This is a genomic window from Nocardia sp. NPDC047648, from assembly GCF_040642815.1.
In the GTDB taxonomy this organism is placed as follows: domain Bacteria; phylum Actinomycetota; class Actinomycetes; order Mycobacteriales; family Mycobacteriaceae; genus Nocardia; species Nocardia gamkensis.
In genome coordinates this window covers 1-57472 of sequence record NZ_JBEYSX010000019.1, presented here as the reverse complement: position 1 = coordinate 57472, position 57472 = coordinate 1, and the positions used below count along the sequence as shown (strand labels likewise).

The 57472-nt window shown below is 67.7% G+C and carries 50 protein-coding genes (1 of these 50 cut by a window edge); 23 read left to right on the top strand and 27 right to left on the bottom strand.

Annotated features, from left to right (window positions below; translation table 11 throughout):
• A protein-coding gene (locus ABZ803_RS30710; RefSeq protein ID WP_357044660.1) for a long-chain fatty acid--CoA ligase crosses the window boundary here: on the bottom strand, window positions 1-402 show its beginning. Its footprint begins 846 nt before the window's first position; only the first 402 of its 1248 coding nucleotides appear in the window; it begins with the start codon at window positions 400-402; the stop codon falls past the left edge of the window.
• 92 nt (window positions 403-494) lie between these two features.
• Complete coding sequence (locus tag ABZ803_RS30705; protein WP_357044658.1) at window positions 495-1289, bottom strand: enoyl-CoA hydratase/isomerase family protein; 795 nt, start codon at window positions 1287-1289, stop codon at window positions 495-497.
• A 38-nt stretch (window positions 1290-1327) separates the two neighbouring features.
• On the opposite strand from ABZ803_RS30705, the gene ABZ803_RS30700 reads away from it, so the two are divergent.
• From ABZ803_RS30700 to ABZ803_RS30675, 6 genes are all read left to right on the top strand, one after another.
• Entirely contained in the window at window positions 1328-2353 is a 1026-nt protein-coding gene (locus ABZ803_RS30700; protein WP_357044656.1) for a glutathione S-transferase C-terminal domain-containing protein, read from the top strand.
• A 148-nt stretch (window positions 2354-2501) separates the two neighbouring features.
• Window positions 2502-3227, top strand: coding sequence for a hypothetical protein (locus ABZ803_RS30695; RefSeq protein ID WP_051175493.1), 726 nt, complete (start codon window positions 2502-2504; stop codon window positions 3225-3227).
• A complete protein-coding gene (locus ABZ803_RS30690; protein WP_357044654.1) occupies window positions 3224-4213 on the top strand; it encodes an ATP-binding cassette domain-containing protein in 990 nt (329 codons plus the stop codon). Before ABZ803_RS30695 ends, ABZ803_RS30690 begins: the two co-directional genes overlap by 4 nt.
• The gene (locus ABZ803_RS30685; protein WP_357044652.1) at window positions 4210-4992 is read left to right on the top strand and encodes an ABC transporter permease; all 783 of its coding nucleotides are present in this window, start codon (window positions 4210-4212) and stop codon (window positions 4990-4992) included. Before ABZ803_RS30690 ends, ABZ803_RS30685 begins: the two co-directional genes overlap by 4 nt.
• Window positions 4993-5081: 89 nt before the next feature.
• Window positions 5082-8870, top strand: coding sequence for an ABC transporter ATP-binding protein (locus ABZ803_RS30680; protein WP_357044650.1), 3789 nt, complete (start codon window positions 5082-5084; stop codon window positions 8868-8870).
• Between the two features lie 106 nt (window positions 8871-8976).
• Window positions 8977-12783: a multifunctional oxoglutarate decarboxylase/oxoglutarate dehydrogenase thiamine pyrophosphate-binding subunit/dihydrolipoyllysine-residue succinyltransferase subunit gene (locus tag ABZ803_RS30675; protein WP_357044648.1), complete on the top strand. Its 3807-nt coding sequence runs from the start codon at window positions 8977-8979 to the stop codon at window positions 12781-12783.
• Between the two features lie 64 nt (window positions 12784-12847).
• On the opposite strand, the gene ABZ803_RS30670 is transcribed toward ABZ803_RS30675, so the two are convergent.
• The 3 genes from ABZ803_RS30670 to ABZ803_RS30660 form a co-directional block, all read right to left on the bottom strand.
• On the bottom strand, window positions 12848-14008 hold the full coding sequence (locus ABZ803_RS30670) for an ABC transporter substrate-binding protein (RefSeq protein ID WP_357044646.1): 1161 nt from the start codon (window positions 14006-14008) through the stop codon (window positions 12848-12850).
• 110 nt (window positions 14009-14118) lie between these two features.
• Window positions 14119-14988, bottom strand: a complete 870-nt coding sequence (locus tag ABZ803_RS30665; protein WP_357044644.1) for an ABC transporter ATP-binding protein — start codon at window positions 14986-14988, stop codon at window positions 14119-14121.
• Window positions 14985-17672: an ATP-binding cassette domain-containing protein gene (locus ABZ803_RS30660; RefSeq protein ID WP_357044642.1), complete on the bottom strand. Its 2688-nt coding sequence runs from the start codon at window positions 17670-17672 to the stop codon at window positions 14985-14987. The genes ABZ803_RS30665 and ABZ803_RS30660 overlap by 4 nt, the downstream gene beginning before the upstream one ends.
• Before the next feature lie 1203 nt (window positions 17673-18875).
• Between ABZ803_RS30660 and ABZ803_RS30655 the strand changes: the two genes are divergently transcribed.
• Window positions 18876-19367, top strand: a complete 492-nt coding sequence (locus ABZ803_RS30655) for a hypothetical protein (protein WP_357044640.1) — start codon at window positions 18876-18878, stop codon at window positions 19365-19367.
• On the opposite strand, the gene ABZ803_RS30650 is transcribed toward ABZ803_RS30655, so the two are convergent.
• From ABZ803_RS30650 to ABZ803_RS30630, 5 genes are all read right to left on the bottom strand, one after another.
• Window positions 19354-19665 carry a hypothetical protein gene (locus tag ABZ803_RS30650; protein ID WP_357044638.1) on the bottom strand — a complete coding sequence of 104 codons (312 nt, stop codon included), beginning with the start codon at window positions 19663-19665 and terminating at the stop codon, window positions 19354-19356. The two genes, ABZ803_RS30655 and ABZ803_RS30650, sit on opposite strands and share 14 nt — an antisense overlap.
• Window positions 19666-21045 (bottom strand): hypothetical protein, encoded by a 1380-nt coding sequence (locus tag ABZ803_RS30645; protein WP_357044636.1) that lies wholly within the window; start codon window positions 21043-21045, stop codon window positions 19666-19668.
• Window positions 21046-21050: 5 nt separating this feature from the next.
• Entirely contained in the window at window positions 21051-21350 is a 300-nt protein-coding gene (locus ABZ803_RS30640) for a WXG100 family type VII secretion target (RefSeq protein ID WP_040869416.1), read from the bottom strand.
• The gene (locus ABZ803_RS30635) at window positions 21347-21685 is read right to left on the bottom strand and encodes a WXG100 family type VII secretion target (RefSeq protein WP_357044633.1); all 339 of its coding nucleotides are present in this window, start codon (window positions 21683-21685) and stop codon (window positions 21347-21349) included. Before ABZ803_RS30635 ends, ABZ803_RS30640 begins: the two co-directional genes overlap by 4 nt.
• Before the next feature lie 345 nt (window positions 21686-22030).
• A complete protein-coding gene (locus ABZ803_RS30630; protein WP_357044631.1) occupies window positions 22031-22936 on the bottom strand; it encodes an aromatic prenyltransferase in 906 nt (301 codons plus the stop codon).
• A gap of 374 nt (window positions 22937-23310) precedes the next feature.
• Between ABZ803_RS30630 and ABZ803_RS30625 the strand changes: the two genes are divergently transcribed.
• Window positions 23311-23478, top strand: coding sequence for a hypothetical protein (locus ABZ803_RS30625; protein WP_357044630.1), 168 nt, complete (start codon window positions 23311-23313; stop codon window positions 23476-23478).
• Window positions 23479-23698: 220 nt separating this feature from the next.
• Window positions 23699-24673, top strand: coding sequence for an ADP-ribosylglycohydrolase family protein (locus tag ABZ803_RS30620; protein ID WP_357044628.1), 975 nt, complete (start codon window positions 23699-23701; stop codon window positions 24671-24673).
• A gap of 141 nt (window positions 24674-24814) precedes the next feature.
• Here the strand turns inward: ABZ803_RS30620 and ABZ803_RS30615 are convergent, their stop codons facing one another.
• The 6 genes from ABZ803_RS30615 to ABZ803_RS30590 form a co-directional block, all read right to left on the bottom strand.
• A complete protein-coding gene (locus ABZ803_RS30615; protein WP_357044626.1) occupies window positions 24815-25150 on the bottom strand; it encodes a hypothetical protein in 336 nt (111 codons plus the stop codon).
• An 11-nt stretch (window positions 25151-25161) separates the two neighbouring features.
• On the bottom strand, window positions 25162-26640 hold the full coding sequence (locus ABZ803_RS30610) for a hypothetical protein (protein WP_357044624.1): 1479 nt from the start codon (window positions 26638-26640) through the stop codon (window positions 25162-25164).
• The gene (locus ABZ803_RS30605) at window positions 26637-26951 is read right to left on the bottom strand and encodes a WXG100 family type VII secretion target (RefSeq protein WP_357044622.1); all 315 of its coding nucleotides are present in this window, start codon (window positions 26949-26951) and stop codon (window positions 26637-26639) included. The genes ABZ803_RS30610 and ABZ803_RS30605 overlap by 4 nt, the downstream gene beginning before the upstream one ends.
• Before the next feature lie 13 nt (window positions 26952-26964).
• Entirely contained in the window at window positions 26965-27285 is a 321-nt protein-coding gene (locus ABZ803_RS30600; protein ID WP_357044620.1) for a WXG100 family type VII secretion target, read from the bottom strand.
• A 499-nt stretch (window positions 27286-27784) separates the two neighbouring features.
• Window positions 27785-29863: an NERD domain-containing protein gene (locus ABZ803_RS30595; RefSeq protein WP_357044618.1), complete on the bottom strand. Its 2079-nt coding sequence runs from the start codon at window positions 29861-29863 to the stop codon at window positions 27785-27787.
• A 181-nt stretch (window positions 29864-30044) separates the two neighbouring features.
• The gene (locus tag ABZ803_RS30590) at window positions 30045-31070 is read right to left on the bottom strand and encodes a hypothetical protein (protein WP_357044616.1); all 1026 of its coding nucleotides are present in this window, start codon (window positions 31068-31070) and stop codon (window positions 30045-30047) included.
• Window positions 31071-31124: 54 nt separating this feature from the next.
• Here ABZ803_RS30590 and ABZ803_RS30585 point away from each other — a divergent pair, with 54 nt between their 5' ends.
• Window positions 31125-31568 (top strand): MarR family transcriptional regulator, encoded by a 444-nt coding sequence (locus ABZ803_RS30585; RefSeq protein ID WP_357044614.1) that lies wholly within the window; start codon window positions 31125-31127, stop codon window positions 31566-31568.
• A 40-nt stretch (window positions 31569-31608) separates the two neighbouring features.
• Here the strand turns inward: ABZ803_RS30585 and ABZ803_RS30580 are convergent, their stop codons facing one another.
• A complete protein-coding gene (locus ABZ803_RS30580; RefSeq protein ID WP_040869442.1) occupies window positions 31609-32241 on the bottom strand; it encodes a TetR/AcrR family transcriptional regulator in 633 nt (210 codons plus the stop codon).
• A gap of 70 nt (window positions 32242-32311) precedes the next feature.
• Here ABZ803_RS30580 and ABZ803_RS30575 point away from each other — a divergent pair, with 70 nt between their 5' ends.
• From ABZ803_RS30575 to ABZ803_RS30550, 6 genes are all read left to right on the top strand, one after another.
• Complete coding sequence (locus ABZ803_RS30575) at window positions 32312-33841, top strand: NAD(P)/FAD-dependent oxidoreductase (RefSeq protein WP_357044612.1); 1530 nt, start codon at window positions 32312-32314, stop codon at window positions 33839-33841.
• Complete coding sequence (locus ABZ803_RS30570; protein WP_357044610.1) at window positions 33838-34668, top strand: SDR family NAD(P)-dependent oxidoreductase; 831 nt, start codon at window positions 33838-33840, stop codon at window positions 34666-34668. Before ABZ803_RS30575 ends, ABZ803_RS30570 begins: the two co-directional genes overlap by 4 nt.
• A gap of 22 nt (window positions 34669-34690) precedes the next feature.
• Window positions 34691-35608 (top strand): alpha/beta hydrolase, encoded by a 918-nt coding sequence (locus ABZ803_RS30565; protein ID WP_357044608.1) that lies wholly within the window; start codon window positions 34691-34693, stop codon window positions 35606-35608.
• A gap of 118 nt (window positions 35609-35726) precedes the next feature.
• Window positions 35727-37520, top strand: a complete 1794-nt coding sequence (locus ABZ803_RS30560; protein WP_357044606.1) for a long-chain fatty acid--CoA ligase — start codon at window positions 35727-35729, stop codon at window positions 37518-37520.
• Between the two features lie 220 nt (window positions 37521-37740).
• Entirely contained in the window at window positions 37741-39567 is a 1827-nt protein-coding gene (locus ABZ803_RS30555) for a molybdopterin-dependent oxidoreductase (protein WP_357044604.1), read from the top strand.
• A gap of 101 nt (window positions 39568-39668) precedes the next feature.
• The gene (locus ABZ803_RS30550) at window positions 39669-40295 is read left to right on the top strand and encodes a Uma2 family endonuclease (RefSeq protein WP_357044602.1); all 627 of its coding nucleotides are present in this window, start codon (window positions 39669-39671) and stop codon (window positions 40293-40295) included.
• 42 nt (window positions 40296-40337) lie between these two features.
• Here the strand turns inward: ABZ803_RS30550 and ABZ803_RS30545 are convergent, their stop codons facing one another.
• The 3 genes from ABZ803_RS30545 to ABZ803_RS30535 form a co-directional block, all read right to left on the bottom strand.
• Window positions 40338-41816 carry a DHA2 family efflux MFS transporter permease subunit gene (locus ABZ803_RS30545; protein WP_357044600.1) on the bottom strand — a complete coding sequence of 493 codons (1479 nt, stop codon included), beginning with the start codon at window positions 41814-41816 and terminating at the stop codon, window positions 40338-40340.
• A gap of 11 nt (window positions 41817-41827) precedes the next feature.
• The gene (locus tag ABZ803_RS30540; RefSeq protein WP_357044598.1) at window positions 41828-42523 is read right to left on the bottom strand and encodes a PadR family transcriptional regulator; all 696 of its coding nucleotides are present in this window, start codon (window positions 42521-42523) and stop codon (window positions 41828-41830) included.
• A 488-nt stretch (window positions 42524-43011) separates the two neighbouring features.
• Complete coding sequence (locus ABZ803_RS30535) at window positions 43012-43899, bottom strand: glycine betaine ABC transporter substrate-binding protein (protein ID WP_357044596.1); 888 nt, start codon at window positions 43897-43899, stop codon at window positions 43012-43014.
• Window positions 43900-44141: 242 nt separating this feature from the next.
• On the opposite strand from ABZ803_RS30535, the gene ABZ803_RS30530 reads away from it, so the two are divergent.
• The 4 genes from ABZ803_RS30530 to ABZ803_RS30515 are packed head-to-tail and all read left to right on the top strand — an operon-like array spanning window position 44142 to window position 47575.
• Entirely contained in the window at window positions 44142-45026 is an 885-nt protein-coding gene (locus ABZ803_RS30530) for an ABC transporter substrate-binding protein (RefSeq protein ID WP_357044809.1), read from the top strand.
• 12 nt (window positions 45027-45038) lie between these two features.
• The gene (locus ABZ803_RS30525) at window positions 45039-46187 is read left to right on the top strand and encodes an ABC transporter ATP-binding protein (protein WP_357044594.1); all 1149 of its coding nucleotides are present in this window, start codon (window positions 45039-45041) and stop codon (window positions 46185-46187) included.
• Window positions 46188-46193: 6 nt separating this feature from the next.
• Window positions 46194-46862, top strand: coding sequence for an ABC transporter permease (locus ABZ803_RS30520; RefSeq protein WP_357044592.1), 669 nt, complete (start codon window positions 46194-46196; stop codon window positions 46860-46862).
• A complete protein-coding gene (locus tag ABZ803_RS30515) occupies window positions 46859-47575 on the top strand; it encodes an ABC transporter permease (RefSeq protein WP_357044590.1) in 717 nt (238 codons plus the stop codon). The genes ABZ803_RS30520 and ABZ803_RS30515 overlap by 4 nt, the downstream gene beginning before the upstream one ends.
• Window positions 47576-47656: 81 nt before the next feature.
• On the opposite strand, the gene ABZ803_RS30510 is transcribed toward ABZ803_RS30515, so the two are convergent.
• From ABZ803_RS30510 to ABZ803_RS30495, 4 genes are all read right to left on the bottom strand, one after another.
• Complete coding sequence (locus tag ABZ803_RS30510; RefSeq protein ID WP_174371854.1) at window positions 47657-48844, bottom strand: NADP-dependent malic enzyme; 1188 nt, start codon at window positions 48842-48844, stop codon at window positions 47657-47659.
• A gap of 528 nt (window positions 48845-49372) precedes the next feature.
• Window positions 49373-50905 (bottom strand): FAD-binding protein, encoded by a 1533-nt coding sequence (locus tag ABZ803_RS30505; RefSeq protein WP_357044588.1) that lies wholly within the window; start codon window positions 50903-50905, stop codon window positions 49373-49375.
• A gap of 51 nt (window positions 50906-50956) precedes the next feature.
• Window positions 50957-51223, bottom strand: coding sequence for a hypothetical protein (locus ABZ803_RS30500; RefSeq protein ID WP_051175505.1), 267 nt, complete (start codon window positions 51221-51223; stop codon window positions 50957-50959).
• Entirely contained in the window at window positions 51220-52074 is an 855-nt protein-coding gene (locus ABZ803_RS30495) for a PHP domain-containing protein (RefSeq protein ID WP_357044586.1), read from the bottom strand. Before ABZ803_RS30495 ends, ABZ803_RS30500 begins: the two co-directional genes overlap by 4 nt.
• A gap of 75 nt (window positions 52075-52149) precedes the next feature.
• Here ABZ803_RS30495 and ABZ803_RS30490 point away from each other — a divergent pair, with 75 nt between their 5' ends.
• On the top strand, window positions 52150-53232 hold the full coding sequence (locus tag ABZ803_RS30490) for a magnesium and cobalt transport protein CorA (RefSeq protein WP_357044807.1): 1083 nt from the start codon (window positions 52150-52152) through the stop codon (window positions 53230-53232).
• Between the two features lie 12 nt (window positions 53233-53244).
• Here ABZ803_RS30490 and ABZ803_RS30485 read toward each other — a convergent pair whose 3' ends face one another.
• Genes ABZ803_RS30485 through ABZ803_RS30475 form a run of 3 tightly spaced genes read right to left on the bottom strand, consistent with a single transcriptional unit; the run spans window position 53245 to window position 55290 of the window.
• On the bottom strand, window positions 53245-53826 hold the full coding sequence (locus ABZ803_RS30485; protein WP_357044584.1) for a suppressor of fused domain protein: 582 nt from the start codon (window positions 53824-53826) through the stop codon (window positions 53245-53247).
• Window positions 53827-53829: 3 nt separating this feature from the next.
• Window positions 53830-54321, bottom strand: a complete 492-nt coding sequence (locus ABZ803_RS30480; RefSeq protein WP_040869460.1) for a general stress protein — start codon at window positions 54319-54321, stop codon at window positions 53830-53832.
• Window positions 54322-54333: 12 nt separating this feature from the next.
• Entirely contained in the window at window positions 54334-55290 is a 957-nt protein-coding gene (locus ABZ803_RS30475) for a CoA ester lyase (RefSeq protein WP_357044582.1), read from the bottom strand.
• Window positions 55291-55352: 62 nt separating this feature from the next.
• On the opposite strand from ABZ803_RS30475, the gene ABZ803_RS30470 reads away from it, so the two are divergent.
• Window positions 55353-56633 carry a CBS domain-containing protein gene (locus ABZ803_RS30470; RefSeq protein ID WP_357044580.1) on the top strand — a complete coding sequence of 427 codons (1281 nt, stop codon included), beginning with the start codon at window positions 55353-55355 and terminating at the stop codon, window positions 56631-56633.
• 37 nt (window positions 56634-56670) lie between these two features.
• The gene (locus tag ABZ803_RS30465) at window positions 56671-57321 is read left to right on the top strand and encodes a DUF1003 domain-containing protein (RefSeq protein WP_357044578.1); all 651 of its coding nucleotides are present in this window, start codon (window positions 56671-56673) and stop codon (window positions 57319-57321) included.
• Window positions 57322-57472 lie beyond the last annotated feature (151 nt).

Below are 57472 nucleotides of genomic sequence, written 5' to 3'. Positions count from 1 at the left end.
GGCACGGCTGTCGGCGATCACGCGCTCGGCCACCGCCTCGGGCAACCCATCGTGAACCAGCACGGGTACCGCGCCGCTGAGCAAGGCGCCGAGGAATGCCTGCACCCAGCGAGCGCCGGAGGGCATGTGCACGGCGACGCGGTCGCCGTATCCGATGCCGTGCTCCTGCAAGCCGCCCGCGATCCGGGAGGCGCAGTGCCACAGCTCGCGGTAGGTCAGGCGCGGGCCGCCGATCTCCACCACGGCTTCGCGGCTACCGAAGGCGTGCACCTGTAGATCCAGCAGTTCGGTCAGCGCGGGTGTGAGGTTTCCGTAGCGCAGCACCCCGTCGGCGCCACGGGCTAGCGGGTTGTCCCAGGCGTGCGGGCCGGTGAGGGGATATTCGACGAGCAACTGCGACATTCGTCCTCCGCGTGCCTCGAGGTATCAGGCACTGCGACTATATGACGCATGTCACAACTTCGCTGCGATAGGCGATGAACGTGTCCCAGCTGTCACCGCCCCGAGTAGCGAGCCTTCCCCGGACCCTGCTCGAGGAAACTGCGCACCCCGCCCTTCAGGTCATCGGTGTCGAACAGCGCTCCCGACACCTCGGGCGTCACCGAATCAGCGTGTGCCACACCGCCGGAACGCCAGGCCTCGATGATCTTCTTGGTCGCCGCGTTCGCCTTCGTCGGGCCATCGGCCAGCCGGTGGGTCAGCGCTTTCGCCGCCGCGTCGAGGTCTTCGTGCACGGCGTTGACCACGCCCCACTCGGCCATCGTCGCCGCGTCGTAGAGGTCGCCGGTCATCACGAACTCGCGGGCCCGTCCGGAGCCCGCGCGTTCGGCGAGGCGCTGCGGCCCGCCCATCGACGGGGTCAGCCCGACCACGATCTCCACCAATCCGAACCGGGCCTTCGGCCCCGCGAGCAGGATGTCGCAGGCGAGCGCGATCTCGAAGGCGGCGGTCAGGGTCAACCCGTGCGCTGCGAACACCACCGGGCACGGCAGCGCCTCCAGCGGGTGGATGATCTGCGCGAATAGGGTGCGCCACAACTCGGCGCCCTGCTCCAGGGTCAGGCCATCGAAAACATGCACGTCGACCCCGCCGGACACCACCTTGCCCTCGGCGCGCAGCAGCAGGGCACGCGGCGGCCGCGCCGACAGCTCGGCGATATCGGCGATCAGCGCGTCCAGCATCGCCCGATCGAAGAGATTGAGCGGCGGATGGGCGAGGGTGAGGGTCGCCACCTCCGCGCCTGCGTCGGTGCGGACTCGTTCCAGCCGGGTGGCCTTCGTTTCACTCATCCGGTCAGCCTACGAGGTCGATCTGGAAGACTGTCGATGTGACCAAGTCGGCCAGCCAGCGCGGTTCCTACGTCGAACCCGGCGAGTTCAAGAGGGACACGAACTACATCACCACCCGGATCACGGCCGACGGCCGTGACGGCTACCCCGTCGAGCCGGGGCGCTACCGGCTGGTCGCGGCGCGCGCCTGCCCGTGGGCCAATCGGACGCTGATCGTGCGCAGGCTGCTCGGACTCGAGCCGGTGCTCTCGCTCGGGCTGTGCGGGCCCACGCACGACAAGCTCAGCTGGACCTTCGATCTGGACCCCGGCGGCGTCGACCCGGTACTCGGCATCCCCCGGCTGCGCGACGCCTATCTGGCCCGGTTCCCGGACTATCCGCGGGGTATCACGGTGCCCGCCGTCGTGGACGTGCCGACCGGGCAGGTCGTCACCAACGACTACGCGCAGATCACGCTCGACTTCTCCACCGAGTGGACCGCGCACCACCGGCCCGGCGCGCCGCAGTTGTACCCGGAGCCGCTGCGAGCGGAGATCGACGAGGTGAACCTCGCGGTGTTCCGCGACGTCAACAACGGCGTCTACCGCTGCGGGTTCGCCGGGGCGCAGGACTCCTACGAGGCCGCCTACGACCGGCTCTTCCACCGCCTGGACCTGCTCTCCGAACGCCTTGCCGCGCAACGGTATCTGGTCGGCGACACGATCACCGAGGCCGATGTCCGGCTGTTCACCACACTGGTCCGCTTCGACGCGGTGTATCACGGGCACTTCAAGTGCAACCGGTCCAAGCTCAGTGAGATGCCGGTGCTGTGGGCGTACGCGCGCGATCTGTACCAGACCCCCGGGTTCGGCGACACGATCGACTTCGGTCAGATCAAGACGCACTACTACGTGGTGCACCGCGACATCAACCCGACCGGGATAGTTCCCAAAGGCCCTGATCTGGCGAACTGGCTCACCCCGCACGGCCGGGAGGCCCTCGGCGGCAGGCCGTTCGGTGACGGAACCCCGCCGCCCCCTCCGCCTTCGGGCGAACGCGTGCCCGCGCTCGGCACTCCCGGGTAACGGGCGATCCGGACGACATCGGTCCGGACGAAAGCGAGGCAGCCGCCGGTGGAACCGACGCGGCTGGGTACTTCGTTGTCATGACGAGCTGACGGCAACCGGTGCCATACAGTTCTACCCAGCAGACCGGAAGAGGAGGATGCCGCCGATGCTCAAAGGCGCGTTCGAGAAGACGGTGGTCGAACTGCTCGACACCGGGTCCCGCCTGCAGGCCCCCGCGGTCGCCAAGTACGTGGACCGAATTCGTCGCTCCCATCCGGATGACAGCCCCGCGCAGATCATCGACCGGCTGGAGAAGCAGTACCTGCTCGCGGTGACCGGCAGCGGCAGCGCGGTGGGCGCCACGGCGGCCGTTCCCGGCGTCGGCACCGTCGCGGCCATCGCCGCCGTCAGCGCGGAGACCACCTTCTTCATGGAGGCCTCGGCGGTGTTCACCCTGGCGGTGGCCGCGGTGCACGGCATCTCGCCGGAGGACCAGGAGCAACGCAGGGCGCTCGTGCTGGCCGTCGTGCTCGGCGAGAGCGGCATGCAGATCGTGCAGAAGAGCGTGGGCAGTTCCGCGAAGAACTGGGGCTCGGCCTTCGCCAACCGCATCCCCGGATTGTCGAGCATGAACGATTCGCTGCTGAAGCGGTTCATCATCCGGTTCATCACCAAGCGCGCCGCGCTGATGGCGGGCAAGGTGCTGCCCGCGGGCATCGGCGCCGTGATCGGCGGCGCGGGCAACCGCGCCCTGGGCAAGGCCACGATCAACAACGCGCGCAAGGCATTCGGGAAGCCGCCTGCCACCTGGCCCGGGCACCTGATCATCGACGCCGATCCGTTCACCGCGATCGACCCGGTCAAGCCGCGACCGCCGGCCGAGCCACGATGAGCGGGGCGCTGCCGATCGCGTTCGCGGTCCAGGGACTGACCAAGCGGTACGAACTGGCGACCGCCGTGGCGGACGTCAGCTTCACCGTGCCCTCCGGAGCCATCGCCGCGCTGGTGGGTCCGCACGGCGCGGGCAAGACCACGATTCTGCGGGTGCTGCTCGGACTGGTCGTCCCCACCTCCGGAACCGCGTCCGTCGGCGGGCCCGGTGCCCGGCGCAACGGCACCAGCTCCGCGAGCGTGATCGGCGGCGTCCTCGCGCCCCGCGGACTGCCTCCGGCCCGTACCGCGCGAGAGCACCTCTGGATCCACGCCGCCGCGGCGAACGTCGCCGACAGGCGGGTGACCGAGGTACTCGAACTGGTGGGGCTGGACGAGCACGCCACGACCAAGACCGGCGTCCTATCGATCGGGCAGCAGACCAGGCTGGCCCTGGCCACCGCGCTGCTCGCCGATCCTCCGCTGCTGGCGCTCGACGATCCGATGGACGGGCTCGACACCGCCGAACGCGGCTGGCTGCACGACTTCCTGCGCGGGCACACCCGCCGCGGCGGCAGTGTCCTGCTGACCAGCGAGAGCCTCGGCGCCGTACTGCCCGCGGCCGACCAGCTGGTCGTCCTGAACGAGGGCACGGTGGTGTACCAGGGCACTCCGGCGCGGCTGCGGCGCGGGCACCCGGACCGCCTGGTGGTCGCGGCGTCCACGCCCATCGCGCTGGCCACCATGCTCGCGGCACAGGGATTCACCGACGCGGTGATCCGGCCGGACGGTCGCCTCGCCGTCGCCGAAGCGAGCGAAGCGCAGATCCGCACGGCCGCCACCGCGGCGCAGGTGCGCATCGACAGCATCGTCGCCGACCCGATCCATCCCGACCGCGTGCTCGCGTCGCTGACCAAACCCACCGCCGCGCCCGCGCCGCACTACCCGGGTCTCGCCGCGCCCGGCGCCCAGCCACCCTCGCCGACGCCCTACGGAATCCCACGATGATCACCATCCTGCCCGCGGACCTGGTGCCGAACGTCAACTCCGAGGTGCGCAAGGTCGTCACGATGCCGCGCGCCAGGACGCTCGCCGCCGCGCTGCTCGCCGTGGCACTGTTCGCGAGCCTCGTGTCGGCGAGCCTGGCGGGGCCGCCGGATCCGCGCGGCCAGCCCGCCACCGGCGCGGCGACGATCGGGCTCTACGTCGCGCTGGCGCTGGTAGTGCTCGCGGCGGCGGTCTTCGGCGCGGTGGGCACCGGCGCCGAGTACCGGTACCACAGCATGGCGGTGACCGCGCTGTTCACCGCCGACCGCGACCGGCTCGCCGCCGGGAAATTCCTGGTCATCGGGTGTTGTGCGCTGGCGGCGGCGGTGGCGGTCGAGCTGGTGTCGGTCGTGGCCCTGTTCGGCGTCGGACACGGCAAGGTCGCCGTCACCGGGGAGTTCTTCGCGGTACTCGGCGGCGGGCTGCTCGCCGCGGTCTGCTGGTCGCTGATCGGCGCGAGCGCGGGCATCCTGCTGCGATCCTCGACCAGAGCCGTGCCGCTGTTGCTCGGCTGGATCGTGTTCGCCGAACCCTTGATCTGGCTGATCGCCCGTGGCCTCGGCATTCCGGGCGTGGTCACCCTGCTGCCCGTGTCCGCGACCGTCGGCACCGTGGCGGTGGGTTCCTACCCCGACAGTGATCTACTCGCCCCCACCCCGGCCGCCATCGTGGTCTTGCTGCTGTGGACCATCGGCCTGGGCGCCGCGAGCTGGTGGAGCCTGCGCACCCGCGACCTGTGATCCGCGGCTGGTAGGGAACAACGGCTTGTCGGCCGGTGTCGGTACCGTCGATGACGAACGCGGTACGACAAAGGGGGCGAGCGAACGACGTGGACGGGGGACGTAGACCCGGCTGGATACGCAGGCTGTGGGCCGAATGCCTACCGCACCGCGCGGTGCTGGGCGGACTGGCGGCGGCCGTGGCCGGCGGGGCGGTCGTCGAGACCGCCGGCCCGCTGCTGACGAAACGGGCCGTCGACGCGGCGGGGATCGGTGACACGGCGGCGATCAGCGCCGTGGCCGGACTGATCCTGATATTGGCCGTCAGCCGGTCCGCGGCCGGGTTCGGGCGGCGCTGGCTGGCCGGGCGACTGTCCCTGGACGTGCAGCACGCGCTGCGCGTGCAACTGCTGGGCGCCTTGCAGCGGCTGGACGGCGTCGGACAGGACACGCTGCGCACCGGGCAGGTGGTGTCGCGCTCGATCACCGATCTCCAGCTGGTCCAGGGTCTGCTGGCGATGGTGCCGCTGTCGGGCATGGCGCTGCTGGAGTTCGGATTGGCCGCCGCGGTGATGATCTGGCTGTCCCCGCCGCTGGCTGCCGTCGCGCTGCTGGTGGTCCCCGCGATCGGCGTGGTGGTCTACCGCATGCGGCCGCGCCTGCACGCGGCGACCTGGTCGGCGCAGCAGCGCGCCGCCGATCTCGCCCAGCACGTCGAGGAGACGGTCACCGGCGTGCGGGTGGTCAAAGGGTTCGGCCAGGAAGCGCGGATGGTCGACCTGCTCGAGCGCCACGGTCGCAAACTGTTCGCGGAGCGGATGCGCGCCGCGCGGATCGATGCCGGGTTCGCGCCGTCGGTCGCGACGATTCCGCAGATCGGCATGGTCGCCGTCATCGCGCTCGGCGGACTGCTTGCGCTGCACGGCAGCATCGGCATCGGCACCTTCGTCGCGTTCGCCGCGTATGTCGCCGTCATGACCGGCACCGCGCGCATCCTCTCCTCTGTGATCGTCATGGCCCAGCTGACCAGGGCGGCGGCCGAACGGGTGTTCCAGGTGATCGACACCGCGCCGGTCATCGCCGAGCCCGACCACCCGGTGGAACTGCCGGACGGACCGCTCGGCATCGAGATCGATGCGCTGAGCTTCGGTTTCGACCCCGACCGGCCGGTACTGCGCGAGCTGGATCTGCGCGTGCGGCCCGGCGAGACGGTGGCGGTCATCGGCCCGGCGGGGTCGGGCAAGTCCACGCTCGCCCTATTGCTTCCCCGGTTCTACGCACCCGACGCGGGCAGTATCCGGCTGTTCACCGACACCACTGCGTCGCACGCCGGCTCCGACACCCGAGCGAACCCGCCCGCCGGGACCCACACCGCCGAAACGGTCGGCGTCGACATCGCCGACGTGCGCGCCGCCGACCTACGCGCCGCCATCGGCGTCGTCTTCGACGATCCGTTCTTGTTCTCCGACACCATCGCGGCCAATATCGCGCTCGGACGGCCGGAAGCCACCGACGAGGAGATCAGGCAGGCGGCCGTCCAAGCCGCGGCCGACGAATTCATCGCCGAGTTGCCCGACGGCTACGACACGGTGGTGGGCGAGCGCGGCCTCACCCTCTCCGGCGGCCAGCGCCAGCGGATCGCGCTGGCCAGAACGCTGCTGGCCCGCCCGCGCATCCTGGTGCTCGACGACGCCACCTCCGCGGTGGACGCGGTCACCGAGGCCGCCATCTTCGATGCCCTGCCCGACAACGGTGGACGGACCACGCTGATCCTCGCGCACCGGGAGTCGACGCTGGCCCACGCCGACCGCGTGATCCGGTTGCCCGCCCCCGCCGGGCACCTCGCTGCCGAGCCGGACCAGGCCGCGACGCCGGTCTCCCAGGGGCGAGCGCTCGACGGTCCCTCCGGTCGCCGCTTCGGCAGCGCGGCGGCCGACATCAGCGAGACACCCGAGCTGCGCAGGACGATCGAGCTCCTCCCGCCCGCCACCGAGCGGCCGGGCATGGACGCGGAGCGGCTGCGCGAGCCGGATCCGGCGTTCCGGCTCACCCGCCTGCTGCGGCCGGTCCGCGCGTTGGTATTGACGGTGATCGCACTGCTGGCCGCGGACGCGATCATCGCGATCGCCTTCCCGCCGCTGGTGCGCTACGCCATCGACGGCGGCGTGCTCGGCGACGACGCCGGGGCGCTGGTCCGCGCGACGCTGCTCGGCACGGTCCTGGCCGGGGCGGGCTGGGCGGTCGGCGCGGCCACCACGATGCTCACCGCCCGCACCGGGGAACGGGTGCTGTTCGCCCTGCGCGTGCGCAGCTTCGCGCACCTGCAACGGCTCGGCCTGGACTACTACGAGCGCGAGCTGTCCGGGCGGATCATGACGCGGATGACCACCGACGTCGACGCGCTGTCGACCTTCTTGCAGACCGGAGTCGCCACCAGCTTGATCGGCCTGCTGACGTTGGTCGGCATCACCGCCGCGCTGCTGGTCATCGACGTCTCCCTGGCACTGGCCGTGCTGTCGACGGTGCCCGCCCTGGCGATCGCGACGGTGCTGTTCCGGCGGGTGTCGTCCACCGCCTACACCGTGTCGCGCGAGCATGTGTCGGCGGTCAACGCCGACTTCCAGGAGAACGTGACGGGCTTGCGCGCGGTGCAAGCCAACCGGCACGAGCCACGCGCCGCCCGTCGATTCGCCGAGTACTCCCAGCGTTATCGCAACAGCCGGTTGCGGGCCCAGCGGGCGATCGCGCTGTATTTCGCGTTCGTCGTCGGATGGGCGGACGTGGCCTTGGCGGCGGTGGTGTACTTCGGGGCGCGCGAAGTCGCCACCGGCGCCACCAGCGCGGGCACGCTGGTGGCGTTCGTGCTGTATCTGGAGCTGCTGTTCGTGCCGATCCTGCAGCTATCCCAGGTCTTCGACAATTACCAGCAGGCCAGGGTCGGCCTGCGCCGGATCGGGGACCTGCTGCGCACGCCCTCCTCGATCGCCGCCGATCCGGCCGACCCGGTGCCCATCGACGGCGGGCTGCGCGGTGAGGTGATGTTCGACGACGTCCGCTTCCACTACGCGGGCAGTCGCGTTCCCGCGCTGGACGGCGTCTCGCTGCACATTCCGGCGGGCTCCACCCTGGCCCTGGTCGGGCCGACGGGCGCGGGCAAGTCGACCGTCGTCAAGCTGCTGGCACGGCTGTACGACCTGCCACCGGACGCCGGTTCCGCCGGTGCGGCAGAGCCCGCGGCCGCCGCACCGGAAAGCGAAACCGGAGTAGGCGCGGATGCCCCGGGCGCGATCCGGGTGGACGGCGTCGACGTGCGCGACTACCGCCTCGCCCAGTACCGCTCTCGGCTGGGCATCGTCCCCCAGGAAGCTCACCTGTTCAGCGGCGACGTGGCGAGCAACATTGCATTCGGGAAACCATTCGCGACACCCGAGGAGATCGCCGCGGCCGCCGCAGCGGTGGGCGCGACGGAGATGATCGCCGCCCTTCCGCTCGGGATGAACCAGCCGGTCGGTGAGCGCGGGCGCGGCCTGTCGGCCGGGCAGCGGCAGCTGATCGCCCTCGCCCGCGCCGAACTGGTCGCTCCGGACTTGCTGCTGCTCGACGAGGCCACCGCGACGCTCGACCCGGACGCCGAGGCATCGGTGCTGGCGGCGAGCCGGTCACTGAGCCGGGACCGCACCACGGTGCTCGTCGCGCACCGGCTCGGCACGGCCGCGCGCGCCGACCGGATCGCCGTCGTCGATCATGGGCGAATCGTGGAGATCGGCTCCCACGCGGAACTGCTCGCGGCGGGCGGGCCGTATACCCGGCTGTGGGCAGCGGCGCAGGCGTCGGAGGGAATATTCTCAAGTGACGCCGGGTCATCACCAATAGGGTCGGGGGTGTCGGGTGGTCGGTGAATCCGCCGATTTGCTGCTGGGCCTATCCTCAGATAGGGCGCATCGGCGCGCAATCCGCTGATCCCCGTGCCGGGCACGTCACAAACGTCGCAGCGCGAAGAACGAAATGAGGCGAACACCTGCTGTGAGCAGCTCAACTTCCCAGTTCGGACAGAACCAGTGGCTAGTCGATGAGATGTATCAGAAGTTCAAGCAAGATCCATCTTCGGTCGACGAGAGCTGGCACGAATTCCTGGCCGACTACACGCCTGAGGTGAGTGGCGACTCCGGCAACAGCCAGTCCGCCTCCGCGCCCGCGCAGGCTGCCGCTCCCGCACCGGCTCCGGCGGCCGCCAAGCGCAACGACGCCAAGCCCGCCGGCACCAAGCCCGCCTCCCCCGCGGCTCCGAAAGCGCCCGCCCCGGCCGCCGCGAAGCCCGCACCGGCCGCCGCCAAGCCGGCCGCGGTGAACGCGCGCACCCCGCAGACCACCCCGGCGCCGACGTCGAACGCCGCGCCGACCTCCGGCCCGAAGCAGGCCGACACCGCCGCCGACGAGTCGAAGGTGCTGCGCGGCGCCGCCGCCGCGGTGGCGAAGAACATGGCCGCCTCGCTGAGCATCCCCACCGCGACCAGCGTGCGCGCCATCCCGGCCAAGCTGATGATCGACAACCGCTTGGTCATCAACAACCACCTCGCCCGTACCAGGGGCGGCAAGATCTCCTTCACCCACCTGCTCGGCTACGCCATCGTGCAGGCGGTCAAGGCCTTCCCGAACATGAACCGGCACTACGCCGAGGTCGACGGCAAGCCGAACGCGGTCACCCCCGCGCACACCAACCTCGGCCTTGCCATCGACCTGCCCGGCAAGGACGGCAGCCGGTCGCTGGTCGTCGCCGCCATCAAGGGCTGCGAGGCGATGACCTTCGGGCAGTTCCACACCGCCTACGAGGACATCGTGCGGCGCGCCCGCGACGGCAAGCTCACCGCCGAGGACTTCTCCGGCGTCACCATCTCGCTGACCAACCCGGGCACCATCGGCACCGTGCACTCGGTGCCCCGCCTGATGAACGGGCAGGGCGCGATCATCGGCGCGGGCGCGATGGAGTACCCCGCCGAGTTCCAGGGCATGAGCGACGAGCGGATCGCCGAACTGGGCGTCGGCAAGCTGATGACGCTCACCTCCACCTACGACCACCGCATCATCCAGGGCGCGGAGTCCGGCGACTTCCTGCGCACCATCCACCAGCTGCTGATCTCCGACGACTTCTTCGACGAGATTTTCCACGGCCTCGGCGTGCCGTACGAGCCGATCCGGTGGCGCAAGGACATCCGCGAACGCGGCGTCGACAAGAGCGCGCGCGTGCTGGAGATGATCGCGGCCTACCGCAACCGCGGCCATCTGATGGCCGACACCGATCCGCTGCGGCTGGTCAAGGAGAAGTTCCGCAGTCACCCCGACCTGGACGTCACCCAGCACGGCCTCACGCTATGGGACCTGGACCGCACGTTCAATGTGGCGGGCTTCCACGGCCAGGACCAGATGAAGCTGCGCGACGTGCTGTCCGTCCTGCGCGACGCCTACGTCCGCCACGTCGGTGTGGAGTACACCCATATCCTCGAACCCGAGCAGTTGCAGTGGATCCAGGAGCGGGTCGAGCAGAAGCACGCGAAGCCGACGGTTGCGCAACAGAAGTACATCCTGAACCGACTGAACGCCGCGGAGGCCTTCGAGACCTTCCTGCAGACGAAGTACGTCGGGCAGAAGCGCTTCTCGCTGGAGGGCGCCGAGGCCGTCATCCCGATGATGGACGCTGTGATCGACCAGTGCGCCGAGCACAGCCTCGACGAGGTCATCATCGGCATGCCGCACCGAGGCCGGCTCAACGTGCTGGCCAACATCGTCGGCAAGCCCTACTCGAAGATCTTCACCGAGTTCGAGGGCAACATGAACCCGGCCGCCACGCACGGCTCCGGCGATGTGAAGTACCACCTCGGCGCGCAGGGCACCTACCTGCAGATGTTCGGCGACAACGAGATCGAGGTCTCGCTCACCGCGAACCCCTCGCACCTGGAGGCGGTCGACCCGGTCCTGGAGGGCCTGGTCCGCGCCAAGCAGGACCTGCTGGACAAGGGTGACGGGGCGGAGGGCTTCTCGGTCGTGCCGCTCATGCTGCACGGTGACGCCGCGTTCGCCGGTCAGGGCGTGGTCGCCGAGACGCTGAACCTGTCGGGCCTGCGCGGCTACCGGGTCGGCGGCACCATCCACATCGTGGTGAACAACCAGATCGGTTTCACCACCGCGCCGGAGAACAGCCGCTCCACCGAATACTCCACCGACATCGCGAAGTTCATCGGCGCGCCGATCTTCCACGTCAACGGCGACGACCCGGAGGCGTGCGACTGGGTGGCGCGCCTTGCGGTCGACTTCCGGCAGAAGTTCCGCAAGGACGTCGTCATCGACATGATCTGCTACCGCCGGCGCGGCCACAACGAGGGCGACGACCCGTCGATGACCCAGCCGTGGATGTACGACGTCATCGACACCAAGCGCTCGGTCCGCAAGGCGTACACCGAGAGCCTGATCGGCCGTGGCGACATCTCGCTGAAAGAGGCCGAGGACGCGCTGCGCGACTACCAGGGCCAGCTGGAGCGGGTGTTCAACGAGGTCCGCGAGCTGGAGAAGTACTCGCCGGGGCCGAGCGAGTCGGTCGAAGGCGACCAGCCGGTGCCCGCGAGCGTCGTGACGGCCGTGGACAAGGCCATCCTGCAGCGCATCGGCGACGCCTTCCTCAACGTGCCCGACGGCTTCAACGTGCACCCGCGCGTCAAGCCGGTGCTGGAGAAGCGCCGTGAGATGGCCTACGAGGGCAAGGTCGACTGGGCCTTCGCCGAGTTGCTCGCCTTCGGCACCCTGATCGACGAGGGGCGCGCGGTGCGCCTGACCGGTCAGGACTCTCGCCGCGGCACGTTCACCCAGCGGCACGCGGTGATCATCGACCGCAAGACCGCCGAGGAGTACACCCCGCTGCACAACATCGGCAGCGAGAACCCGGGCTGGTTCGCCGTGCACGACTCGGCGCTGAGCGAATTCGCCGCCGTCGGCTTCGAGTACGGCTACTCGCTGGGCAACCCCAACGCGCTGGTGTTGTGGGAGGCGCAGTTCGGTGACTTCGTCAACGGCGCGCAGTCGATCATCGACGAGTTCATCTCCTCCGGCGAGGCCAAGTGGGGCCAGCTCTCCGACGTCGTGCTGCTGCTGCCGCACGGCCACGAGGGTCAGGGCCCGGACCACACCTCCGGCCGCATCGAGCGCTTCCTGCAGTTGTGCGCGGAAGGCTCGATGACCGTCGCGGTGCCGTCCACCCCGGCCAACTACTTCCACCTGCTGCGCCGCCACGCGCTCGACGGCATCCGCCGCCCGTTGATCGTCTTCACCCCGAAGTCGATGCTGCGCAACAAGGCCGTGGTCTCGGACCTGAAGGACTTCACCGAGAGCAAGTTCCGCTCGGTCTTCGACGAACCCGCCTACGAGCAGGGCATCGGCGACCGCAGCAAGGTCAAGCGCGTCCTGCTGACCAGCGGCAAGCTCTACTACGAGCTGGCCGCCGAAAAGGCCAAGCAGAAGCGCGAAGACGTGGCGATCGTGCGCATCGAGCAGCTCTACCCGCTGCCCGTCCGCCGCCTGAACGAGGCCCTCGAGGGCTACCCCAACGCCACCGACCTGGCATGGGTCCAGGAGGAACCGGCCAACCAGGGCGCCTGGCCCTTCTTCGGCCTCAACCTCCCCGAAACCCTCCCCGCCCGCTTCGCCAACACCAAACTGCGCCGCATCTCCCGCCGCGCGATGTCGGCCCCGTCCTCGGGATCGAGCAAGGTGCACGCGGTGGAACAGGCGGAGATCATCGCGGAGTCGTTCGAGCCGACCAGCTAGTTCCCTGACCACGAAACCGGGCCGAATCGCCTTCGTACCTAAGCGATTCGGCCCGGTTCGCGTTTCAGGACGGCGCGAGCGCTTTCATCAGAGCAGCAGCAGTAGCCTCGTCGATGCAGGTCGGCTTACCACCGTTGTCGGAGTGGAATGCACCGCCTTTGGTGTTTCCGGTGAAGTAGCACATCGGAAAGGCCGGTTTGCCTTCCGGGAAGGTCAGCGGCGGAGCGAGGCCGCCGAGGGTCTCGTCGCGCAGTGCGCGCAGCCCTTTGATCACATCCGCGCTCGTCGAAGACGGCGAGAGGCCGGCAGCTTTGGTCGCTGCCAGGAAGAGCTGCCCGCCTGCCCACGGCCACAGCAGCGGTGAGCTGAAGTCCGTGCTGTCCCGCAGGCCGGGAATGTACTCGGCGAGAGCGTCATTGAAATCCTTGATGGCCGGAATGGATTCGTCGGTGTACAGCGCATTGGAGCCTGCGAAAATGCTGCCCTCGAAGTTCGGGTCCGTGGCCCACGCCTTCTGCAGGCTCACGCCGGTAGGAGCCTGAATCGGTTTGTAACCTTGCTGGGCACAGGATGCCGCGATACGCGAAATCGCCTCGACCGAAACGCCGGGGAAGACGGCGTCGACACCTTTTTCCTTGAATGCCAGGCAGGGCGCGATGTAGTTCGGCGCCGCAATCGCGACTTTCTCCGAAGCGAATCCCAGACCGGACTGTTCGGCCATCGGCTTCACCATCTGCGGCAGCTGCTCGCAGACCGGGATCTCGGCGCAATAGTAGACGCCGAGTTTCTTCGCGCCCGCCTTCTTGGCCTGGGCGACTTCGCCCAGCATCAGCACCGGCAGCGTAGTTCCGGAGGTGAAGAAGTTCGGATCGGTGATGAACGGGGCATCGACCGGCTGTCCGCCGATGACCGGAATGCCCTTACTGTCGATGTAGCTCTGCCAACTCGAACTGACCAGGCTGGTTTGGCCGACGATGGCGACCACCTTGTCCTCTTCGACCAGTTTTTTCGCCACCGCCAGCGCCGTCGTCGGATTCTGCTGGTCGTCGTAGGTGATGAGCTTGACCGGGTGCCCATTGATCCCGCCACGATCGTTGACCCATGACGCCCACGCCTGCAGCACGTCGCTGCTGCGCCCCACCGATCCGGCGGCAGGGCCGCTGCAGCTGCAAATAGATCCGATGACGATCGGATCGCCTTTGAGGCCGCCGTCGGACACCTTCACCGGACCCACGGTTTTGGACACGTTACTCGTCGAGTCGGCCGAACACGATGTGAGCGCGAGCGCTGCCGCCAGTATCGGCGCCACGCACCACAGAAACCTTCTCTTCCTCATTACTGCACTCCTGGATACCGAGTATTCGCTACGCCCATGGGCCCGGCCGCGGTTCCGGATGGGTGTCCCGCCGGCGATGCCGGCAAGTCTGTGTGTCCCCCGTCGACGCCGAGGTAGTTCCGCAGCACGACATCTCGGCCGATCCTCGTGGCGGGTCCGGCGAACGCGACGGTGCCGCGGCTGAGCAACACCACGTGATCGGCCATCGCGAGCGCGTGATCGACGTACTGCTCGACCAGCACAATCGCCGCGCCCGTGGTACGCAATTCGCCGAGGGCCGCGAAGATCTCGTCCACGACCAGCGGAGCCAGGCCCATCGAGACCTCGTCGAGCAGGACAACCGCCGGATCGGCCAGCCAGGCGCGCCCCAGTGCCAGCATCTGTTGCTGCCCGCCGGACAGCGAACCTGCCCGCTGATCCAGCTTCGCTCGCAGCGGGGGGAAGACATCGAGCACGTCATCGGTGCTGACTCGGCGCCACGGCGGTGTCAGCAGGCGTAGGTTCTCCCGGACCGTCAAGTCCGCGAACACACCTCGTCCCTCCGGGATCAGGCACAAACCCGCACGGGCGCGGCGTGCCGGGCGAGCGTGGGTCAGATCTGCTCCGCCGATCGACACGGTTCCCGATCGCGCTCGCAGAAGCCCGGAGGCCACCCTGAGCAGCGTCGACTTTCCGGCGCCGTTCGGTCCGAGCAACGCCACGACCGAGCGAGGTGAAACGGCTAGGTCGACGTCGTGCAGCACCGTCGTCGTGCCGTAGCCCGCGGTGATCGAGCGCAATTCGAGTGCGAACTCGGTGCCGGTCGTGCTGCGTCCCTTTGCGCACGACCCAGGGCCCTGAGCTTCGGCCCCCTTGCTCCGGCCGGTCATGCTACGGGTTCCTTCGGCCGGTTCTCGTCCGTGATCGGTACGCCGAGATAGGCGTGCTGCACCACCTCCGAAGCCCGGACCCGCGCGGGCGAGCCCCGGAATATCAGGCGGCCGAAGTCGAGTACGAAGATCTCCTCGCAGATCTCGAGCACCAGCGACATGTCGTGCTCTACCAGGACGATTCCGACGCCGCGTTCGGCGACGACATGCCGGAGAATCTGCCCGAAGCGCGCGGTCTCCGCGCGATCCAGACCCGCGCTCGGCTCGTCGAGCAACAGGATCCGGTACGGCCCGGCAAGACATCGCGCGAGTTCGACCAGTCTTCGCTGCCCGGTGGACAGCGCGCCGACGCGAGAATCCTTGATGGATTCGATTCCGCACAACGCCATAGCGGAAGCCGCGGCGGCGCGCACCCTCCCGGCATGTCCGTGGGCCGCGAACAGTTGGGCGAGCGGATTCGCTCCGGCGAGTGGCCCTTCGGCTCCCATCGCGACGTTTTCGGCCACGGTAAGGGAATCGAACAGCTCCGTCCGCTGAAAAGTTCGCCCGATGCCGAGCCGCGCCCGGCGGGACGTCGAGACGCGGCTGATCACCCGGTCCTGCAGTCGCACCTCGCCGGCGTTGGCCTGGACGAGACCGGTGCAGGCATCGAACGTCGTCGTCTTGCCCGCACCGTTCGGGCCGATGAGTCCGGTGATCCGCCCGGTACGCGCCTCGAACGAGACGCCGTCGACGGCCACCACGCCGCCGAAACGGACTGAAAGATCCCGCACCTCCAGCAGCGCTGAGGGCTGCCTCGTGGGTGGCTCCACCGCGACAACCGCCGGCGACCGCTTGCGGCGAAACGCGCTGTCCAGCCGGGACCGGATCGGTCCGGGAACCTTCAGGCGGCTCGCGGTGGCGGCACGGAGCACCACCAGGATGCCGAACAGGACCTGGAGCCACAGCGACATACCTGCGACGGGGACGTAGGACGGCACCAGGATGAGCGCGACCGCGGCCAGCAGCGAATACCACGGCTCCCGGCCCACCATGATGACAATGACGGCGAAATAGGTGACCGACAGTAGCGACTGGTAGTTGGTCGCCGAGGCAGTGGTCTGGGCCATTCCTGCGAGTGCGCCGCCCAACGCCGCGAGGAACGCCGACACGCAGAAGACGAGAACGCGAGTGACCTCGATGGAGACACCGTTGGTCCGCAGCGCGGTCGGCGATTCGGCCAGACCCCGGAGCAATCGTCCGAGCCTGCTCTTGTCCAACGCCACCACTATCAGCGTGCCGGCCGTGGCCAGTACCAGCACGAGCCGGTAGAAGGACGGGTCGGAGTCCAGTCCGAATACGCTGGGGCGCGGCATCGGCAGGCCGAGACCGCTGGTGCCGAACATATAGGGCCGGCTGTAGAACATCATCTGGAGCACGACGCCGAATCCGAAGGTCGCCAGCGCCAGATACAGGCCGCTGAGCCGAATGGCCGGAATCGACAACACCGCACCGATCGGCACGACCACCAGACCACAGGCGAGGAGAGCGAGCGGCCACGGCCACCGCCAATCGACCGCGAAGTGCGAGAACGCGCAGGCGCCGATCGCGGTGAAAGCCACGTGACACAGCGAGACTTGACCGGACGTGCGAACCAACAGGCCGAGCGAGAGAAAGACGAGCGTCATCGCCAGCGCCACAGTCCAATCCGTCAGGTGAATGCCCGCGAACGACGGAACCAGCGCCAGCACGACCACCACCACGAAACCACCAACGGATTGCAGCGCCGGCGGAGCAGTCCAGCCGGAACGGATACGCCGGGTCACCCGATCCCGGTCCAGCAGGAAGCGACGCGGCATGACGAGCAGCACGAGGAACAACGCCAGGAACGGCAATGCGGCGGGAACTCCCGCAGCCAACCCGGTGGTGAAGTAGCGGGTAGCCAGGGCGGCGAACACCCCGATGAGCAGTCCACCGCCGAAGCTCCATGGCAGGCTCGTGAACCGGCCGATGGCCGCCGCTCCGAACGCCTGGACGACCAGCAACGTCAGCTGCATAGGATCGAGCGGAATCAACGGCGCGAACAGCACCCCGGACAGCGACGCCAGACCGGTGCCGATACACCAGGCCCATCGCCGAGTGCGCACCGGGCTGGTCCCAGCCAGATCCAGCAACGGCGCGTTACCGACGACCGCGCGCATCGCGACACCACGCCGGGTCAAGCGCAGCGCGGCCGAGAGCGCGCCGGTCGCCAGTACCGCGACCCCGAACGTGGTGACATCCGACCACTGCACCTGCACACCGAAGGCGGCGAATCCACCCTGCGGCAGGAAGGCCGGAACGATGCGCGTCGTCGTCTGCCCGTAATACAGAGTCACGCCCGCCTGGACCAACAGCAGAATGCCGATGGTCGCGGCGATCCGCAGTTCCACTGTCGCCTGGTCGACAACGCGGGCCAGCAATTCCAGCGCCAAGCCCATGGCCGGACCCAGACAGAGAACACAGATGGCCGCGGCGAGCTGCCACGCAAACCCATTGATGACATGCAAGGTGTAGAACCCGTAAGCCGACACCGTAGCCATGGCACCGTGGGCGAAATTGAACACTCCCGACGTCTTGTAGGTGAGCACCAGACCCACCGCGGCTAGCCCATAAACCGAGCCGGATACGATTCCCGCGATCACGAACGGCAAGAGATCTGCCACGATGTACTCCACTTTTCGCTGGTCACCGACACTGCCAGACCGTGGGGAGGCGTCGGCGCAGTCTTGCCCGACCGGGTCGGCTGCTGATCGAGCGACCACCCCCGCACGAAAAGGGTGTCAGCGCTCTCTGGTATAAATGGCTCTATCGATGAGCAACTGGACGATCGACTTGTTCATGCCGTCTCCGGGGTTCGATGAACAGATCCACGCACTGGGTTGAACGCGTGCCAGTCAGTGTTGATCGTTGCCCCACGCCACGCCAGGCAATCCCCTAGCTTCTGCCTCGCAACCGAATTCGACGGCCCCAAAACGTAAGCCGGAAGGCGAGGTCGACGGGTCCAGCCGCCGAATTCAGCTATCTTCCGAGCGCCCAATTGCGTGCCGTATCTTCCGCCGCGCCATGCCGGCCCCCTCGGGTCCAGCGAGGTCCACGCGGCGGAAAGGCGGAGATCATCGCCGAAGCGTTCCAGCGGACTGAGTCATCCCTGACTCGAGCGCTCTCTCCTGCATTCGGCCCGGTTCACGTTTCCTGAGACCGGCTCCACACGGGGAAGTCGGCGGTGGACACCCTCGAGACCCCCGGGATCCTTCAGCGTATGAGCGACGGGGGAACCCGGGACCGGGTCCGAGCTTGTCGGCGGCGCCCCAGTCCGCACTGGGTTCCGCTGCCGGGGACGTGAATTCGCTGCTCACCGGTTCTTGGACCGGCGATCCGGCAGCCGGATTCGGCCAACAACCGCATCGCGGTCGCACGCCGCGACGAAGAACGCGGTAGAAAGCGGTCAGTTGGTTGTCGTCGGACCCGACGGTCAACTGAAGTACAGCAACCAGGTGCCATTCGGCGACACGGGGATTACCGACAAAGAGCCCCCGGCGCGAGATGGTCACGACCCGGAGGTGACGCGCGGTGAGCCCAAGAACGGAACCTACTAAGGGAAAGTGGCTTCGCAGGGTGCTGCGGGGCGTTCTTCTCGTCGCGGTGCCGTTGTTGGCGGTGGTCGGACTTTTGGCGTATGTGGGCGGTAGCCCGTTCGAACCGCACTCGAGCCAGACAAGACGCTGTCCGCGCAGTCGAACGACCTGTGGCGGAAGGGCGGCTCCGCGCCGCTACGCGACCTTGCCGGCGGAAGCTGGGGCCGCGTCTACGTCTACCAGCAGGAATACCTGGGGCGAGAGCAGGTGGAACGCGAAGTCGGCGCACCGGTGGAGATGGAGGACACCTTCTCGAAGCAGGGAGCCTCTGTGCTGGTCTTCGTGAAAGGGAACAGCGTCCAGCGGTCGGCATGGGTCGAAGTGCCACTGGTTTCGGGGATCTACACCGCCGACGTCGAACTTCGGGCGCCCGGCTACCCGCGCTATCTCGAGTTCGCGGAGCCCCCGCCGTCCGGTCCGCGCCTTGCCGAGGACACCGATCTGGAGGCGAAGAAGGACGAACTCTTTCGTACTCACGGCTCAGCGCTGCTCCGCGATCTCACCGGCGGCGATTGGGACCGGGTCTACGTCGTCACCGCCGACACCCGGGCGAAAGTCGAGGCGTTCGTCGGCGCTCCGGTCGAGATGGAACCCATCTTCACCGAGCGTGGCAGCATTCTCGTTTTCACTAAGGACGGTTTGGTGCGTAAATTGCCGCGGCGCGCTGCGCGCAGAACCGACTACAGCAGTGGCGTACACGTGCACGAATTCAGTCTCCACTGAACCATAGATACCCATTCCTACGAATAGCGGTTTCGGCAGCATCGCGCAATATGGCGAGCATCTCTGCTTCTTTGTCGTTGTTCGGCGACAGATTTGCCAGTTCGTCCAGGAGCATGGTCAGCTGGGTTGTGTTGAACATTGTGTCCGCGTGCGCGTGAAGACCCCGAAGTAGCGAACCTTCCGGAGCATTCTCTCGATACCTGACCAGCGTATCTTCCGCGTCACCATATACCAGTTCGATCCGCTCGTGGATTCGATTTTGAATAATTATGTCGATTCCCAATTCAACTCCTGGCATCTACGGGATCGGATACATGGTGATAATGCCGCCGAATCGGTCGGTAATGATCTTGTATCGGCTGGTGGCGTGACCGCCCAACTGCTCCGACACGCTGCCGATGACTTCACCGGCGTCGACCTCGCGTTCGAAGTTGCCGTCGTGGTTGGGTCCTCGTGCCGGTGAGTTCTCGGCCGCTTCGGCCAGCTCGTCGAGTTCCTCGCCGGTAATCGTGTCGGGCCAGGTCCCCTTCGAAGGATTATAGTTGGGAGCGCCTTTGACATGCTTGCCGAGGATGTACTTTTCAACTTCATCAGTCATACCCGGAGCCGGGTTGCCCGGAGCCAGCGGCAAGTTCTCGAATTTATCCTCATCATCGATGTAAGCCTTCATGGCGATGATGGCAGCAAGTTTGAGCGCGATATCGGTGAGGCTGGGGACTTTGTCGAACGCAGTGACGGTGAAGGCTGCGGCACCCGCCACCGCGGAGGCAGTGCCGATTATTTTGATGAGTTTGCTGGCATCGTAGGTGCTTTTGAGCACTCTGGCGGTGTTGCCCGCGATCGCTACGACGCCGACACCGGCGGCGACATCGCTGAGTGCGGCGGTGATCCAGGACGCGGCGACGCCGATGACGACAGTGGTTCCGGCTGCTATCAAAGCGTTGGTGACCGCGTCCCGGAATTTGTCGCGGGTTTCGGAGGTGGCGGTGCTGTATTCCGCGACAGGTGTGGCGAGGTTGAGGGACGCGGAGGCAAGCTGGGTGGCGCCGCCGCTAAGGGTGGTGAGGTGACCGAGGATGGGGTCGAGGCCTTTTTTGTCCTGGATGTCGCTGAAAAGGTTGCTGATCTCGGTTATCCGGGATGCGGCATCGGTGATGGTCCTATGTTCGGCGAATGTCTTCCAGGTCGATGCGGCCTTGGCGAGCTTGTCTTTGTTGCCGTTGGGCAGCTTGCTTCCGAACTCTTCCTGAACCTTCCCGACCAGAGCGTCGTAGAAGCCGGGGACACTGCCCTTTCCCTCGGTGACACCGTCACCGTTGTTGCCGACCGAAGTCGGGATGGTCACCTTGTACTCCGACATCGCCGTCACGGTGGGCCGGTCGGGCATCGGGTTGGAGTTGTTGGACAGTGCCCAGTTGTACCCGGCGGCGTAGAGCATGTTGCCGAAGTTGGTCAGGGCGTCGGCCAGGTTCGTGCAGGTCTGCATCGTTTCCCGGGCGACGCGGTCGTAGGTGCTCCCCCATTGTTCGCAGCCCGCGGTGTTCCCGGCCATGCCCGCGCATTCACCCTTGACCGCGTCGTGGACCGGTTTGTCGGCGGCACGGAGGTCGGTTGCCAGGGCGTGGCATTTCTTGCCTGCGTCGTAGTAGGTCTGCCAGTCGATAACCAGTACACCCATGTGTGTTATCCCTGGGAGAACATCTTGTAGTTCGTGTCGTGGGCGGTGGTGTAGCGCGCATGGGCCGCCTTCGCTGCGTCGCTGACGTCCTTCACACCTTCGACGAATTCCCTTGCCCCGGCGATCCATTGAGTGTGGGCATCGGCATACGCCTGGGCCGCAACCCCTTCCCACTCAGTACCGGCCAGGGTCGCGACCCGGTTATCGATCTCATCGAGATGCTCGCCGATGAATCCGGCCAGACCCGACAGACGGACCACGATCTCATCGAGATGGTCCAGGTCGACCGAAAACCGAGAGTTCATGGCAGATCCAAACTCGAAGTGCTCAGAGACGCAGCGTTGCTTTCATCGCGTGCTTGATAGCTTTCCGCGGTGACGCCGAGCTTTTCCGCCATACCAGTCAGGGCGGTCATGATTCTGGCGCCGCCATCGCGGACCTCGGTCCAGCCCTCGGAGAATTCGTTGGCCGCGTCCCCGGTCCAGCCGCCATCGGTCAGCGAAGCGACGTCCGTCGCGGTGGAGTCCAACGCCGCCTGCAGCGCCTCCGCCAACTCGTAGACGTACTTGCCGACCTCGCGCACCTTCTCGGGCACCACCGCGAGGTTCCGGCCAGAGGCTGGTGTCCCCCCATCACTCATGACGCGAATCCTAACCGATACGCGCTTGGGTACCGGTAGAGCGAGGTAGGAGATCTTGGTCGGTTGTGGCGCTCAACTTCGCCTCCCTCGACAGCGTCGAAGCGCAGAGCGACCTGGCACCAGGCCGCTGCCAGGCGAACCGGTTCAACCCACGCTCTGGGCACGCCCCCGGCAACTGTCAACAGCTGACGCGGCGGCCGCCATTGATATGGCCATCGCACTCGCTGGCTCGAGCAGCGCGAGTAGTCGCTACTCGGGATATGGAGCCAATCCGCTTGCGACGCGGACAAGGTGACGCTCCGCGGACAAGTCATCCGAAGACGACGGAACGCCCTATCGACAGTCCTATGAATCGGACGTCTTCATCCTGTCCAATATCCTGGGCTGCCATTGGTAGAACCAACTGAACTTATAGGACTCCCCGCCGGGCGACGAGGTGGCGGCGTAGGTGAATCGACGGTCGGTCGTGCTGATCGGAACTTCGTCGACGAGTTGCTCGAAGCGTGGATCGATCCGAACCGGAAGCGTGGTCGGGTCCGGTGTTATCACCGGAAAACAGAGGCGCTCGATCCGGGGCGATTCCCAGCCGATGGTGGCGTAGATATCGAATGCTTTCTCGGTGAGTGAGAGAAAGTCATCGCTCGGGTCCGGGAGTCCGGCATCCCGGTGCAGCGACACGATGGCGTGGGGTTCGAAGTAGTCGGCCGACAGGCCGGGGAAGTACACGTTCATCGTCTTGTCGTGGTAGTCGATGCCGAGCAAGCCGACTTTGTCCTCCAGGCCGTGGCGTGCGAACATGCGGGCATGGTCGGCGAGACTGGGCGGCATGGACGGTAGTTCGGCGAGCTCCGATACCTTCTGCATGCCATCGGCAGGAAAGAACGGCCAGATTTTCTTGAAGCCGCCGACTACACCGATATCGATCCCGTAGCTGTGGATGGGGCACCGTTCCCGGACCTGGTCCAGCAGAGCGCCGACCGGATGATCGGTCTCGGAGATGAGTTCGTTGGAAAGGGCGATGTCGTAAGGGTCGATGTCGCTCGGCAGCGTCAAGAAGCGGTAGTCGAGGTCTCCCGAGCGGCGGGCGTCGGTGACTACTCTGAGAGAGATCACCGACCGTGTGAGCATCGCGCCGTATGCGGTCAAAGTGGGCCGGACAGCTTCTCGAGTGCAGGGCACATTCAACAGCCGCGCGGATTTCTCGATGGCCGCATAGAGATCGTCCAGCTCGGATTCGGTAGTGGTGAACACGCGTCCTTCCAGCGATCGGTGCTACGAGCGACAGCGCGATACCGCCAATCTCGTTCACCCAGAACGTAAGTCGTGTTCGGGAGTCGAATGGGAACGCAGGCAGCACTCTACGCCGCAGTGTAGGCGTTGGCTATCGGTCGAGGCGGCCGCGGTGCAGTGATCGTCTGGGGATGCGCATGGCAAGAGACACCGCGGCACTCGCTACAGGACGCCGGTGACCCGCTGCCGCTGACCTCGCAGCGATCCGAAATCCGAAGCCTCGGACTCATGGAAGCCGACTCTTCGCTGCCTCGACTTCGAAACGATCACATAACCGGCCGCCGGCACACCTCTCTGTCACGTCCCCGGCGAACTGGAACGCCGAGGTGAGATGGATGGCTTGTCCAGAAGCCGATTCGATCGCGGTGCGCAGGTGCATCGCCGAGAGCGGGATCGACGGCGCAGTCGCGCAGCGTAATCCCGTCGATGAGTTCGATCACGAGATAGAGCGCCTGAACGAGGCGTCGAGCGCCGCGTCGAATACCTGCGGCACCCCGTGGTGACGGATGCGTGCGGTCACCCGCGCTTCCTGGCGGAAGCGCTTAGTGAACTCCTCGCCGAGGAGCGGAATGCATGACTCGCGGCGAGTCGATTCCGGCGGCACGGTCGTCCGTTCGATGGATACGGACCGCAACAGGCAGCGAGAGGAGAAACCACGGGTACGATCAACCCAACCGCCGCAATCGTCGCTCCGCCCATGCGGTATGGCTACCATCTGACGCGATGCACGTTGACTTGATGCTCGATTCACTCGATGGACTGTCCGTGGGGGATGCGCTGGGCGCGGAATTCCCCATCATGGGCCGGTCGATTCCGGATCTTCGGGCGGGCGACCTCCCCGCCCGACAGTGGGGGTGGACCGACGACACCGAAATGGCATGCACCGTGGTCGCCCACCTTTCCAGTCACGGTCGAATCGACCAGGACCGGCTTGCCGCCGCCTTCGCGCAACGATTCGACCCACGCCGTGAATACGGCTTCCTCGCGGTCGACACCCTGCGTCGAATCCGCAACGGCACGCACTGGCGGGAGGCGGCCGGGGCCGCGTTCGATCACCAGGGGTCCTGCGGCAACGGTGCGGCCATGCGCGTCGCCCCGCTGGGCGCCTTCTTCGCCGACGATCCGGAAAGAATCGCCGCCGAGGCGGCACGGTCGGCGCAGGTGACACATCTGCATTCCGAAGGCGTCCTCGGCGCGGTCGCGGTCGCCCTCGCAGCCGGTCAGGCCGCTCGTGCTCGCCTAATCGGGAGTCGGCCGACGCCGGAGGGATTCCTTACCGCCCTCCTCGACTGCCTCGACGACGGTGAGACCAGCCGACTGATTCGCCGTGCTCGCACCCTGCTCGGAGCCTCGGCGAAGGAGGCCGCAGCGGAACTCGGCAACGGATCCCTGGTCACCGCACAGAACACGGTGCCGTTCACAATGTGGGTTGCGGCAACGCATTTGGACAACTACCCGGTCGCGATCACCACATGTATTGCGGCGGACGGAGATATCGACACCACGAGCGCCATCGTGGGCGGGATCGTCGCCGCCTATACCGGCGTCGGAAGCCGCCCCGCTCCGATCGGGGTGCCGCAGACCTGGCTTGCCGCGCGAGAACCGTTGCCCGGCTGGTTCAACCCGACCCTTCGAGCACGACGCCGCAAGAGATCTGCGTCCGGCCGCGTTCGACAATGGCTCTCCGGCGCATCGTGAGCACGCCAGTGGCGCTGCCGCAATCCTCATCGAGTTGCCACTGCCGCCGTCTCGACGGCTCCGGGCAGATGACTCAGCGGATTGCCGGGCTGGGCAGCCTCCGCGCTATCTGGTGACTCGAACTTTCCGCTGCTGGTGCTGTCATCGCGGCCGATTGCCGAGTGCATCGAACACCAAGCTCCCGGCAGCGTCGTACCATCCACCATCCGAGCCCCGCGTGTAGACGACTTCGCCGTTCGCGTCGCGCCACGTGCCGGCTTCTAAGGTCCAGCCCTGGAACTCGGTTCCTGAGAGGTCGTCGGAGAACCGTCCGCCGAGCCCACCCACATGCCCTTCGCTGGATGGGCCCGCCGCTCGAAGTTCGGTGTTGAACGCCTCGAGCTGTCGGCGGGTGCGTTCGATTTCCTCGTCGCTGGGCCTCCTCGCTGCGGCTTCGGCGGTGCTGAAGAAGAGTTTGCCTCCGAATTTTTTCGGCATGGATTTCACTCCTAGACTTCCGACATCTGGATGATGATCCTGCCTGTGGCGGGATCGCGAAACTTGTTGTGTACAAAGAACTCTGTGTTCGAAGGAAACAGCACCTCGTCGGGAGTTCCGTAGTCACCGTAGACTCGCCCGTTCTTGCTGATGATCTGCATCTCGACCTCGGCGTTCTGCACGAAAACGTCATTGACGCCGCTCGGCTTGTTGGATGCCGACGTGAACCCCAGTTCAGTTGTCGGTTTGCCCGGCTCATAGCGAGCGAGCTGTTCGGGCGTCAGGTTGGTATGCCGCAACACCGGGCCCTCGTGCGCGGGCAGCTTGGACAGCGCCGAATTCAGGTCATCGACGTGTCGTTGCTGCTCTGGGGTGAGGGGATCGCCACGCCGCAGCAGCTCGGTGAGATTGGTGCTTCGGCTGTCGGCCGGGCCGAGTTCGAGCACGTGGCGATCCCGCGCGGTGAGGTCACTCACCCAACTCGTAGGCTTGGCACGCGCCCTGTTTTTGGCGCCCAGATCCAGCAGTCGCTGCATCTCCTGGCGGTGTCTGGTGAAGTCGGGCACTGCGGAGAATCCGCGCCCGAGCCCGCGCAATTTGAACGCATCGACCAACAGCCGGATCTTCGGCGCGTAACGCGACACGATATGCGCGACCCGAGCCGCGCCGATCGCGGCGCCGCCTGCGGCAGCAGCGCCGAAGGTCACCAGCGACGCAGCGATCGTGATGGTGGCGCTGATCGCGATTTCAAGGGCGATGTCCTTGGCCAACTGGTCCAGGAAACCTGCGATCTTGTCCCGCATTTCCCCCAGCGCGTCACGGTGCTCGGTGGTCGACGCCGATATTTCGCCGAATCCGGTGACCACATCCGATGCCGCCGCGCGCAACGCCCGCAGGTCTTCGTCCACATGATCGAGCTCAGGGGCGGTGATCGGCGCGAACATGCCCGCGATGCGCTCCAGCTCCGCGACGAACCCCGTGACCTCCGGAGCCGCCGCCAACTGCGCCCACGCATCCGAGGCTGTTTTCAGCTTGGTGGCGTCACCGTCCGGGATGACGATGCCGACCTTCTCCACCAAGCCGATGGTGCCGTCGACCAGCCCTTGCCCCGGCCCACCCGCCGACGGAAGCGGTACTTTGCACACGAACATCGCTGGTGGCGGCGTCGTCGGCGCGGCAGGCGGCTGCCCACCGGCACCCATCGTGGCGAAATAGTCGCCGATCGCGTGATTGTGCCCGAGTTCGATCAGGATGCGGCCGTAGTTGTCGGCGGCCTCGGCGATCTGCCGTGCGCCTCTGATCAGCTCGTCCGCGCGAGTGTCGTAGGACTGCGCCCAGGACACCGCCTCCGAATATGACCCACACATCTGCCCGCAGCCGGACAGGGTGGTCCATTTCGCGTCCACCGCCCGGAACCAGGCATCGGCGGCGGAGATCAGCGCACGCCCGGAGTCGGTGTAAACCTCGGTATCGACATCGATCACGGTCACTGTGCCGGACCTCCGTCCTGCCCAGAGCGCCCCAGCACCGACAGATTCGCGGTCACGGTCGCGCTGTAGGCGTCGTGCGCGGCCTGCGCAGCGGCCCTCATCTTCTCGATGCCGCGGGCCGCCTTCCGCGCTCCGGCGATCCAGTCGGTGTGCGCGTCGGCGTAAGCGGCGGCCGAGGCTCCGTTCCAGGTCTGCTGAACCGTCGCGATCCGCTCGTCGATCTCGATCAAGCTTTCGTCCAGGAATCCCCGCAATGCGTCGATCCGCACCGTGGTCGCATCCAACTGCCCCAAACTCACCTTGTACTCCACAGTGTCCTTCTTCTCAGCATGCGGGCAGATCAAGCGAGAAGCTCTCGGCGCGTGCCTGATCGACCGCGTCGAGCCGGGTGCTCACCACCCCGAGCGCCTCTGCCATCTCCGACAACGCTTCCAGCACGTCCACCACACCCTGCCGGACCTCACTCCAGCCCGCCGCGTACGCATCCGATGCGGGGCCGCGCCAGGTGGCCAGCAGAGCTTCCACTTCCACGTCGGTCGACCGCACGCCACTGATCAACGTTTGCGCCGTGTCGTAGACGTACCGGCCCGCGTCCGAAACATGCTCCGGCACCACCGCGAACGGCATCGCCCCATCCGTTGTCATACCGCGCCTCTCCTTCGTCTCGCCATCTCGAATCGAACTGCACCGAGTCGCCTCACCACTCGCCCGCGGGAGATCAGACCGATCAATAGGACGAACCTAACGTTCATCCGGTTCCATCAAGGGCCGAGGCGCAACATGGACATGCTCGCGCAGTTAGGAAACCCTGCTCCCCAATCGGTACCGGGCGCCTGAGTGGACGGATTCTTCCGCCGACCGCGCGTTCACGACGCAGTAGCGCTCGCGAGCATGGCGGCATCGCCAGTTACACGATGCGAAACCAACAGAACTGTCGGAACCGATCGCATGTCACTGCCGGTGAGGGAAGACGGGTCCGATTCGACCGATCCGTCCGGCGCATGGAGAAGGCGCGGGCGCTTGCGGAACCCAGTGAGCCATCGGGTACAGCGGATACTCATCCATCATGACTCGGTCGGCCCGTCGACATCCATGCGCCCGCTCTGGTGTCCGGCTGGGATCGAACGCATACCCGGCCATATGTTCAGCACTTGGGTGTGCGCGGAGTGCACAACGGCAAAAGATTCATGCGGCCTGGGGTTTCGGTGGAGCTCGGCGGTGGGGGGACTGCCTCTGCCTCGGTTGTCGGCACAGGTGCTTGTGTCGGTTGCACGGCGCCGCCCGTGGGCGTCGAGCAGGAGGCCGCCAGTAGCCAGATCATGCCGATGACGAGCAGGATCAGTGCCACTGCGGCGATCTGTTGTGAGCGGTGGCTGCGTGGCTTCGGTTTCTCGGAGGTGCGGCCGGGGATGCGCGCGGACAGCGCGGTTATCTGGTCGCGAACCGTGATCCGTGGACGCTCGAGCACAGCGGTCGGCGCGGGGCGGCGCAGTGGCTGTGGCTCGGGGGTGGGTGTGGACCACGCTGTAGGCCGGCTCGGTTGAGGTGCCTGCGGCGGGCGCGGGCGCAGCGGCCGGTCGGGATCGAGCTCGATCCACGACGACCAACTGTCCGTGAACGACGACGGTGCGGGGGCTGTTCGTGCAGCCGGATCGACATCCTCTTCGGCGGGCGGGGGTTCTGGTTCAGTTCGTTCCGGCGCGGGGGACTCAGTTGCGGCGGGGCGTATCGACGCCACGTGTCCGGCGGCGACGCGTTCCGTCGCATAGGAATACGGCTCGGCGACTTCTTCCCGTGCGGGCCTCGCCGCTTCTGCCCCTGTGGGCCTCGCCGCGAGTCGGCCTTCGAAGCGCGGCTGCTCCGGTTGGTTATCTTCTGGCACGCCAGGTGCGAACGGCCGCGCGTCCGCGAGAGAGAAGGCCGACTGGCGCTCTTCGTCGCGAGCGTACGAATGAGCTGTCGTATTCAACGGCTCGGGCATAGATGGAGGCTCCGGCGCGAGGAATTCCGGCGCGAACGGATCTTCCTCGGTAGGTTGCATCTGCACCGCCGCGGCGATGGGCGCCTGCGGGGGATGTGACTCGGACGCCTGTACGTCCTGGCTGCTGTCCGGAACAGCCGTGTGCTCGAGCGGCTGCCGAGCCGTCGACGACCTGTCACCCTGCGGTGCGCTTTCGGTATCGGACCGCCTCCCGTGCTCGGACTCCGAACCCTCGGGCTCTCCGATACCGGGTTCACGGGCGTCGGTCTGCTCGGGCGTAGACAGCGATGCAGTCGACTGATCTGCTTCCGAGAGCTGATGGTCACCATCGTCTGTGACGTCACGGCCTTCGACGACTCGCGTCGATGCGCTGAGCCGCGCTGCATCCGGATCGGCGTCCGGCGGCTCGGACACGGTATCCACCGGTAGTGCGTCCGAACCCACCGACGCGTCGGCGTGGGCCCCATCGACAGGCATCCTGTCCTCGAGTTCATCCGAACCCGCCGACTCGTCGGCGTCGGACCCATCCGTAGGCGTCCTGTCCTCGAGTTCAGGAGTCTTCCGCGTGACGCTCTCCAGCGCCGCCAGCGTCCCGGCCCGCAACTTCTGCTCCGGCGGGAAACCGTCCGCCGCCAAGTCGTCGACGGTGACCTGGTCGCCCAGGTTCAAGTCGGTGAGCAGGGCGTGCGTTCGTTCGGCGGTCCAGATGAGCTTGCGGCTCGCGGTGCGGTGGAACCACCCGCGCAGGTCGGCCTGCCCGGCTCCCAGCACCACCGCGCAACCACGCCTGCGTGACTCGATGTTCAGCGTGAGGTTCGAATCCTTGGGCGGCACCACGACGATCAGTCCGTCGACGAAGGCGTCGGCGTTGTGCTTGCGCACCAGCGCCTTCAAGTTGAAGACGTTGTTGGTCACCTGGTCGAACGGGCTGCTGTCGTGGTCGCGCACGTGGATCGGGTCGCCCGCGTAGCCGGACAACCGCCAGCGGCCGTTGGCCTGCACCGACAGGACACCGCTCGTCGCCTCCGGGACGGTGCCCTTGACCTCGACGACCACGGCGGCCCTGGGGGTGATCACCACCAGATCGGCTTCTTGCGTTTCGTCTCTGCGCTCCCGGTCGGGTAGGTAACACCCCGAGATCGCGAGTCCCACAATGACGTACTGGCCGGTCCAACTCCGCATCCAGTCGAGCACGCGCTGTTCGGATCGCGGCGCCGTCGTTCGTTCATTGATGACCAACATCGGCGGCCTCCATCGCCGTCCCACACCATCGACCACCCAACGGTATGCGCCGGGTTTTCCGACACAAAATCGAAAGGCACTGGAACAGCGCGGTATTGGCAGCACAAGGGCATGCGGAGTGCGGCGTGTGGGCAGCACCACACTCGTGGACCGTCCGCCGATCTACTCGGGCGGCGCACGTTCAGACCCCGACCGCCTCTTCGATCTCTTCCTCGGCCGCGCGTTCGGTGACGGGCACCGCCTCCGTGCGGGCCGGCGTGCGGAGCCTGCGCTCGTACCCGCCCGCCACCAGGACCAGTCCCGCGCCGGCCACCAGCCACAGCACCAGGCTCAACACCCGGTTGCCGAACCCCGCACCGCCGTCGAAGTACAGCAGGGTGCGCGCGCCCTCGACGAAACCCGCTCCGTTCCAGAACGAATGCAGCGCGCCGAAGAAATCGTTCTGCAGCCACGGTCCGTACACGCCGCCCGATGTCGTGAAGTTGAGCATCACGAAAAGCACCATCATCGTCAGCGTGGTCCAGCGCCGTAAGAAGGTGTGCAACCCGATGCCCACCGCGAGAATCCCTGCTGAATAGAGCCACGACATCGCCCAGACGGCGGCGTAGTCGTGATCGACCACATGGAATACCGGCCCGGCGACACCGAGGCCGATAACGCTCACCGCCAGCGATGTGACCAGGCCCAGCAGTGCGCGCAGGCCCATGCTCAGTCCCGCCCCGGCCGCGCCGATCGCCGCGACGCTGCCGTAGGAGCCGATGCTCAATGCCACCAGCAGGAAGAACAGGCCCTGCGCGGTCGGATCGCCGGTACCCGGCGCAGCGATATCGGTAACCTCGACCGGCACCCCTTGCTGGGCGGCGATGCGGCCGAAGACAGCCTCGGCTGCCATCGCGGTGGTGTCCGAACCGGCCTTCGCGACCAGCGCTTCGTGCGATTCCGGCACATAGGCACCGGCCAGCGTCCGCTCGCGCAACTGTCCTACCGCCTCGTCGCGGCCGGGCAGGGTGACAACCTCGAGTGCGTCTCCAGCGCGGTCCTTCAGCGTCTGCGCCAGCACCTTGACCTGCGGCGTATCACCGACGATGGCCACCTTCATGTGATTCGGCTCGGGCTGGTGGAACGCGCCCAGATACGCCAGTGCCATGCCGAGGCACATCAGCAGCGGGGTGAGCAGATGCGCGGCGACATGCCGAAGTTGCTGCATGCGAAGACTCCCAAAGGTTGGTAAATACAACTATCGCAGTTGTACTATACAACCATGCGGCAGACTCCGGCATCCCCCACTCGCTCGACCGCGATCCGAACGATCCAGCGCGAACTCACCGCATTCGCCCGCCGGGCCCGCGGCAGGGCCGCCGAGCTGCATCCGGAACTGCCGCTGGTGGCGTCGAGCATTCTGGACCTGGTCATCGAGCGTGACGGCTGCCTGGCCACAGAACTGGCCGGACACTTCCTGCTGGACAAATCCACGGTGAGCCGACAGGTGGCGGCGCTGGAACGGCTCGGTTATCTCACCCGGGAGGTCGATCCGGCCAACCGCCGCAACCACATCCTGCGCGCCACCCCCGCCGGGCAGCGGATCGCACGGGAGGCCGAACAGCGCCGCCGGGAGGCGTTCGCCGAACGGTTCCGCGACTGGGACGACGAGGACCTCGCCCAACTCGCCGGATACCTGGTCCGCTACAACGCGGCGGACGACTGATCGTCACACCACCGGCGCGGCAGACGCGCTCGAGAGCTCCTCACCCTCGCAGCGCCGAAGCAAGAGCCGGATCCACCGAGAACGCTATGGCGATCAACGATTCGACCAGCAGGTCGACGAGCTGTTCGCGGGAGATGGGTTCGGAGCGCAGCCAGGTGAGCGTGGATTCCTCCACGAACGCGATCCACCCGCGCATGGCGAGCATGAGCCGGGGATGGTCGGACTCGGCGACCGGAACCGGCGTCTCGGCCAGGATGATGCCGATGATGGCGTCGCGGGTCTGATCGACCAGCGGGGCCAGCTCGGGGCTGACGCTGGTCGGCCCGCGCAACAGCGCGAGGTAGGACGTGCGGTTCTCGGTGACGTACTCGATGTAGCGCTCGATGGAGTCGCGCAGCATCTCGAACAGACCGAGTGAGCGGTCCGGGATTACGCGCTCGATCAGTTCGGCGTTGGCGTGTCGCACGATCGCCAACTGGAAATCCTGCTTGGTCGGGAAGTAATGGAACAGCAGGCCTCGGGAGATGCCGGCCTGGGCGGCGATCTCGCTGACGGAGATGTCGTCGATGGAGCGCTCGCCGAGCATCTTGGCGCCCAGGGTGATCAGCTGCTCGCGGCGCTCGTCGGGACTGAGCCGCGTGCGCTTGGGGGCGTCCGACTGAGTTCTGGTCACCGGCACATCCTACTGAACAGGAGTCAATACACTGTTGACTCGTGCTCAATAGCACCGTAGGCTGCGTTACATGAGTCGCAAGGTTACAGACAAAGCTGTCGCCGGCCGATCCACGCGCCACGCCAGGACGATCATCATCGGCAGCGGGTTCGCGGGTCTGGGTCTGGCCATCCGGCTGACCCAGCAGGGTCGCAACGACTTCCTCGTGCTCGAACGCGGCAGCGATGTCGGCGGCACCTGGCGCGACAACACCTACCCCGGCGCGGCCTGCGACGTTCCTTCGCACCTGTACTCGTACTCGTTCGCGCTGAACCCGGACTGGTCGCGGTCGTTCTCCAAGCAGGGCGAGATCCAGCAGTACATCCAGGACGTGTCGAAGCGCTACGACGTGCGCGACAAGCACGTCTTCGGCTGCGACGTGACCAGCGCACGCTGGAACACCGAGACCGCGCTGTGGGAGATCGAGTCGAGCAAGGGCAGCTTCACCGCCGACACGGTGGTCTCGGCGGTCGGCGCGCTGTGTGAGCCCGCGCTGCCGGACATCAAAGGCATCAACGACTTCGAAGGCGAGACCTTCCACTCCGCCCGCTGGAATCACGACGCCGATCTCACCGGTAAGCGGGTCGCCATCATCGGCACCGGCGCCTCGGCCATCCAGATCGTGCCCGCCATCGCTGCGCAGGTCGGCCACCTGGACGTCTACCAGCGCACCGCGCCCTGGCTGCTGCCGCGCCTGGACCGCCCGTACACGAAGGCCGAGCGACTCGCCTTCAAGCACGTGCCTGGCCTGCAGCGACTATCCCGCGCGACCATCTACGCCGCGCGCGAGACCCAGGTGGTCGGCCTGGCCAAGGTTCCGGCCCTGATGCAGGTGTTCGAGGCGATCGCGAAGGCGAAACTGCGCTACGAGATTCGTGATCCGCAGTTGCGCGCCAAGGTCACGCCGAACTTCCGGATCGGCTGCAAGCGCATGCTGATCTCCAACGACTACTACCCCGCGCTGGCGCGCCCCAACGTCGACGTGGTCACCGACGGCATCGCCGAGGTGCGCGCGAACTCGATCGTCACCGAGGACGGCACCGAGCGCGAGATCGACGCGCTGATCGTGGCGACCGGCTTCCACGTCACCGACTCGCCGACCTACGAGACGATCTTCGGCCGCGACGGGCGCACGCTGTCGGAGGTGTTCGACGAGATCGGCCAGCAGGGCTACAAGGGCTCCACGATCGCCAACTTCCCCAATATGTTCTTCCTGCTCGGCCCGAACGTCGGCCTCGGGCACACCTCGATGGTGTACATGATCGAATCGCAGATCAACTACGTCGCCGACGCGCTGGCTACCATCGACCGCCTCGACCTGCGTACCGTGGAAGTGCGCCGCGACGTGCAGGATGCCTACAACAAGGACTTGCAGGCGAAGCTGGCGGGCAGTGTCTGGCTGACCGGCGGGTGCTCGAGCTGGTACCTGGACAAGCACGGCAACAACACCACGTTGTGGCCGGACTTCACCTTCGAATTCCGTCGCCTGACCAGGACATTCGACGTGTCGGCGTACGACATCTCCATTTCCCGAACCGATGTGAAAGCAGTGGCATCGTGAGCAATGACGCTTACTTCAAGAACAAGGTCTGTGTGATCACCGGAGCGGGCTCCGGGATCGGCCGTGCGCTGGCGGAGAATCTGGCCCGGCGCGGCGCAAAACTGGCGCTGTCGGATATCGACGTCGACGGCCTCGCCGAGACCACGCGGCGCTGCGAGCAGCTCGGCGCGCAGGTCAAGTCCGACCGGCTGAACGTGGTCGAACGCGAAGCGGTGATTCTCTACGCCGACGCGGTGAAAGCGCACTTCGGCACCGTGCACCAGGTCTACAACAACGCGGGCATCGCCCACCACGGCGAGATCATCCGCTCGGAGTACAAGGACTTCGAGCGCGTGATGGACGTCGACTTCTGGGGCGTCGTCAACGGCACCAAGGCGTTCCTGCCGATGGTGATCGAGTCCGGCGACGGCCACATCGTCAATGTGTCCAGCCTCTTCGGCCTCATCGCGATCCCCGGCCAGAGCGCCTACAACGCGGCGAAGTTCGCGGTGCGCGGTTTCACCGAGTCGCTGCGCCAGGAGATGCTGGTGGCCCGGCACCCGGTCAAGGTCACCTGCGTGCACCCCGGCGGCATCAAGACCGCGGTCGCGCGCAACGCCACCTACGCCGAGGGCATCGACAGCAAGTCGGCCGCCTCGATGTTCGACAAGAAGCTGGCCATCCACACTCCCGAGATGGCGGCGCAGACCATCACCGAGGGCGTGCGCAAGGGCCACGGCCGCGTGCTGATCGGCTGGGAGGCGAAGCTGCTGGATCTGTTCGTGCGGGTGACCGCGTCGGGCTACCAGCGGATCGCGGCCAACGTCGAGCGCCGCTTCCTGCCCTGACCCGGGATCCGAGGAACGACGAATGCGTGACATCGACCTTCCGCTGCCCCTGGCGCGGGCGATACTGAATCCGATCTTCCGGGTGACGCTGAACAAGCGGTTGCCGTTCACGATGCAGCGCAGGCTGCTCGACGTGAGTTCACGAGCGCAGCTGTTGCCCGCGGGCGCCGTCGTGCAGCCCCTGCGCCTGGGCGGCAGGCCCGCCGAGCGGATCGGCTTCGCGGACACCTCCGAGCACGGCGCGGTTCTCTATCTGCACGGAGGCGGATACGCGGTCGGCTCGCCCGCGACGCACCGCTCGCTGGCGGCCCGGCTGGCGCGGGACACCGGGTGCGCGGTCTACGTGCTGGACTACCGGCTGGCGCCGGAGCACCCCTTCCCCGCCGCACTGGAGGACGCCGAAGCGGCGTTCCTGGAGCTCGTGGCGAGTTCGGGTCTGCGGCCGGATCAGATCGCCGTCTCCGGCGATTCCGCGGGCGGTGGACTGTCGCTCGCGCTCGCGCAGCGCCTGATCGCCCGGCACGGGCAGACCCCGGCCGCGCTCGGTTTGATCGCCCCATGGGCCGACCCCAACGAGATCCCGGAGCGGGAACGCGATCTGGTGATCAACAGGCCCTGGTCACGAGCCTGCGCGGCCGCCTACCTGGGCGACGGCGACGGGGCCGACCCGGCCTACGCCCCGCTGACCGGTGAACTGCGCGGCCTGCCGCCCACCTACGTGCAGGTGGACGTCAGCGAACTGCTGCACCGCCAGTGCGTCGCGCTGGTCGCCGCCCTGCGCGAGGCGGGCGTACACGTCCGCTTCACCGAGAGCAAGGGCTTGTGGCACGTCGCTCAACTGCAGGCCGCGCTGGCCGGGCCCGCGGCGGCCGCGCTGCGCGAACTCGCGGAGTTCCTGCGCGAAGCCATTCAACCGGCGGACCTGCGCGAACTAGGATGAAATCCGAGCGGGTCCCCAGCCTGCGGTGATGTACGGAGGCGATTCCGGTGGTCGACCTCACGGCCCGCGCGCAGGTGTCGTAGATTACTGGCGAGTAAACCCACGTGGAAGGGCACTGATGCGAGAGTTCGAAGTCCCGGCTTCCTACACCATTCCGGATGACGCGAACAATTCCGACAACGTCTTCCGCCACGCCGAGCAGTCACCGGACTCGGTGCTGTTCAACATGCCGAACGGCAGTGGCGGCTGGCGGGATGTCACCGCCGCGGAGTTCGCGAAAACCGTCACCGGGGTGGCGAAAGGCCTGATCGCTTCGGGGCTCGAACTCGGCGATCGCGTCGCCATCATGGCCCCCACTCGCTACGAGTGGGCCGTCCTCGATTTCGCCATCTGGGCCGCGGGCGGCTGCACCGTCGCGATCTACGACAGCTCCGCCGCCGAGCAGGCCAAGTGGATCCTGCAGGACTCGGCCACCAAGCTGCTGATCCTGGACAGCGACAAGCACCGCAAGGTGATCGACGAGATCGAATCCGGGTCGCTGCCGGATCTGCGGGAGACCCTGCAGATCGACAAGGGCGCGCTGGACGAGCTGATCACCCGCGGCGCCGAGCTGGACGACCAGGCCGTGCACGAGCGCCGCGCCCAGGTCGGCGCGCAGTCGCCCGCCACCCTGATCTACACCTCGGGCACCACCGGCCGCCCCAAGGGCGTCATGCTGACCCACGCGAACCTGTACGCGGAGTCCAAGTCCGACCGGATCGCGCTGAACAAGTACGTCACCGAGGGCAAGAAGACCCTCATGTTCCTGCCGCTGGCGCACGTCTTCGCCCGCGCCGTCGCGCTGGCCGCGTTCGACGCGAAGGTGATCGTCGCGCACACCGCCGACTGGTCCACCCTGGTCGAGCAGTTCGGCAGCTACCAGCCGCACTTCATCCTCTCGGTGCCGCGAGTGTTCGAGAAGGTGTTCAACAGCGCCAAGCAGAAGGCGCACGACGGCGGCAAGGGCAAGATCTTCGACGCCGCCGCCGATACCGCGATCGCGTGGAGCGAGGCGCTCGACAACGGCGGACCTGGCATCGCGCTGAAACTGAAGCACGCGCTGTTCGACAGGCTGGTCTACAGCAAGCTGCGCGCCGCGCTCGGCGGTCAGTGCGAGGCGGCCGTCTCCGGCGGCGGCCCGCTCGGCGCGCGACTGGGTCACTTCTTCCGCGGCGTCGGCGTGACCATCTACGAGGGCTACGGTCTCACCGAGACCACCGCGGCCATCGCCGTGAACACCCCGGAGCGGATCCGGGTCGGGTCGGTCGGCCGGCCGATCGAGGGTCACGCCGCCAAGATCGCCGAGGACGGCGAACTGCTGCTGCGCGGCTCGGTCGTGTTCAGCGGCTACTGGGGCAACGCGGACGCCACCGAGGACGCCTTCGAGGACGGCTGGTTCAAGACCGGTGACCTCGGCGCCATCGACGGCGACGGCTTCATCACCATCACCGGCCGCAAGAAGGAGATCATCGTCACCGCCGGTGGCAAGAACGTCTCCCCCGCGCTGCTGGAGGATTCGCTGCGGGCGCACCCGCTGATCAGCCAGGTGATGGTGGTCGGCGACGGTCAGCCGTTCATCGGCGCGCTGATCACGCTGGACCCGGAGTCGCTGCCCGGCTGGAAGGAACGCAACAGCCTGCCCGCCGACACCCCGATCGAGAAGCTGATCGAGAACCCGGATCTGATCGCCGAGGTGGACGCGGCGGTGGCCGAGACCAACAAGAAGGTCTCGCACGCCGAGCAGATCAAGAAGATCCGTCTGCTGACCATCGACTGGACCCAGGAGACCGGCGAACTCACCCCGAAGATGTCGCTCAAGCGCGCGGTCGTGATGAAGCAGCACGCCGACGACGTGGCGAGCATCTACAACTGAGCTGATCGCCGCGAGGCGCTGTCCGCTGTTCGCGGACAGCGCCTTTCGCGTAATCCAGCTGGTTCCAGTGCCCGGCCACCCCATTCGAGCGCGCCGCGACCACGACCGCATGCACCGCTGGCGAAATCGCCGGATCGGAGCTCGTCGGCGATCGAGCGTCGATGAGTGTGGCCGACCGGGTCAGCGGTTGCGGCGGCCCACCCGCAGTAGTCTCGATGCCATGGCCGATCTGCGACTGCGCGTGCCGGCCGGGATGGTCTCGGCAGGCCTGACGCTGGGCGTGGCCGAACTCCTCGCGGCTGTTCTCGATCCCGGCAGCGCGCCGCTGCACATCCTCGGATCGGCGGTGGTCGACCACACGCCCGACGGGTTGCGGGAATGGGCCATCACCACCTTCGGCACCAACGACAAGGCCGCGCTGTACCTGATCATGGGCGTGATCACCGTGCTGGTCGCCGGACTGGCCGGTGCGATCGAACGGACCGGCCGAGCCGCCGGTTCGTGGTTGTTCGTGGTGTTCGGGGTGGTCACGGCGTGGGTGGCGGTGACGCGTACCGGTCTGTCCGGCGCGTTGCCGACAGTCGTCGGCGTTGCCGCGGGTATCTACGCGCTGCGCGCGCTGACCCGTCGCATCGATGCGGCCGTCGAGAAGTCCTCTGGCGACAGCCGAACCGGCGCGACGCCGCCGACCGGCGACTCCGATGTGCCGACCGAGACCGATGGGTCGGCGTCCACCCCTGGCGGTGGAAATCGGGGGAGTTCCGGACCTGCGTCCGATGTCGACGAGACGTCCGACGCCGCAGCGGGCACCGTTTCGCCTAGGGATGTGCCTGGAACTCCCGCGAGCACGAAAGCTCCTGACGCACAACAGCACGAAGCAAATCCGGCTGTAGTGACAAACGCGACCGCACCGGCAGCGGGGGCATCCAGCGCTACCGGGTCGTCCTCGCCGGTGGCCGACACCAACCGGTCCCGCGCTGCGGAGCGCAGGCAAGTCTTGCGGGGACTTCTGGTGGTCGGCGGATCAGCCGTGGTCACCGGAGTCGGCGGTCGCGTGCTCGGTGCCCGCCGCAGCGACGTATCCGGCGAACGCGCCGCGGTGCGGCTGCCGGAGCCCTCCGCCCCGGCCGAGCCGGTCGCGCCCGGCGTCGATCTCCGCGTACCCGGGCTCACGCCCTATCTGACCCCTAACGACGACTTCTACCGGATCGACACCGCGCTGATCGTGCCGCAGGTTTCCAAGGACGGCTGGTCGCTGCGTATCCACGGCATGGTCGAGCGCGAGATACGGCTCGACTGGGCGGATCTGGCGAATCGTCCGGTGGAGGAACACCTGGTCACGCTGGCCTGTGTGTCGAATCCGGTCGGCGGCGACCTGATCGGCAACGCGCGCTGGCTCGGCTACCGCGTGGATCGGCTGCTGGCCGAGGCGGGCCCGCACCCCGACGCGGACATGGTGCTCTCGCGCAGCGCCGACGGCTGGACCGCGGGCACTCCGCTGGCGGTGCTCACCGACGGACGCGACGCCCTGCTCGCGATCGGCATGAACGGCGAACCCCTTCCGGTGCAGCACGGTTATCCCGCCCGGTTGGTGGTGCCCGGGCTCTACGGCTACGTCTCGGCCACCAAGTGGGTAACCGAATTGGAAGTCACCCGCTTCGACCGCGCCACCGCGTATTGGACGCGCCGCGGCTGGTCGGCACTCGGCCCGATCAAAACCGGCACCCGCATCGACACTCCCCGCGCCCGCGGCCGCCTCCGGTCCGGCCGCGTCCCCATCGCCGGTGTCGCGTGGGCCCAGCACCGCGGCATCCGCGCGGTGGAAGTCCAGATCGACAACGGCCCCTGGCAGCAGGCCCGCCTTTCCGAAGAACAGTCCATCGACACCTGGCGCCAGTGGGTCTTCGACTGGGACGCCACCTCCGGCCCGCACACCGTCCGCGCCCGCGCCACCGACGGCTTCGGCGAAACCCAAACCGCCGACCGCCGCGACGTGATCCCCGACGGCGCCACCGGCTACCCCTCGGTCACCGTCAGCGTAGGTTGACTTGTCTTTCGGACGGGCCGCGAAACAGCAGGCAATGAACACCTGTCGACCGGATAGGATCGGGCGAGTCCGGTAGTCGTCGGCCGTTCGAGGAGGGGTCCATGTCCGAAATTTTGGATTGGGCGCGCGAAGAGAACCTACAGCCGGCGCCGATCACGTTGGAGATCTGGAAAAAGCTCCCCGAAGATTTCTGCCGCTTGGTGGAGGTGGTGAACGGCGAAGCCATTCGGGCAGAGTCGCCTACGAGGCCACATCAAAAGTCCGCCCGCAGGATAGCCGACTTCATCGAGACCGCTGCCGAAGCTCATCTCAGCCGTCACCGTAGTGGATGCTTGGACGTCGATATGGACTTCGACGTGCTGCTCTGGGAGCTGCCCAGGATGACGATTCGGCGGCCGGACGTCGCACTGTTCGATTGCGCTCCACCAGAACTTCGGCCGTTGCCCGCCTCCATGGTCAAACTGGTGGTCGAAGTCGTCTCACCGGGCACCGAGCGTGTGGATACGGCCGACAAGCTCGCGGAGTACGCGCTCGCCGGGATCCCGTGGTATTGGATTGCCTGGGTGTCGAACAATCGCGTGGATTCGATCGAGGTATACGTACTCGATCATGTGCTCGGCCAATATCGACCACATATGAAGCTGGAGCCCACCGAATCGCCGACCGTGATCGATGTGCCGTTCGAGATCAAAATCGACTGGACCAGACTCGATATGCTGGCACGCTGATGCCCGCCCGGAGTGTTATCCGGACGGGCGTCACCGGACGGGTCAACTGCTGAGATCGGCCTTCGCGCGTTCTTGCTCGGATTGCGCCGGGGCGGATTTGCCGTGGCGGATGAACAGCACCGAGGCGGCGACGCCGATGAGCAGGATGGCGGAGGGCAGCAGGGTGGACTGGCTCAGCGCGGTGCTGAAGGAATCCTTGACGAACTCCGGGATGGGGCCCTGGCCCGCGCCGCCTTCGGCGACCTTTCCGCCGCCCAGTCCGTTCGCCGTCATCCGCGCCGCCACCAGGGCGCTGATCGCCGCGCTGCCGAGCACCGAGCCCACCTGGCGGGTGGTGTTGTAGACGCCCGCGCCCGCACCGGCCTGCTGGACGGGCAGGTTGTGGGTGGCGGTGGACGCCAGCGGTGCCCAGATGCAGGCGTTGGCGAAGCCGGCCAGCGCCGCGGCCACCAGGAACCAGGCCAGCGACGAGTGCGGTTCCATCAGGGCCGCGAACCAGAACACCGACAGCGCGAACAAGCCGAAGCCGACGGTGGGCACGATCCGCGGGTGCAAGCGGTCGGCGAACTTGCCGACCAGCGGGGCCGAGAAACCAGTCACGATCGCCATGGGTGCGAAGACCAGCGCCGACTTGGTCGGCGACAGCTCCCGCACGGCCTGCAGGTAGAAGTACGTCGGCACCATCAGGGAGGTCACCGCCGCCCCCATCGCGGCGATCGCGGCATTGGACAGCGCGAAATTGCGGTCGCGGAACAGGCTCAGCGGCAGCAACGGCTCACCCTTGGTCTTGGCCTGGTTGACCAGGAAGACCGCGAGCACCACGATGCCCGCCCCGATCAGCAGCCAGATGCGCAACGACCAGTCGTAGCTGTTGCCCTCCTGGATGCCGAACACCAGCAGGAACATGCCGACGCCGCTGAGCAGCACGCCAGGGATGTCGAACTTGTGCTCGCGGGTCGGCAGTGCGGGCACCAGCCAGACCGCCAGTGCGAAGGCGACGACGCCGACCGGGACGTTCACGATGAAGATCCACTCCCAGCCGAGACCGTCCACCAGCACGCCGCCGAGGATCGGGCCGACCAGGGTCGCCAATCCCGCGACGCCACCCCACAGGCCCATGGCGGCGCCGCGCCGGTCCGGCGGAAAGGTCCGGGTGATGACGGCCATGGTCTGCGGCGTCATCAGTGCGGCGCCGATGCCCTGCGCGGCGCGGGCCGCGATCAGCATGCCGATGCTGCCGGACAGACCGCACCACAGCGACGCCGCGGTGAATACCGCCAAGCCGATCAGATAGATGTTCTTGGGGCCGAATCGGTCGCCCAGCCGTCCGGTGACCAGCAGCGGCACCGCGTAGGTGAGCAGGTAAGCGCTGGTCACCCAGATCACCTGCGAGATGTCGGCGTGCAGGCTGGTCATGATCGCGGGATTGGCGACCGCGACGATCGTCATGTCCAACAGGATCATGAAGAAGCCGACAACCAGCGCCAGTAGCGCCGGCCACGGATTACGTTGTGTGGACATCTGTTTCGTTCCTAACTCGGATTATCCGAAAAATTCGAGACGGGTTTCGCCACGCCGCCGGGGGGCACCGGTGGCGATACCGCGGAATCAGGGCCGTCGTGGGCGGAGCGCGTGCCGGTCACGGGGTCGAAGTTCTCCCATTCGATTGCGCCGCCGGCCAATTCGGCGGTGAACTCCTCGACCCAAGCGAGTTCGGCGGCGAGCAGAGCCCGCAGATAGGGCAGGGCGATCCAATAGCGGCGGGGGACGACGTGCTCTTGCGCCCAGGCGCTCAGCATGTCGGTGTCGGCCAGGTCGGTTTTCAGTACGCCGATTCGTTCGCGCAGCAGCGCGAGCACCTCCGGCTTGGGCAGATTGTGCAACTCCCCCAGCGCCACCGGGAAGATCGGATACTCCGGAACGGGACGTCGCACGATCTCGGCGATCCGGTTGCGCAGCGCGTCCCTGCCGCGCCCGGTGATCCGGTAGGTGGTGCGCTCGGGCCGGTTGCCCGCCCGGTCGACGCCCTCGGCGCGGACCAGTTCCAGCTCGGCCAGCCGGGACACGGTGTGGTACAGCGAACCGGGCCGCACCTTGACCAGCTTGTCCTCCCGCCGGGCGATCAGCGTCTGGAACATCTCGTACGGATGCATGGGCCGCTCCTCGAGCAGCGCGAGCACGGCGATGGCCAGCGGCGTCACCGGTGGATGCGCCTGCCCTTGCCCCATGCGGGGTCACCTCCATTGCTGATTCGTCTCGGCCGCCGTCGTTCGGCACGCTATCGCCGGGCGCCGACATGCTCCGCGCTAAATATTCCACGTGGAATATACGGCCCGGAACAGACTGCGGACAAGACGGATCGACCCGTGATGAGCCACACAATCCCCCGGCCTCGCGTATCGCGTTCCCGATTACCTCGCGGATACACGACGAGAGGCCACCGAGACGTCAGTTCTCGATGGCCTCTCGATTTCAGCTCCGGCCGAAGGTCGACACCGTTGGCAACCTGTCCAGCGCCGTTGCTGTCGGAAGACCGGAGATGAAGCGTTGTTCGCCAGGACCGATAGAAGGCCCGATTGCCACACTATGCCGCGACTCACAGCGGTGGCAGTGTCGGAGCCGACATCTATCGCTCGATTCCCGACAGCACCCGCGAGCGGTCGGACGGTTCGGGAGAAAGCGAACCGCCGCACACGCCAGGCTGGAGACCTCGCGACTACAGCGCGTGCTTGTCCAACCAAGCACGCGCGAGGTCACCCGGCGCAGCGCCGTCCCGGACGCTGCGGATCATGTCCGCCAGTTCGTCGGTCGTCAGCTCGCCCGCGACGTAGTTCAGCTTCTTGATCTGCCGCTGGTCGAGCAGACCTTTGCGGAACAGCGGCAGCACGTTCTCGGCGCGCACGGCGTAGTCGTCGTCGGCCAGCACGGCCAATCCGTCGGTCGCGCCGGGCGTCAGCTCAGGGGGGCCACCGAGAAGACCGACTTGAACACGTCCGTCCAGCAACGCCTTCCGTAACGCGGCCGGATCCGGGAAGGCCACGGTGGCCGCGAAGTCGCACCCGTCGACGCGCTCACGCCCGGCGGAAGGCAGCAGGCCCGGCGTGGTCGCCACACCGACGGTCAGCCCGCCGCAACGCGGTGCGAGATCGCCCACCGTCCGCACCTTGTCCTGGGCCGCCGCCTGCGCGGTGAGCAGCAGCCGCGGCCGCAGATCGGCGCCCTCGGCACGATCGGAGACCACCAGCCCTTCGGGCAGCGCGGCGCTCACCGCCTTCACCACCTCTTCGGGGAGCCGAACAGTCGCGTGTTCGTCGAGGTGGGCCAGCAACGCCCCGGTGTGCTCGCCGACCACCTGAACCCGGTCGGCGTCGAGTGCCGCGAGGTAGTCCGCGCGGTTGCCCAGCCCCGGGGCGACCGCGGTGCGCGCGCCGGTGCGCGCCAGCGCGCCCGCGTAGATCTCGGCGAGCACCGACGATTCGATCGAATCACCCGCGGCGACGGTGATCGACGGCGCCGGCTCGTCGTTCCCGCAGGATACGGCCAAGGCGACCGAAGCGACGACCAGCAACCGAGCCAGCACCCGCTGTGACGCGGCCAACACCATCCGGCGACACCAACCCTCCGACGAATCGACACAGCCAACGGGAAAACCCGGAAGCGGGCAGTATGGACACCCAGAATGTACCGGCGGCCGTTCGGTGCCGAGCCCGCGCCCGCCGTCCTGTCGGAAGGACTCTCGTGAAATCCACCCGCACCCCCGACGCCGACGCGCGTCGGCGGCCCGCCGTGCGCGGCACGTTACGCGCCGCCCGCGTCCTCGCCGCCGCAGCCGCTCTCGCCGCCGCGATGATCCTGTCGGCTTGTGGCAATTCCGATCCGCTCGCCACCGGCGGCAGCTGTTCGGGAGACGGATTGATCGTCGGTTCGGCGAATTTCCCGGAGTCCGAGACCGTCGCCAACGTGTACGCGGAGGCGTTGCGCGTCAACGGCTTCACCGTGGACACCAAGCTGAATATCGGCAGTCGCGAAGCCTACATTCCGGCGTTGCGGCAGTGCGCCATCTCGGTGATCCCCGAGTACACCGGCAACCTGCTGCAATACCTGGACAAGAACGCCACCGCCACCAGCGCGGCCGACGTGGAGAGCGCCCTCGGCAAGGCCCTCGGTTCCGATCTCGCGATCGGCGTGCCCGCGCCGGGAGAGGACTCCGACGCCGTCGTGGTCACCCGCGCCACCGCGCAGCGCTGGAATCTGAGCACCATCGCCGACCTGGCCGCGCACTCGGCCGAGGTGAAGTTCGGCGCCCCCGCCGAATTCCAGGAGCGAGCGGGCGGATTACCCGGTCTGAAGAAGAACTACAACCTCGACATCGCGGCCGACAACTTCGTGCCGATCGCCGACGGCGGCGGTCCCGCCACGGTGCGCGCGCTGGTCGAGGGCAAGGTGACCGCGGCCGATATCTTCACCACCTCACCGGCCATCGCGCAGAACGATCTCGTGGCGCTGCGCGACCCGAAGCACAACTTCCCCGCGCAGAACGTGGTGCCGCTGCTCAACGCGAACAAGAAGTCCGACAAGGCGCTCGCGGTACTGAACGCGGTCTCGGCGCAACTGACCACCGACGAGCTGCTCCGGCTGAACGAGGCCGTCTCCGGGGCGGCCAAGACCGAGCCCAAAGCCGCCGCCGCGGCCTGGGTCGCCGCCAAGGGGCTGAACAAGCCGGTGGGCTAGGAGGGGAATCCGTTGTCCGATATCGAATTCTCCGGTATCAGCAAGACCTATCCGGACGGCACCCACGCCGTCACCGGCTTGGATCTGCGCATCGAATCGGGGTCGTTCACCGTGTTCGTCGGCCCTTCCGGCTGCGGGAAGACGACCTCGATGCGAATGATCAACCGCATGATCGTTCCGAGTTCGGGGACGATCACCATTGCCGGACAGGACATTTCGACAGTCGATCCGGTCCGGCTCCGGCTCGGGATCGGGTACGTCATCCAGAGCGGCGGCCTGCTGCCGCACCGGACGGTCGTCGACAATGTCGCGACCGTTCCGGTGCTGCGCGGCGACTCCCGGCGCGCGGCCCGCGCCGCGGCGCTCGAGGTGCTCGACCGGGTCGGCCTGGATCGCGCACTGGCCCAGCGGTATCCGGCGCAGCTGTCGGGCGGCCAGCAGCAACGCGTCGGCGTGGCCCGCGCGCTGGCCGCAGACCCGCCGGTCCTGTTGATGGACGAACCGTTCAGCGCCGTCGACCCGGTGGTGCGCGCCGAATTGCAGATCGAAATGCAAAGGCTCCAGGCCGAATTGCACAAGACGATCGTGTTCGTCACGCACGACATCGACGAGGCGATCACGCTCGGCGATCGGGTGGCGGTGTTCGGTCCCGGCGGAGTGCTCCAGCAGTACGACCCGCCGCAGCGCCTGCTCGCGCAGCCCGCCACCGATTTCGTCGCCGACTTCGTCGGCCGTGATCGCGGTTATCGCGGGTTGTCCTTCCGGGCCGCGGACGACGTTCCGCTGCACGAGATCCGCACGGCGGTGGCGGACGAGGTGAAGGAGCTGCGGCTGGACGCGGGCGAATGGGTGCTGGTGGTGGACGCGGCGAACAAGCCGGTCGGCTGGATGGACGTCACCGGGGTCGAAGGGTTCCGCGCGGGTCGCGCCCTGGCCGACAGTATGTCGGCGGGCGGCTCGCTGTTCACCCCGTCCGGTGACCTGCGCCAAGCGCTGGACGCCGCGATCTCCTCGCCCTCCGGAACGGGCGTGGCCGTGGACGACTCCGGCGCCGTGCGCGGTGGCGTGCTGGCCACCGAAGTGCTCGAGCAGCTGGCCGGCCAGCGCGCACGGGAGGACGCCGAACGCAACCGCCACTTCTTCGAAGAACAGGTGCGATAGGCGGCCATGAGATACCTCGTCGAGAATTTCTCGGAGATCATGGGATTCACCGCGACCCATCTCTATCTCGCGCTGGTGCCGCTGCTGCTGGCCTTGGTGATCGCGATTCCGGCCGGTGCGCTGGTGCGGCGGGTGTCGTGGCTGCGCCGGGTCACGCTGACCGCCGCGAGCCTGGCCTACACCATCCCCTCACTGGCACTGCTGGTGATCATTCCTCCGCTGGTGGGCATCTCGGCCATCGATCCGCTGAACGTGGTCATCGCGCTCACCATCTATTCCACGGCCCTGCTGGTGATCGCGGTCCCGGCCGCCCTGGATTCGGTGCCCGTCACCGTGCTCGACGCGGCCGATGCCGTCGGCTACGGCCCGCTGCGCCGCACGCTCACCGTGGACATGCCGCTGGCCGTGCCGGTCTTCGTATCCAGCCTTCGGGTGGTGCTGGTGACCAATATCGCGATGGTTTCGGTCGGCGCGCTGATCGGCGTCGGCGGGCTCGGCAAGCTGTTCACCCAGGGCTACCAGCGCGATTACCCGGACGAGATCATCGCGGGCGTCATCGTGACGCTCGCGCTGGCGCTGATCGCCGACCGGGCGGTGTACGCGCTGGGCCGCTGGGCGACGCCGTGGGTGCGCGCGGATGCCAGGACGGCGAAGGCGAAAGGCGCTGCCACATGAATCTGTTCCTCGACGCCTGGCACTACTTCACCGACGGCGCCAACTGGAGCGGTCCGTCCGGCATCGGTACCCGGATCGTCCAGCACCTCTGGTACAGCTTCCTGACCATCGCCGTCTCGGCGGTGATCGCGGTACCGCTCGGCCTGATCATCGGCCACACCCGGCGGGGGGCGGCGGTGCTGGTCGGGTTCGCCAACGCCATGCGCGCGCTGCCGACCCTCGGCCTGCTGACGTTCCTGGTGCTGCTGCTCGGCCTCGGCCTGGTCCCGCCGCTGCTCGCCCTGGTCACGGTCGGCATTCCGCCGCTGCTCGCGGGCGCGTACGCCGGCATCGCGAACGTTCCCGCCGACGTCGTGGACGCCTCACGCGCCATGGGCATGACCGAACGGCAGATCCTGTTCCGGGTGGAGGTGCCCAACGCGCTGCCCATCCTGCTCACCGGGCTGCGCGGCGCGACCCTGCAGGTGGTGGCCACCGCGACGATCGCCGCCTACGTCAACCTCGGCGGGCTGGGCCGGTACATCTTCGACGGCATCAGCCTCTACCGCTACGACCGGGTGCTGGTCGGCGCGCTGCTGGTGGCCGTGCTGGCGATGGTGCTGGACGGCCTGCTCGCGCTCGCGGTGTGGGCGAGCGCGCCGGGTGTGGACCGGTTGCGCCGCGCGCCACGCCCCGTGGCCGCACCCGCTGCCGAGTTGCAGACCACCGGCTGATCACGGCGAACACCGCACCTACGACAAGGACGCCCCGTTCGATATGAACGGGGCGTCCTTGTAGCTGCGTGAGGATGCGCGTTACGCGACGCCCTCGGCGCGGGCAGCCGCGGCGACCGCCTCGGCGACGGCCGGGGCGACCCGCGGGTCCAGCGGGCTGGGCACGATCTTGTCCGGACCGAGTTCGTCGGCGACGACGCTGAGGATCGCGTCGGCGGCGGCGATCTTCATGCCCTCGGTGATCCGCCGGGCTCCCGCGTCCAGCGCGCCCTTGAAGACACCGGGGAACGCCAGCACGTTGTTGATCTGGTTCGGGAAATCGCTGCGGCCGGTGGCCACGATCGCGGCGTACTTGCGCGCCACCTCGGGGTGGATCTCCGGGTCCGGGTTGGACATGGCGAACACGATCGACTCCGGCGCCATCGACGCGATGAGCTCTTCGGCGATCAGACCGGCGGACAGGCCGAGGAACACGTCGGCGCCCGCCAGCGCCTCGGCCGCGCCGCCGGTGAGGCCGCGCGGGTTGGTGCGGGTGGCCAGTTCGGCCTTCACCTCGTTGAGGTCGCCGCGCTCGCGGTTGACGATGCCTTTCGAGTCGAGCACGGTGACGTCGCGGACACCGGCGGCGAGCAGGATGTTCGTGCACGCGACACCGGCCGCGCCCGCGCCGGACACCACGACCTTCAGGCCCTCGATGCCGCGGCCCTGCACCTTGGCCGCGCCGTTGAGCGCCGCGAGCACCACGATGGCGGTGCCGTGCTGGTCGTCGTGCATCACCGGGCAGTCGAGCGCCTCGATGACGCGCTTCTCGATCTCGAAGCAGCGCGGCGCGGAGATGTCCTCCAGGTTCACCGCACCGAAGCTCGGGCGCAGCAGGATCAGCGTCTCGACGATCGCGTCGACGTCCTTGGTGTCCAACACGATCGGGATCGAATCCAGGCCGGCGAACTTCTTGAACAGCGCCGCCTTGCCCTCCATGACCGGCAGCGAGGCGCGCGGGCCGATGTCGCCGAGGCCGAGCACGGCGGTGCCGTCGCTGACCACGACCACGAGCCGATCGGTCCAGGTGTAGCGCTTCGCCAGCGCCTCGTCCTCGGCGATCGCGCGGCTGACCTGGGCGACGCCCGGGGTGTAGGCGATCGACAGATCACGCTGGGTCTCCAGCGGCGCACTGAGTTCGACCGAGAGCTTGCCGCCGAGATGTCCCGCGAAGATTTCGTCGTTTGTGATTTCGGACAGGCTTGCGGTGGAATTCGGTGCATCAGTCACAGGTGACACGATTTCACTCCTGCTCAGGTCGGGCTAAACCGGGGGACGGTTACCACTGGGTAATGGGTATAAGTCGTTTCACTACGCTCATCGAGTGCGCTGACCGGTATGTTTCGAGACGGATGCGAGCGGGCGAACACGACTTGCCGGTATCTCGATGGCGGGCGCGGCACTGATCCGCGAAACAGAACCGGACGGGTGGGCCCGGACAGAACATGCGGTGCGATCTCGCGGGTCGCGACGGTACGTCGGCGAGGCGGAGACCTCCGTGATTCCCTCACCCGGCGGTGGCGTAGGTAAGGAATCCGACACATTCTGCCAGTCCGATGGGCAAGTTGCCAAACCGGTTACCCCCTGGGCCGTGTCGCGCTCCATCACCCAACGGTAGGAGGCGGGAATTACCTTCAGGTAAGCGGAAACTCCCCGTTCACGAGCCCGGCGCGGTGAGTGATCGCACCGCTCGCGGCAGTGCCGGTGTGAGTCCCGCGCGGCGGCGGACGGGCGTGGCCACGGTAGCGCGAGCGAAGATCATGCCACGATATCGCGAGGCTGCTCCGGCAGGCTCGGCGGCGCGTCGGGGCGCACCCACACACTGCGCACGCCACCCGAGATCAGCCGCATCCGCCAGGTATCGGACGCGCCGGGATGATCGGTCCTGCGGTGCATGCCGCGGCTCTCGGTACGCATGAGCGCGCTGTATTTCGTCCAGCGCGCCACCGCGAGCAGTGCGGCGGCCTGCCGGGCGCGCAGCAGATCCACACCGTTACCGCCGAGGTCGAATTCCGCGCCGGGCCACATCCCGTCGAGTTCGCCGATGCTGTCGCGCAGGCTGCCCGCGCTGCGCCAGTAGCTGCGCCGCAACGGCAAGGTGTGCTCCTGGACGAGGCCGACCACCGCCCGGGGGTCGATCCGCGCCACAGCGTTCAGCCCGGCTCCCGGCACCTCGCGCGCCGGGGCGCGGCGATCCGAGGTCCGCGCGAACTTCGCCGCGGCGGCGCCCGCCCATACGCCCGACGCGATCGCCCACGCCCCGCTCAGTCCGCCGGATCCGCTCACCGCGCCGGTGATCGCCTCGCGGCTGACGACGTCGCCCGCCGCGAACAGGCCCGCGACGGTCGTCGCGCAATCCGGCCCGGTGACGCGCAGCCCCCCGGTGCCGCGCACGGTGCCCTCCAGCACGGCCCGCAGCGGCACCCGCGTGGTGCGGTCGACATGGCCTTGGTGCGTCGGCCCGGGTCGGCAGGCGAACGGCGCGTCGTCCAAGGCGGCGAATACGCGCTGTCCATCGGCGATGGCCGCGAGCGCCGCCGAGCGATGGCCGGGCAACTCGGCGCCGGATTCGTCGTAGAGGGGGGCGGATCGCGAGGAGAAACCGTGGAGCGCGGCCTGCTCGGCCTTGTCCGGCGAGATCAGGCCGTAGGCGCAGGAGAATTCCATTCCGGACAGCTCGGCGCCCGCTTCCGCGGCGAACAACAGGCCGTCGCCGGTGTCGACGTCGGTGCCGGCGGCGCCGGACAGGAACGCGCAGCCTCCCGTGGCCACCACGACCGCGCCCGCACGCACGCTCCAGCGCCGGAACCCCTCGTGCCCGCTCAGTCCGCCCGCGCCCGCCACCACCCCTTCGCGATCGACCAGCAATTGCACCGCGGGATGATGGTCGAGTACGCGCACCCCGGCTTCCCGCAGCACGCGGCGCATCCGCCGCAGGTAGCGGGCACCGTCCAGATGCATCCGCCGTCGCGCCGCGTCACCGGCGACGCGACTACCCCACCGCGCGAATTGCTCGACTCGCTGATGGGTCTCCTCGAGCACGCGGTGCATCAGGTCAGGATCTCCCAGCCCACCGCCGTGCGCGTGCGCGCGCCGCACCGCCTCCTCCCGCGCCGGACCGGGCGGGATGTGCCACAGGGAGATCGCGCCGCGCGCGGTCGGCCCGCTCGAGCCGCAGTGCGCCTTGTCGACGAGCACGACGGTGGCGCCCGCCGCCGCGGCCGAGACGGCCGCCCAGGCACCGGCGGGACCACCGCCGATTACCAGTACATCCGTCTCGAGTTCAGTCACAAAGAAAAATGTTCCGGCACAATTCATCCGCCCGCAACCAATGCCCGGAAATCAGCTCCACCATTGTGTCCACAGCAATAGCCCAGCAGCCAGAAAAACGATCATGGATGCGGCGCAGGCGGCCACCCCGCGGTGCCGGTCCGAATATATCTGCGCCGCGAGGGCGACCACCGCGGCCGCGACATGCCAGGTGACCGATTCTCCACCGGGACCGGGGAAGCCGCGCCGATCCGCGAGCACAGCGGCGCCGACGACGACCAGCATGCCCACCACGGTGCCCCCGGCGACGATGCCGCTGAGTCCGCGCAGAAGTCTCACGGGGTGACCACCGGCACGCCGGACGCCTTGCCGACCAGCTTCTCGAACTGCGCGGGATCGGTGGTGTAGTCGCCGAGCCGGATGGTCTTGTTCGTACCGTGGTAATCCGACGAACCGGTGGTGAGCAGGCCGAGTTCGGCGGCGAGATCGGTGAGCACCGCGCGGTCGGCCGCGGAGTGGTCGGGGTGCGCGATCTCCAGGCCGCCGAGCCCGAGCGCGGCCAGCTCGCGGATGTCGTCGAGCGCGAGCAGCCTGCCCCGCTTGCGCGCCCTGGTGTGCGCCAGCACGCTGACCCCGCCCGCGGTGGCGATCATCTGCACCGCCCGGCGCAGCGGGGTATCGGCCTTCTCGGCGTAGTAGCGGCCGTGCGGGGCGAGCAATTCGTCGAACGCCGCGTCCACGCTCGGCACCACACCGGCGGCGACCAGCGCGCGGGCCAGGTGCGGTCGCCCCGCCGATGGACCGGCCGAGGCGAGCACGGCATCGGGATCGATCGGCAGTCCGTCGGCGGCCATCCGCTCGGCCATGGCGCGCAGCCGCTCCACCCGTTCGGCGCGCAGCCGCTCGCGTTCCTCGGCGAAGCCGCGATGGGCCGGGTCGAACAGGTAGGCCAGCAGATGCACGGGCACCGGCCAGCCGTCCTCGCCGAGGCCGACACACGACATCTCCATGCCGCGGACCAGCGTCATGCCCGCCGGTAGCGCGTCGACCGCTTCGGCCCAGCCCGCCGTGGTGTCGTGATCGGTGATCGCGACGACGTCCAGGCCCGCGGCGGCCGCGTTCCGCACGAGTTCGGCCGGGGTGTCGGTGCCGTCGGACGCGGTCGAGTGGGTATGGAGGTCGATGCGCACGCCTTCAAGTCTTACAGTGCGGCGGCGTCGTCCCGCACCCGCAGGCGAGCTTCCGGCAGCCTGCGGCGACGTAGCATCGTCAAGGTGCCGTCCTTTTCTCCGCTCTCCTCACTCCGTGGATCCAGCCGAACGCCCGCACAGCGGTTCATCCCGGTTCCGACGGCGCAGGCGATCGTCGACTGTGCGGTGTACGTGGACGGCAAGCGCCTGCCGGGGCGGTTCACCCACCAGGCGGCACTCGCGCGAGCCCGCGAGGAGCGGAACGGATTCGTCTGGGTGGGCCTGCACGATCCCGACCAGACCCAGATGAACGACATCGCCGAGACGTTCGGACTGCACCAGCTGGCCACCGAACACGCCCTGCAACGGCATCAGCGGCCGAAGCTGGAACGCTACGACGATTCGCTGCTGCTGGTGCTGCGCACGGTCAGCTACGTCGAGCACGAAATCGACAGCGTCAGCGAGATCGTGGAGACCGGCGAGATCATCGTGTTCACCGGCCCCGACTTCGTGGTCGCCGTCCGGCACGGGGAGCATTCCGGACTCGCCGAGGTGCGCAAGGCATTGGAGGAGGACCCCGCGCAGCTGGCGCTGGGGCCCGGCGCGGTGCTGCACGCGATCGCCGACCGGGTGGTGGACTCCTACATCGAGGTGGCCCAGTCGGTCGAGAACGACATCGACGAGATGGAAGAGGAGATCTTCACCCCGCGCAGCAAGGTCACCGTGGAATCCATCTACCAGCTCAAACGAGAGGTGGTCGAGTTGCGGCGCGCGGTGAATCCGCTCGGCGCGCCGCTGGAGTTGCTCAGCCACAAACCGGATCTGCCGGTGCCCAAGGAGGTCCGGCGTTATCTGCGCGACGTCGCCGAGCATCACGCCGCCGTCGCCGAACGGATCAACGACTTCGACGAGGCGCTCAGCGCGCTGATCAGCGCGGCGCTCGCCCGGATCGGCGTGCAGCAGAACACCGACATGCGCAAGATCTCGGCCTGGGTCGCGATCGCGGCGGTGCCGACGATGATCGCGGGCATCTACGGGATGAACTTCGATCACATGCCCGAACTGCACCAGGTCTGGGGTTATCCGATGGTGTGGGTGCTCATCCTCGCCATCTGCACGGGCTTGTTCTTCACCTTCCGCCGCAACAAGTGGTTGTAGCCGGGCGACGGATCACAAGCTGGCGGCGCCGCGCCTCGGGTCGCGCACATCGATCCCCGCCTCCTGCCACGCCTCCCGCAACGCCTGCGCGCCGCGAACGCGTACCCACGCCGCCTCCGTCGCGGTCACCGGCGTCACCGCGAAGTACCGCACCGGCTCGGCCGGGTCGGGCAGCGACACGGCCGGAATGTCGCTGTCGCCGAGCAGAACCGCGGTGAACGGCGCGTCGCGCCACATCGGCTCACCCAGATCCAGCAGCGCGTCCGCTTGCAGCACAACGCCTTCCACGACCGGAGCCGCGGCGAGCACGCCGAGCGATTTGGCCAGGCCGGAGCTGGCGCCGACCCTGGACCGCAACGTCAGCACCAGCTCGGCGCGCGGGCCGCGCACCGGGTCGGCGTGCACCGCGGCGGGATCGCCCATCGGATGCCTACTGGCGCCGAGCGTCACGTAGTGCACCAGATCGTCCTCGGCGATGCGCAGGATCTCGATCGGCTCCAAGCCCAGGAAGGTGACCGACGCGGCGTCGACGTGCGCGGCCTGCACCCCGAAATGGCCCAGCACCTCGGTGCGGACCGTCTCCAGTACTTCCATGCCTCAGATCGCCAGCCGCGCGAGCATGTCCCGAGCCTGTTCGGCCGACTTCGGATCGCACAGCACGTCATAGCGGCCTGCCACCAACTGCATGGTGGAGGCGAAATCGCGCTGGCCCCTGGTGGCCGCGTACGGGATCGAGGTCGAGATGACGCCGAAGATGACGCCGCCGATCAAGCCGACGAGCAGCGGACCCAGCGCGCCGCTGGTGGTGAACAGGCTCAGCAGCAGACCGAGGAACAGGCCCAGCCAGGCGCCCGACACCACGCCGCCGCCGATCACCTTGCCCCAGGTCAGCCGATAGAGGACCCGCTCGACCTGCATCAAGTCGACGCCCACGATGGTCACGTCCTGCACCGGGAACTGGTTGTCGGCCAGGTAGTCGACCGCCTTCTGCGCCTCGACATAGGTCGGATACGAGCCGACCGGCCAGCCCGACGGGGGTGTCGGGAGGCCCTGCCGCGCACGGCTCGAGTTCCCCAAGGGATTCGTCATGGTTCCATTCTGCTATTCCGACGCATCCCGCGGTGGTGTGAAACGCGTGGTGCGCGTCATTCCGGCGGCACGGCCCTTCTCCGCGATCACGTGCGCCATCTTGGCGCTGGCCTCGTCGATCATCTCGTCACCGAGCATCACCGCGCCGCGTGCGCCGCCCGCCGCCGAGGTGTGAAAGGCATAGGCGTCGAGGATCTCCTCGGCACGGTCGTAGTCCGACTGGCGCGGGCTGAAGATCTCGTTCGCCGCCTCGATCTGTCCGGGGTGCAGCACCCATTTGCCGTCGAATCCGAGCGCGGCCGTGCGCGCCGCGGCCCGCCGGAAACCCTCCACATCCCGGATCTGCAGGTACGGGCCGTCGATCGCCTGCAAGCCGTGCGCACGGGCCGCGAGCAGGATGGTCATCAGGATGTGGTGGTAGGCGTCGCCGGTGTCGTAGCCCTCCGGTTGTTCGCCGACCACCAAGGTGCGCATGTTGATGCTGGCCATGAAGTCCGCCGGGCCGAAGACCAGGGTCTGCACCCGGGGGCTCGCGGTGGCGATCGCGTCGATAGCGCGCAGCCCGGCCGCGTTCTCGATCTGCGGCTCGATACCGATTCGCCCGGCGTCGAGGCCGCAGGCCTTCTCCAGCTGGGTCAGCAGCAGGTCCAGCGCGCGCACCTGGCCCGCGTCGGTCACCTTGGGCAGCAGGATCGCGTCCAGCGCCGCGCCCGCGCCCTCGACCACGGAAATGACGTCCGCGTAGGTCCATTCGGTGGTCCAGTCGTTGACCCGCACCACGCGCAGTTGCGTTCCCCACCCGGAGTCGTTGAGCGCCGCGACGATGTTCGCCCGCGCCTCGGCCTTCGCGACCGGGGCCACCGCGTCCTCCAGATCGAGAAACACCTCGTCGACGGGCAAGGTCTTGGCCTTCCCGATCATCTTGGTGTTGCTGCCCGGGCAGGCGAGCACCGAACGGCGCGGCTTCATGATCACTCCCGTCGATCGTGGCGGGGTGCGAACACCCGCCCGCGAACATCTAGCCTGACAGCATGGCAGCTACCAGGGTGTACGTCGCCAGGCTGGCCGGTTTGGCGGTGCTGGGACCGGACGGCGAGTCTATCGGCCGGATTCGCGACGTCGTCGTGGCCGTCCGCTCCGACCGCCAGCAACCGCGGGTGCACGGCTTGGTCGTCGAACTGCCCACCCGGCGGCGTATTTTCGTGCCGATCCTGCGGATCACCGCGATCGAACCCGGCGTGGTCACGCTGAACACGGGAACGGTGAGCCTGCGCCGTTTCAATCAGCGACCCGGCGAGATGCTCGCCCTTGCCCAGATCGTCGACTCGGTGGTGCGGGTCGAGGACCCGGACCTGCCCGATCTGGCGGACGTGGACGTCCACGTGGTCGATCTCGGCATCGAGCAGACCCGTTCCAGGGACTGGCTGGTCAGCCGGGTCGCGGTGCGCGGGCACCGCAGGCTGGGCCGCAGGCGCACGGTGCACGTGGTGGACTGGACCATGGTGTCCGGCCTGACGCCCTACGAGATCGGCAGGCCGGGGCAGGACGTCACGCAGCTGCTCGAACAGTTCGAAGGCATGCGCGCGGCCGACGTGGCGCAGCAGTTGCGCGAGCTGCCGGAGAAACGGCGGATCGAGGTGGCCGTGGCGCTGGACGACGAACGTCTGGCCGACGTGGTGCAGGAACTCCCCGACGACGAGCAGGTCGAGTTGCTCGGTCACCTGGAGGTGCGCAGGGCCGCCGACGTGCTCGAGGCGATGGACCCCGATGACGCCGCCGACCTGCTGGGCGAGCTGCCCGAGGGCGAGGCCGAATCGCTGCTCGCCCTGATGGACCCCCAGGAGTCCGAACCGGTGCGCAGGTTGCTCGAGCACTCCCCATACAGCGCGGGCGGTCTGATGACGCCGAAGCCGATCATCCTGACGCCGTCGACGACGGTGGCCGAAGCGCTGGCGCGGGTGCGCAACCCGGACCTCACCCCGGCGCTGGCCTCCATGGTGTTCGTAGTGCGTCCGCCCACCGCGACGCCGACCGGCCGCTACCTCGGTTCGGTGCACATCCAGCAATTGCTGCGCGAACCCCCCGCCCACCTGGTGGGCGGCATTCTCGACAGCGACCTGTCGCCGCTGCGCCCCGATCTCCCTTTGGCCGCGGTGACCCGGTATTTCGCGACCTACAACCTGGTCTGCGGACCGGTGGTGGACGAGGAGAACCATCTGCTCGGCGCGGTCAGCGTCGACGACGTCCTCGATCACCTGTTGCCCGAGGACTGGCGCGACCAGGAAGAGACCGACGAGCGGGGCGGGGCGTGACCGCGCGTGGCCCCGCTCACGCCCGAAAGGACACACCGTGAGCGAGAACGACCCGGGCGCGCGGCTCGGTCCCAGCAGGGCGCGCCAACGTTTGGAAACACCGGTGGAAAGCCGGTTCCGGTTCGAGTGGGACGCCGAGGCTTTGGCCCGCAGCAGCGAACGGGTGGCGCGATTCCTGGGGACCGGACGGTATTTGGCGGTCCAGACGATCCTGGTGCTGGTTTGGATTCTGCTGAACATCTTCGTGGTCGCCCTGCGCTGGGACCCGTACCCGTTCATCCTGCTGAATCTGGCGTTCTCCACCCAAGCCGCCTACGCGGCGCCGTTGATCCTGCTGGCGCAGAACCGGCAGGACAACCGGGACCGGGTCGCCCTGGAGGAGGACCGGGTGCGGGCCGCGCAGACCAAGGCGGACACCGAGTTCCTCGCCCGGGAACTCGCGGCGCTGCGCATCGCCGTCGGCGAAGTGGCCACCCGCGATTACCTGCGCCGGGAATTGGAGGAACTGAAAGGGATTCTGGACCGAATGGAGTACGGGGAATCCCCTGATCACGAGACCCGAACGGAAAGCGGCGGAAAGGGTGGCCGCAAGAAAAGCTCCGGCCGAAAGCCCGCTCCAGCAGCGGTTTCACCGTCGGGAACCAGTGATCAACCGAAAATACCGAATAAGGACCTGACTGGTGGGTAACCTGGACAACGTTGTCCAGAGTGGCCGGTGCAGGGGTTGTCGCGACGGCTGCTCCCACGACGTCGAGGATTGGGTGTGGCCGAATGCGTGTATCTGCTCCGATAACGGTCTCGGCTTTGGTTGTTGCTGGTGTGGTGGTGAGTGGTTCGGG

What these genes read in the sequence shown, in the direction of transcription:
- ABZ803_RS30705 (WP_357044658.1), bottom strand. Translation starts at nt 1,289, where the DNA reads ATGAGTGAAACGAAGGCCACCCGGCTGGAACGAGTCCGCACCGACGCA.
- ABZ803_RS30695 (WP_051175493.1), top strand. Translation starts at nt 2,502, where the DNA reads ATGCTCAAAGGCGCGTTCGAGAAGACGGTGGTCGAACTGCTCGACACC.
- ABZ803_RS30690 (WP_357044654.1), top strand. Translation starts at nt 3,224, where the DNA reads ATGAGCGGGGCGCTGCCGATCGCGTTCGCGGTCCAGGGACTGACCAAG.
- ABZ803_RS30685 (WP_357044652.1), top strand. Translation starts at nt 4,210, where the DNA reads ATGATCACCATCCTGCCCGCGGACCTGGTGCCGAACGTCAACTCCGAG.
- ABZ803_RS30675 (WP_357044648.1), top strand. Translation starts at nt 8,977, where the DNA reads ATGAGGCGAACACCTGCTGTGAGCAGCTCAACTTCCCAGTTCGGACAG.
- ABZ803_RS30665 (WP_357044644.1), bottom strand. Translation starts at nt 14,988, where the DNA reads ATGACCGGCCGGAGCAAGGGGGCCGAAGCTCAGGGCCCTGGGTCGTGC.
- ABZ803_RS30650 (WP_357044638.1), bottom strand. Translation starts at nt 19,665, where the DNA reads ATGCCAGGAGTTGAATTGGGAATCGACATAATTATTCAAAATCGAATC.
- ABZ803_RS30645 (WP_357044636.1), bottom strand. Translation starts at nt 21,045, where the DNA reads ATGGGTGTACTGGTTATCGACTGGCAGACCTACTACGACGCAGGCAAG.
- ABZ803_RS30640 (WP_040869416.1), bottom strand. Translation starts at nt 21,350, where the DNA reads ATGAACTCTCGGTTTTCGGTCGACCTGGACCATCTCGATGAGATCGTG.
- ABZ803_RS30635 (WP_357044633.1), bottom strand. Translation starts at nt 21,685, where the DNA reads ATGAGTGATGGGGGGACACCAGCCTCTGGCCGGAACCTCGCGGTGGTG.
- ABZ803_RS30625 (WP_357044630.1), top strand. Translation starts at nt 23,311, where the DNA reads ATGGCTTGTCCAGAAGCCGATTCGATCGCGGTGCGCAGGTGCATCGCC.
- ABZ803_RS30620 (WP_357044628.1), top strand. Translation starts at nt 23,699, where the DNA reads ATGCACGTTGACTTGATGCTCGATTCACTCGATGGACTGTCCGTGGGG.
- ABZ803_RS30615 (WP_357044626.1), bottom strand. Translation starts at nt 25,150, where the DNA reads ATGCCGAAAAAATTCGGAGGCAAACTCTTCTTCAGCACCGCCGAAGCC.
- ABZ803_RS30600 (WP_357044620.1), bottom strand. Translation starts at nt 27,285, where the DNA reads ATGACAACGGATGGGGCGATGCCGTTCGCGGTGGTGCCGGAGCATGTT.
- ABZ803_RS30595 (WP_357044618.1), bottom strand. Translation starts at nt 29,863, where the DNA reads ATGTTGGTCATCAATGAACGAACGACGGCGCCGCGATCCGAACAGCGC.
- ABZ803_RS30590 (WP_357044616.1), bottom strand. Translation starts at nt 31,070, where the DNA reads ATGCAGCAACTTCGGCATGTCGCCGCGCATCTGCTCACCCCGCTGCTG.
- ABZ803_RS30585 (WP_357044614.1), top strand. Translation starts at nt 31,125, where the DNA reads ATGCGGCAGACTCCGGCATCCCCCACTCGCTCGACCGCGATCCGAACG.
- ABZ803_RS30575 (WP_357044612.1), top strand. Translation starts at nt 32,312, where the DNA reads ATGAGTCGCAAGGTTACAGACAAAGCTGTCGCCGGCCGATCCACGCGC.
- ABZ803_RS30565 (WP_357044608.1), top strand. Translation starts at nt 34,691, where the DNA reads ATGCGTGACATCGACCTTCCGCTGCCCCTGGCGCGGGCGATACTGAAT.
- ABZ803_RS30560 (WP_357044606.1), top strand. Translation starts at nt 35,727, where the DNA reads ATGCGAGAGTTCGAAGTCCCGGCTTCCTACACCATTCCGGATGACGCG.
- ABZ803_RS30555 (WP_357044604.1), top strand. Translation starts at nt 37,741, where the DNA reads ATGGCCGATCTGCGACTGCGCGTGCCGGCCGGGATGGTCTCGGCAGGC.
- ABZ803_RS30550 (WP_357044602.1), top strand. Translation starts at nt 39,669, where the DNA reads ATGTCCGAAATTTTGGATTGGGCGCGCGAAGAGAACCTACAGCCGGCG.
- ABZ803_RS30545 (WP_357044600.1), bottom strand. Translation starts at nt 41,816, where the DNA reads ATGTCCACACAACGTAATCCGTGGCCGGCGCTACTGGCGCTGGTTGTC.
- ABZ803_RS30540 (WP_357044598.1), bottom strand. Translation starts at nt 42,523, where the DNA reads ATGGGGCAAGGGCAGGCGCATCCACCGGTGACGCCGCTGGCCATCGCC.
- ABZ803_RS30535 (WP_357044596.1), bottom strand. Translation starts at nt 43,899, where the DNA reads ATGGTGTTGGCCGCGTCACAGCGGGTGCTGGCTCGGTTGCTGGTCGTC.
- ABZ803_RS30530 (WP_357044809.1), top strand. Translation starts at nt 44,142, where the DNA reads ATGATCCTGTCGGCTTGTGGCAATTCCGATCCGCTCGCCACCGGCGGC.
- ABZ803_RS30520 (WP_357044592.1), top strand. Translation starts at nt 46,194, where the DNA reads ATGAGATACCTCGTCGAGAATTTCTCGGAGATCATGGGATTCACCGCG.
- ABZ803_RS30515 (WP_357044590.1), top strand. Translation starts at nt 46,859, where the DNA reads ATGAATCTGTTCCTCGACGCCTGGCACTACTTCACCGACGGCGCCAAC.
- ABZ803_RS30485 (WP_357044584.1), bottom strand. Translation starts at nt 53,826, where the DNA reads ATGGAAGTACTGGAGACGGTCCGCACCGAGGTGCTGGGCCATTTCGGG.
- ABZ803_RS30480 (WP_040869460.1), bottom strand. Translation starts at nt 54,321, where the DNA reads ATGACGAATCCCTTGGGGAACTCGAGCCGTGCGCGGCAGGGCCTCCCG.
- ABZ803_RS30475 (WP_357044582.1), bottom strand. Translation starts at nt 55,290, where the DNA reads ATGAAGCCGCGCCGTTCGGTGCTCGCCTGCCCGGGCAGCAACACCAAG.
- ABZ803_RS30470 (WP_357044580.1), top strand. Translation starts at nt 55,353, where the DNA reads ATGGCAGCTACCAGGGTGTACGTCGCCAGGCTGGCCGGTTTGGCGGTG.